Below are 57,671 nucleotides of genomic sequence, written 5' to 3' on the forward strand. Positions count from 1 at the left end.
CGACGGGGTGAACGCCCCCGAGTTCCAGGGCCTGGAGAACTTCCGGCGCCTGCTGTTCGACGACGACCGGTTCCGGCACGCCCTGGGCAACACGTTCCTCTACGTCGTGGCGTCGATCGGGATCGGCACGCTGCTGTCGCTCGGCCTCGCGCTGGCGTTCAACGGGTCGAGCTGGCCGCACCGCATCATGCGGACGATCTTCTTCCTGCCCTCGGTGACCTCGTCGATCGCGCTGATGCTGCTCTGGAAGTGGGTCTTCAACCCGGGCGACTTCGGCCTGGCCAACACCGTCGCGGCCTGGTTCGGGGGCAGGGCCGTCGAGTGGCTGGCCACGCCGGGTCTCACGATCCCGATCCTCGTGCTGATGTCGGTGTGGGGCGGGATGGGCTACGGCATGGTCCTGTACGTCGCCGGGCTCAACACGATCCCGCAGGAGTACTACGAGGCGGCCCGCATCGACGGCGCCGGCACCTGGCAGCAGTTCCGCCGGGTGACGCTGCCGCTGCTGCGGCCGGTCACCACGTATGTGGTCGTGACCGGCCTCATCGGGGCCTTCCAGGTCTTCGAAGCCGTCTACATCGTGTTCCGGGGCACAAACAACATCGGCGGCGTGCTCGACTCGGGCCTGATGATCGTGCCCTATCTCTACGACCAGGGCTTCACGCACTTCAAGCTCGGCTACGCCTCGGCGATCGCGTGGGTGCTCTTCCTGATCATCTTCTCCCTGAGCATGGTCAACCTCCGCATCGGCCGCGCCCTGAAGGAGCTGTGATGGCCGCCGCCCCCACGACCACGCCGATCGTCTCCGACCCCGCCGTCGCACCCCGGCGGGCGCCCGCCGCCGCGTCGGGCACCACCTGGCGCGGGCACCTGCTGCGTCTGCCGTTCTACCTGCTGTCGCTCACCATGATCGCGCCGTTCTACTGGATGCTGATCACGGTGTTCAAGCCGGTGACCGAGCTGAACCGGCAACCGCCGTCGTTCGTGCCCGAGCACCCCACGCTGAACAACTTCTACGACCCCGGCTACTCCCCCACCCAGGTCAATCCGGGCCATCTCCAGGGCATCTTCCAGCGGTTCCAGGTCGACTTCGGGTTCGGCCGCTTCATGTTCAACAGCCTGGTGATCACGGTCGCGATCACTGTCGGGTCGCTGCTGATCGCCTCGCTGGCGGCGTACGTCATCACCAAGCACCGCGTGCCGGGGCGGCGGCTGATCTTCCTGCTGATCGTCGCCTCGATGATGGTGCCCTGGCAGACCACCCTGGTGCCGAACTACGTCATCATGCGCAACCTGGGCTGGCTGGACACCTACCAGGGCTACATCATCCCGGCGCTGGCCAAGGCGTTCGTGCTGTTCTTCCTGGTGCAGTTCCTCCATTCGATCCCGGACGAGCTGATCCAGGCCGCCCGCGTCGACGGCGCCGGGGAGTGGCGCATCTGGTGGCGGATCGTGCTGCCGCTGCTGCGCCCGGCCCTCGCCGCGATGTCGATCTTCATCGTGCTCGCCGAATGGAACAACTTCCTGTGGCCTCTGATCATCGTGCAGAGCGACGAGATGGCGAACATCCCGGTCGCGCTCGCCCGCCTCAACTCCTACTTCGCCGGCGCGCAGCACCAAGGGGCGATCATGGCGGGCGGCCTGCTCGCCTCCCTGCCGTCGATCGCCTTCTTCCTCGCTTTCCAGCGCTACTTCACCCGAGGCATCGTGCTGAGCGGTCTGAAGGGCTGAACGGCTCGCGCGCCCGGAGAGGGGTTGTCCGCGCCGACGGCTTCGGCGACCTCCTCCGGGTGCGTCAGCTGGGGGTGATGACCCGCGTCCGGGACGACCGTCACGGTGACCCGGGGCAGCGTGTCCACGAGGGCCCGTCCTTCCGGGCTGAGAGGGTCGCGGGAGCCCACGACGACGTGCACGTGCCCCGGGTAGCGCGCCAGCCCGGCCCGCAGGCTCGCCCGCCACCGCGGTGAAGCCGCGGCGGCCAGGAGCCGGGCGGCGGTGGCGGCGGCGCCGCGGCGCAGGTCGGCCACGCTCGAACGGAGTGCGGGCGCGTGTGCCGGGTCTCCGGTGAGCCGCTCGGCCAGCGCAGTGGGACGGACCCGGCCGAGATACCAGCGGGCCGCGAGTGCGGAACGGGCGGCGGGAGCGGGGCGTGCCTGGAGGAAGAACGGCGCCACGAGCGTGAGCCGGTCCACCGCGCCGGGATGGGCGGCCGCGGCCTCCACCGCGGCGGCGGCGCCGATGGAGTGACCGACCAGGTGGCGTGCGCCGGTCCCGGTCACGAGAGCGGTCAGCCAGGCCGGCCAGTCGTCGCGACCTCCCGCGCTCATCCCCAGCCCAGGCAGGTCTGCGGCACGGGCGTCGCCCATCGCCGTGACGACCGGCGCCCAGGTGTCGGCGTTGACCGGCAGACCCGGCAGCACCACCGTGGGCGCGCCCGGTTCGCCCACCTCGAACGTCCGCACCCCGCCCGCGTCGACGAACCGCCTGCCTCCGGTGGGGGCGTCCCCGAAGCGGCTCGCCGCCAGGTGGTCGGCCCAGCGGCGGATCGTCGTGGCGGTGTCCGGCATGGTCAGCCCATGGCGGGCCGCGAAGGCACGCGCCGGGCCGGTGGGATAGCGGTCACTCGACAGGAACGTCAGCGTCTCCGGATCGGCCTTCGTGAGCCTGCGGGGCAGCCGCTTCACCAGTGGCACCGGAACCCGCAGGCGGGGCGCCCTGACCCGGTAGTGCTCCGCGACGAGCGCGATCAGGCCGGGCAGCGCGGGCGTGTCGTCGTCCAGCAGCCAGTAGGACGCGCGCTCGGCGGCCTCGTCCCCCGGAAGCAGGGTCATGAACCGGGCGAGATAGTCGACCGCGACCACGGGGACGAACGTCCCCGCGTTCCCCGGAACCGCCACGAGAGCGCCCTGCCAGAGGTCGCGCAGGGTCGACGCGAGCCCGAGGTACTGGCCGGCCTCGCCGGTGACGCTGTCACCGATCACGCTGGCCGGGTTGACCACCGACCAGGGCACACCCAGCCGCTCCGCCTCGATCCGGAAGACGGCGTCCGCCTCCACCTTGGACGCCTCGTACGCGCCGAGGGCCCGGTATGCCTCCCGCCGCTGCTCCTCGCTCCAGGGACGGGGGTCCTGCCCGCCCACGCGGTACCCGGAGACGTGGACGAGGCGGCGCAGCCGCGGCAGCCGCGCCGCGAAGGCGACGACCGCGCGGACGCTGTCGACGTTGGCCCGGCGGGCCTCGTCGGCCGGCATGCCGAACCGGTAGGCGCCGGCGCAGTTGTAAACCTCCGTGACGTCGCCGGCCTCCCCGTCGATAAGCGACGGCCCGGCGAAATCGACCCGGAGGTCGGCCGGGGCCTCGTCGTGCCCGTGCTCGGCCAGCCACCGGGCGAGCCTCCGGTAGGACTCGTGGCCGCGGCAGGCCGCGCTCACCCGGACGCCGGCCCGACCGAGCGCGAGGACCAGGTGCCGGCCGACGAAGCCGGTCGCGCCCAGGACCAGCGCGTGCCTGTCCGCGGCGCTCACGACGAGACCTCCGTGCCCTCGTGGACCAGCTCGGGCACCGGCTCCACGAGCCGCCCGCCGATCCCGGCTCCTGATGTTTCGATCACGTGAGGAGACTAGACCGGTCTACATAGTTCGCGTCAAGAGGTACCCCAAGGTTTTAGGGGAGCGCGTGTGAGGATCGTCCCCACACGCCACCGGGCCGCCCGTACGGACGGCCCGGTGGTTGGGAGGAGACGTGGAATCAGCGGCCGGTGAACCGGCGGCCGCGACCGCCTTCACCCGCGCCGTACCCGGCCTGCCCGCCGGCCCGGCCACGAGGGTGACCGCCGCCCCGCCCGCCACGGGACTCGCCGTGTCCGTCACCGGCCCACGGCGCCCGGGGCCGCTCACCCTGGTCGGGCCACCTGCGCCGGCCGTCGCCCTCGCCGGGACGGTCGCCGCCGCGGGGACGGTCGCCGAAACGGCGACGGCCCCTCGGCTTGTCGTCCCGCTGCCTGTCGTCGTGTCCGGGCCGCAGCGGCGCGCGAACGTCGGGCTCCCACACGGGCACGGCCTCGCCGCTCGGCCGCCGGGCCCCGGCGATCTCGTTGAGGACCGGGTCGCCCGGCGCCACCCGGTGCCGTGACGCGTCGACCCCCGCCTTGCGGGTCATCGACTCGGTGGAGCGACGCTCGCTCGGCAGCACCAGCGTCAGCACCACGCCGCGCTCGCCCGCACGGGCCGTACGGCCGCCCCGGTGCAGGTAGCTCTTGTGGTCGGCGGGCGGGTCCACGTGCAGCACGAGGCTCACGTCGTCGACGTGGATGCCGCGCGCCGCGACGTCGGTGCACACGAGCACCCCGATCTTGCCCTGGCGGAACCCGTCGAGGATGCGGGTGCGCTGGTTCTGCCGCTTGCCGCCGTGCAGGCCGCCCGCGCGGACCCCCGCCCGGGCGAGCTGCTTGACGACCCGGTCGACGCCGTGCTGGGTGCGCACGAACAGGATCGTACGGCCGTCCCGGTTGGCGATCTCGGCCGTCACGTCGGCCTTGTCGTCGCGCTGCACCTGGATCAGGTGGTGCTCCATCGTCTCGACCGGGGAGGTGGCCGGGTCCAGCGAGTGGACCACCGGGTCGGTCAGGAAGCGCTGGACCAGCGTGTCCACGTCGCCGTCGAGCGTCGCGGAGAACAGCAGGCGCTGCCCGTCGGCGGGCGTGCGCGCGAGCAACGCGCTCACCACGGGGAGGAAGCCGAGGTCGCACATGTGGTCGGCTTCGTCGAGGACCGTGATCTGGACGTCGTCGAGCGCGCAGACGCCCTGCTCGATCAGGTCGGTGAGGCGGCCGGGCGTGGCGACCACGACGTCCACCCCCCGGCGCAGGTCCTCGATCTGGCGGCCCATCGGCATGCCGCCGACGACCGTCCTGGTGCGCAGCGACAGCCCCCGGCCGAGCGGCTCGACGGTGGCGGCGACCTGGAAGGCGAGTTCGCGGGTGGGCACCAGGATGAGGGCGCGGGGCCGCCGGGGCGCCGACTTCTCCCCAGCGAGCCTGGCCAGCGTCGGCAGGCCGAAGGCGAGGGTCTTGCCGGAACCGGTCCGGCCGCGTCCGAGGACGTCGAGCCCGGCGAGGATGTCGGGGATGGCCGCCCGCTGGATCGGGAACGGCGTGGTGATGCCCTGCCGGGCGAGCCCTGTCACGAGCGGTCTGGGCAGCCCCAGCGTCCCGAACTCGGCAGGGGTGGTCGTGCCCTCGTCGAGGGCAGAGATGGTCACGAAATCGTGCCTTTCGGAGAAAGACGTGCCGGAACACGCGGGCGCGTCACTTCTGCGAAAGGACGAGCCTGGACAGGCACGGCAGGCGTGCCGTGCCTACGGGCGCCACAGGCCGGAATTGCGACGGCCTGCTGCCCGCACATTGCCGTGAGCACGCGTCCCGCAGAAGTGGAGACCGCCGGGCGGCGGCTCTCACGGACGCCTTTCACTCACGTCGCACAAGGAAGAGCAAAAAACGATCGTACGGCATTCCCGCATCACATCGGCCGCCCCGGTCCGGGACACGGTCCGCGTGCGGGTGGAAGCGCGGCGTCCCGCCACGTGCGGACGCGGCGGGACGGTGCGGGTTCTGCCCGGCGGGAGGCCGCCGGGGTCAGACGTTGAAGCCGAGCATCCTGAGCTGGTCGCGACCCTCGTCAGTGATCTTGTCCGGGCCCCACGGCGGCAGCCAGACCCAGTTGATGACCACGCTGGAGGCCAGGTCGGCGAGCGCCGAGTTGGCCTGGTCCTCGATCACGTCGGTCAGCGGGCAGGCGGCGCTGGTCAGCGTCATGTCGATGGTGGCGATGGGACGCTCGCCCTCGCCGGCCGGGTCGAGGTTGACGCCGTACACGAGGCCGAGGTCCACCACGTTGATCCCCAGCTCGGGGTCCACGACGTCCTTCAGCGCCTCGAGCACGTCGTCGAGGGAACTCTCCCCGTCGTAGGTCCCGGTCGCCGCCTCGGTCGCGGTTCCCGTCGGGGTCTCGGTCGGCTTGCTCACGTCGTCTCCTCACCTCTCGGCGCCCGCGGCGCGGCGCCGTACTTCCCAACGCGACGGAGGCCGCCGGTCATCCCTGGCTCCTCATCAGCGCGTCCTTGTAAGCCATCCACGCCAGCAGCGCGCACTTGACGCGGGCGGGGAACTTCGCCACACCGGCGAACGCCACCGCGTCGCCCAGCACGTCCTCGTCCGGCTCCACCTGGCCCCTGCCCTGCATGAGCCGGGTGAACTCCTCCACGACCGACAGCGACTCCTCCACGGTGGAGCCGGTGGCGAGCTCGTGCAGCACCGAGGCGGCGGCCTGGCTGATGGAGCAGCCCTGGCCGTCGTAGGACACGTCGAGCACCTTGCCGCCGTCGGCCACCTTCACCCGCAGCGTCACCTCGTCGCCGCAGGTCGGGTTGACGTGGTGCACCTCGGCGTCGTACGGGTCACGCAGGCCCCGGCCCTGGGGATGCTTGTAGTGCTCCAGGATCAGCTCCTGGTACATCGATTCAGCGATCATGGCTCAGCCGAACACCTTCTGCACGTGGTGGAGGCCGCGGACCAGTGCGTCGATCTCGGCCGTCGTGTTGTACAGGTAGAAAGACGCCCGTGTGGTCGCGGGAATTCCGAACCTGAGGTGCAGCGGCCGGGCGCAGTGATGACCTACCCGGACCGCGATCCCGTACACGTCGTCGAGGATCTGCCCCACGTCGTGGGGGTGGATCCCCTCCAGGGTGAACGAGATCGTGCCGCCTCGGGCGATGGGCGTACGCGGGCCGATGATCCTGAGCCCCGGGACCTCCGGCAGCGCCTCCAGCGCGTACGCGACGAGTTCCTTCTCGTGCGCCTTGATCTGGTCCATGCCGACGGCGGTCAGGTAGTCGGCCGCGGCGCCGAGGCCGATGGCCTCGACGATGGGCGGCGTCCCGGCCTCGAACTTGTGCGGCACCGGCGCGTACGTCGAGCGGTCCATCCAGACCGCCTCGATCATCTCGCCGCCGCCGAGGAACGGCGGCATGGCGTCGAGCAGCTCGCGACGGCCCCACAGCACGCCGATGCCGGACGGCCCGACCATCTTGTGGCCGGTGAACGCGACGAAGTCGACGCCCAGCTCGGTCACGTCCACGGGCTGGTGGGGCACCGACTGCGACGCGTCGAGCATCATCAGCGCGCCGACCTCGCGCGCGCGGGCCAGGATCGGCGAGACCGAGTTGACCGTGCCCAGCACGTTCGACTGGTGCGTGATCGAGACGATCTTCGTGCGATCGTTGACCAGCTCCTCCAGGCCCTCGACGTCGAGGCGGCCCTCGTCGGTCACGGGGAACCAGCGCAGCGTCGCGCCGGTCCGCCGCGCGAGCAGCTGCCACGGCACGATGTTGGAGTGGTGCTCCATCTCCGAGATGACGATCTCGTCGCCGGGGCCGATCCGGAACCGCTCGTCCTCGCCGACGGGGTTGCCGAAGGCGTACGCCACGAGGTTGAGTGCCTCGGAGGCGTTCTTGGTGAAGACGATCTCGTCGCGCGACGGGGCCTTCACGAACGCGGCGATCTTGTCGCGCGCGGCCTCGTACGCCTCGGTCGACTCGCTGCCCAGCACGTGCAGCGCCCGGCCGACGTTGCCGTAGTGCCAGGTCAGGTGATCGCGCATGGTCTCGATCACCTGGGCCGGCTTCTGGGAGGAGTTGCCGGAGTCGAGGTAGACCAGCGGCCTGCCTCCGGGGAGTTCGCGGGCGAGGACCGGGAAGTCCTTCCTGATCCTCTCCACGTCGAAGCCGGGCGCACTCATCAGGCGGACGCCGCCTTCGCGGTGTAGGCCTCGTAGCCCTCGGCCTCCAGCTTGTCGGCCAGCTCGGGGCCGCCCTCCTCGACCACGCGGCCGGCGGCGAAGACGTGGACGAAGTCCGGCTTCACGTAGCGCAGGATGCGGGTGTAGTGGGTGATCAGCAGCACGCCGGTGTCACCGGAGGCGCGGAACCGGTTGATGCCCTCGGACACGACGCGCAGGGCGTCGACGTCGAGGCCGGAGTCGGTCTCGTCCAGCACCGCGATCTTGGGCTTGAGCAGCTCCAGCTGGAGGATCTCGTGGCGCTTCTTCTCGCCGCCGGAGAAGCCCTCGTTGGTGTTGCGCTGGGCGAAGGCCGGGTCGATGGACAGCGCGTCCATGCCCCCCTTCAGCTCCTTGGCGAACTCGCGCAGCTTGGGCGCCTCGCCGCGGACCGCGGTGATCGCCGAGCGCAGGAAGTTCGACACGCTGACGCCGGGGACCTCGACCGGGTACTGCATGGCGAGGAACAGGCCGGCGCGGGCGCGCTCGTCCACCGACATCTCCAGCAGGTCCTCGCCGTCGAGCAGCACGGTGCCGGAGGTGACGGTGTACTTGGGGTGCCCCGCGACGGCGTACGCCAGCGTGGACTTGCCCGAGCCGTTGGGGCCCATGATGGCGTGCGTCTCGCCGCTGCGGACCGTCAGGTCGACGCCGCGCAGGATCTCCTTGTCGCCCACGGCGACGTGCAGGTCACGGATCTCAAGAGTGGACACGAGTTATTTACTCCTTCGAGAGCGAGACGTACACGTCGTCGCCTTCGATCTTGACACGGTAGACGTTGACGGGCCTGGTCGCGGGCGGCCCGGTGGGCTTGCCGCTGCGCAGGTCGAAACAGGAGCCGTGGAGCCAGCACTCCAGGGTGTGGTCGTAGACCTCGCCCTCGCTGAGGCGGACCTCGGCGTGGGAGCACACGTCGTGCAGGGCGAAGACCTCGCCGCCGGTCCGCACAACCGCGACGGGCGTCTCGCCGACCTCCAGGCCGAGGACGCCGCCGTCGGGGATGTCCCCGACCTGGCAGACCTTCTCCCAGTGGACGGTCTCGGCGCTCATCGGGCCAGCTCCGCCTCGACGGCCGACAGGACGCGCTCGCGGATCTCCGGCACCTCGATCTTCTCCAGCAGCTGGGCGAAGAAGCCGTGGATGACCAGGCGGCGGGCCTCGTCGAACGGGATGCCGCGGGCCTGCAGGTAGAAGATGTGCTCGTCGTCGAGGCGGCCGGAGGCGGACGCGTGGCCCGCTCCCGCGACCTCGCCGGTGAGGATCTCCAGGTTCGGCACCGAGTCGGCGCGGGCGCCGTCGGTGAGGATGAGGTTGCGGTTCAGCTCGTAGGTGTCGGTGCCCTCGGCCTCGGCCCGGATGATCACGTCGCCGATCCAGACCGCGTGGGCGCCGTCGCCCTGCAGCGCGCCCTTGTAGGTCACGTTGCTGCGGCAGTTGGGCACGCTGTGGTCCACCAGGAGGCGGTGCTCCAGGTGCTGGCCGGCGTCCACGAAGTACAGCCCGGTGAGGTCGGCGTCGCCGCCGGGGGCGGTGTACGACACCGAGGGCGACAGCCGTACGAGGTCGCCGCCGAGGGTGACCACGAACGAGCGGAAGGTCGCGTCCTTGCCGAGCCGCGCGTGGTGGTGGGAGACGTGCACGGCGTCGTCGTCCCAGTCCTGCAGGCTGACGACCTTGAGCGTCGCGCCCTCGGCCACGTCGAACTCGACGTTGTCGGCGTAGACGGCGCTGCCGCGGTGGTCCAGGACCAGCACGGCCTCGGCCATCGGCTCCACCGACACGAGGACGTGCCCGTACGCCGCGGCGCCCGCCCCGGACCCCCGCAGGGTGATCACGGTGGGCCGGGAGGCGGCCGTCATCTTGGGCACCGTGACGACGGTGGCCTTCTCGAACGACGAGTACGCCTGGGCGCTGACCCGGTCGGCCGGCGTGTAGGCCTTCCCGAGCCGGGCATCGTCGCGGCCGACGGTCTCGACGCGCACCTCGGGCGCGGCCTCGACGTCCACCACGACGCCGCCGGTGACGGCGACGGTGCCGTTGTGCAGGCCCTTGAGCCGCGACAGCGGCGTGAACCGCCACTCCTCCTCGCGGCCCGTCGGCACCGGGAAGTCCGCCACGTCGTACGACGCCTTCTCGTGCAGCGTCGACAGCGGTTTGGTCTCCAGGCCCATCAGCCGACCGCTCCTTCCATCTGCAGCTCGATCAGGCGGTTGAGCTCCAGGGCGTACTCCATGGGCAGTTCGCGGGCGATCGGCTCGACGAAGCCGCGCACGATCATGGCCATCGCCTCGTCCTCGCCGAGGCCCCGGCTCATCAGGTAGAACAGCTGGTCCTCCGACACCTTGGAGACCGTGGCCTCGTGGCCCATCGACACGTCGTCCTCACGGACGTCCACGTACGGGTAGGTGTCGGACCGGCTGATCTGGTCGACGAGCAGCGCGTCGCACTTGACGGTCGAGGCCGAGCCGGCCGCGCCCTCGTCGATCTGCACCAGGCCGCGGTAGGACGTGCGGCCGCCGCCGCGCGCCACGGACTTGGAGATGATCGTGGAGGACGTCTTGGGCGCGAGGTGCACCATCTTGGCGCCCGCGTCCTGGTGCTGGCCCTCGCCGGCGAAGGCGACCGACAGCGTCTCGCCCTTGGCGTGCTCGCCCATCAGGTAGACGGCCGGGTACTTCATGGTGACCTTGGAGCCGATGTTGCCGTCGATCCACTCCATGGTCGCGCCCTCGTACGCCACGGCGCGCTTGGTGACCAGGTTGTAGACGTTGTTCGACCAGTTCTGGATCGTCGTGTAGCGGCAGCGGGCGCCCTTCTTCACGATGATCTCGACGACCGCCGAGTGGAGCGAGTCGGACGAGTAGATCGGCGCGGTGCAGCCCTCGACGTAGTGGACGTAGGAGTTCTCGTCCACGATGATCAGGGTCCGCTCGAACTGGCCCATGTTCTCGGTGTTGATCCGGAAGTAGGCCTGCAGCGGGATCTCGACGTTCACGTTGGGCGGCACGTAGATGAACGAGCCGCCCGACCAGACGGCCGTGTTGAGCGCGGCGAACTTGTTGTCGCCCACCGGGATCACCGAGCCGAAGTACTCCTTGAAGAGCTCCTCGTGCTCGCGCAGCCCGGTGTCGGTGTCGACGAAGATGACGCCCTTTTCCTCGAGGTCCTCACGGATCTTGTGATAGACGACCTCGGACTCGTACTGGGCGGCGACGCCGGCGATGAGCCGCTGCTTCTCCGCCTCGGGGATGCCGAGCTTGTCATAGGTGTTCTTGATGTCGGCGGGCAGCTCGTCCCAGGACGCGGCCTGCTTCTCCGTCGAGCGGACGAAGTACTTGATGTTGTCGAAGTCGATGCCCGTGAGGTCGGAGCCCCAGGTCGGCAGCGGCTTCTTCCCGAACAGCCGAAGGCCCTTGAGGCGCAGGTCGAGCATCCACTCCGGCTCGTTCTTGAGCGCGGAGATGTCGCGGACGACCTCTTCGGACAGCCCACGCCGGGCCGTGGCCCCAGCCACGTCCGTGTCGGCCCAGCCGAACTTGTAATTCCCGAGGCCTTCCAGCTCCGGGCGGTCGGTGACAGTCACCTTCCGGACTCCTTGCTCGTCGATGTGCTCGATAGGTCGGTACGCGCGTGCCGTGCGGCGAGCGCGTGTGAACTCACATGGGTGGTGCAGACCCCGTCGCCGTTGGCGATCGTCGCCAGCCGCTGCACCGGGGTGCCGAGCAGCCGGGCGAACGCCTCGGTCTCCGCCTCGCACAGCTGCGGGAACTGCGCCGCGACGTGCGCGACCGGGCAGTGGTGCTGGCACAACTGCTCGCCGCCCTTGCCCGTCTCCGACGCCGACGCCGCGTAGCCCTCCGTGGACAGAGCCTCGGCCAGCACGCGGACCCGCTGCTCGGCCGGGACCTCGCGCATGAGCGCCTCGAGCCGGCCGACCAGTCCGGACACCTGCGCCCGCGCGAACTCCGACACCGCCTCGCCTCCCAGACGCTCGGCCAGGAAGCGCAGCGCGCTGCCGGCCAGGTCGTCGTAGGCGTGGACGAAGGCGCTGCGGCCCGCGTCGGTGATCGCGAACATCTTCGCGGGCCTGCCGCGCCCCCGCTGGCCGCGCGGGCGGGCCGTACGGGGCTCTATCATGCCCTCGGCCAGCAGTGCGTCGAGGTGACGGCGGACCGCGGCCGGAGTCAGGCCGAGCCGCTCGCCCAGCGCCGCGGCGGTCACCGGACCGTGCTCCAGGATGAGCCGCGCCACCCTGGCCCGGGTCCCCCGCTCGGCGCCGATGTCCTTGCTCACGACGTCCTTGTGCGCAGGGGTCGCCGGAACCGGCCGCGTCACCACGGCCTTCTCGGCGTTCTGCTTCCCCTGCACGTATTTCACAACATCAGTGTGCCGTAATTCCTTCCCGGCCGACAAACCCTAGCCGAGGTCCACGGGAATGCAATTTCTCACGCAGGTAAGGCTTACCTAACCTGCGGCGACGCGGCCTTTCCCCATCCTTTACCTGCGGGGGCTGGAATGACGGCACTCACCGACGAGAGCGCGCTTCCCGCTCCCTAGACTCGATGCCGTCGACGACTGACCAGGACGACCCGCATCCGGCCGGCTCTGGCGGTCGGTCCGTGAGGGGAGGCCGGTGGAGTGCCGGGGGTTGACAGCACGCTTGACAGCACGCGTGGCGGCGCGGACGACGGCGCTCCCGCTGTCGAGATCGACGGGCTGGTCAAGCGGTACGGGAGCATCACGGCCGTCGACGGGCTGACTCTCACCTGCGCCCGGAGCGCCGTCACGGCGATCCTCGGGCCCAACGGCGCCGGCAAGACCTCCACGATCGAGATCTGCGAGGGCTTCCGCCGGCCGGACGGCGGGACCGTCCGCGTGCTCGGCCTGGACCCGGCCGACCCCGCCCTCCGGCCGCGCCTGGGGATCATGCCGCAGACGGGAGGGGTGCCTCCCGCCGCCCGCGCGGGCGAGTGGCTGCGGGTGGTCTCCCGGTTCTACGCCCACCCGCTCGACCCGGACGCCCTGCTCGGCCTGCTCGGCCTGGCCGGGCACGCGCGCACGCCGTACCGGCGGCTGTCGGGCGGGCAGCAGCAGCGCCTGTCGCTCGCGGCGGCGGTGATCGGGCGGCCCGAACTGGTCTTCCTGGACGAGCCGACCGCCGGGCTCGACCCGCAGGCGCGCCACGCCTGCTGGGACCTCGTCACGGCCCTGCGTGCCGCCGGGGTGTCGGTGGTGCTGACGACCCACCAGATGGACGAGGCGGAGAAGCTCTCCGACCACGTGGTGGTCATCGACCACGGCCGGGTGGTGGCCGAGGGCACGCCCGAGTCGCTGACCGGCGCCGAGCGCCAGCTCAGGTTCCGCGCGCGGGCGGGACTCGATCTGGAGGAACTGCTGGCCGCGCTGCCGCCGGGCAGCGCCGCCAAGGAGTCGCCCTCGGGGCACTACATCATCGAGGGGCAGGTCGGCCCCCAGTTGCTCGCGACCGTCACCGCCTGGTGCGCCACCGAGGGCGTCACCACCGAGGACCTGCGCATCGAGCGGCGCACGCTGGAGGACGTCTTCCTCGAACTGACCGGCAGGGAGCTGCGGTGACCACGATCGCCACGCTGGACCTCACGCCGCGGCCGGGTGCCGCGCCGCTGCACCGGATGGTCCTCGCCCAGGCGGGCGCGGAGATCCGGGCCACGCTGCGCAACGGCGAACAGCTCCTGCTCACGATGATCATTCCGATCCTGCTGCTGGCCGGCTTCAGCGCGGCCCCGCTGGTGGACGTCGGCGACGGCAGGCGCGTCGACTTCCTCGCCCCCGGCATCCTCGCGCTGGCGGTCATGTCGACCGCGTTCACCGGGCAGGCGATCGCGACCGGCTTCGAGCGGCGGTACGGCGTGCTCAAGCGCCTGGGCGCGACCCCGCTGTCGCGGTCCGGGCTGCTGCTGGCCAAGACCGTCGCCGTCGTCGCCGTGGAGGCGCTGCAGGTCGTGGTGATCGTCGCGGTGGCGCTGGCGCTCGGCTGGTCGCCGCACGGCGATCCGCTGTGGGCCGTGCCGCTCCTGCTGCTGGGCACGGCGGCCTTCAGCGGCCTCGGCCTGCTCATGGCCGGCACGCTCCGGGCGGAGGCCACGCTGGCCGGGGCCAACCTGGTCTACCTGGTGCTGCTCGGGCTCGGCGGCGTGCTGTTCCCGCTGGACCGGTTCCCCGCCGGCGTCCGGCACGTGCTCGAACTGCTGCCGATCAGCGCGCTCACCTCCGGCCTGCGGACCGTCCTGAGCGCCGGCGGGGGATTCCCCGGCGGCGCGCTGCTCGTGCTGCTGTGCTGGACGGTGGCCGCGCTCGCCCTGGCCGCCCGCACGTTCCGCTGGGAATGACCCCCAGGGGGCCGCACCGGCGACCTGACGGCCCCTGCATATGATTGCGGGCGTTGTCCGTGATCAATGGCAGTCTGGGGTCGCCGGCATGACCGCTGAATCCCTTCCGGGGGCCGAGCCGTACCGTATGAGGCCGTCGCCGGGCAGGGCACTGCGGGCCGCGTCGGACGCGATACCACCGCCGGGCCTGGTGCTGCTGGCCGTCCTGTCGGTCCAGGTGGGCGCCGGGCTGGCCAAGAACCTGTTCACCCAGCTTCCCCCGACGGCCGTGGTGTTCCTGCGCATCGCCACCGGCGCGGTCATGCTGCTGGCCGTCGTCCGGCCCCGGGTTCGCGGGCTGTCGCGGCGCGACCTCGCCGTCGGCGTCGCCTTCGGGCTCAGCCTCGGCCTGATGAACCTGTCGTTCTACGAGGCCCTCGCCCGGCTGCCGATCGGGATCGCGGTGGCCATCGAGTTCGTCGGGCCGCTCACCCTGGCCGTGGTGTCCTCCCGGCGCAGGCTCGACCTGCTGTGGGTGGCGCTGGCCGCCGCCGGCGTGGTCCTGCTCGCCCCCTGGGGCGATGCGGGGACCGCGAGCTGGGCGGGGATCGGGTTCGCCGCGATGGCGGGGGCGTTCTGGGCCGCCTACATCGTGTTCTCCCAGGCCACCGGCGCCCGATTCCCCGGTGCCAGCGGACTGTCGTTCGCCATGATCGTGTCGACGGTCGTGATCGCGCCCATCGGCGTCACCGCGGGCGGAAGCGACCTGCTGCGGCCCGAGATCCTGCTCATCGGGGCCGGCGTCGGCCTGCTCTCCTCGGTCATCCCCTACTCGCTGGAGCTCGAGGCGCTGCGCCGGATGCCCAAGCGGGTCTTCGGGATCCTGATGAGCCTGGAGCCCGCCGTCGCCGCCCTCGTCGGCCTGTTCGTCCTGGGCGAGGTGCTCCAGGTCCGCGAGTGGGCGGCGATCGGCTGCGTGGTCGTCGCCTCCATCGGCGCCACGCGCCGGGGCGACGGCTGACCCGGTCCGCTCCGGCCGCTGCTCACGCCGCGGGCGGGCCGCCCGACCAGATCGCCCGTACGTGCCGGAGGTGGTGGTTCATCAGGCTCTCGGCCGCCGCGGCGTCGCCGCGTACGAGGGCGTCGAGGAGGTCGAGGTGCTCGCGCACCGAGGCCGCGAGCAGCCGCGGGTCGGGCAGGCCGCGCAGCCCGTAGAGCCGGGCCCGGGCGCGCAGGTCCCTGACCGTCTCGACCAGCCGGACGTTGCCCGACAAAGCCAGCAGCGCGAGGTGGAACCGCTGGTCGGCGGCCACGTAGGCGAGCAGATCGCCCCTTGCCGCGGCCGAGACGATCTCCTCGGCGAGCGGGCGCAGCTCCTCGGCCTCCGCGGCCGGGGTCTCCCCGGCGAGCCTGGCCACCGTGGGCACCTCGAGCAGCCGCCTGACCTCGATGATCTCGTCGAGATCGCGCTCGGACACCTCCGCGACCCGGAAGCCCTTGTTGCGCAGCGCCTCGAACAGGCCCTCCTTGGCGAGGTCGAGCATGGCCTCCCGCACCGGTGTGGCGGAGACCCCGAACCTCGCCGCCAGCGCCGGGGCCGAGTACACGACGCCGGGCCGCATCTCCCCGGCCACCAGCGCGTCGCGCAGCGCCTGCGCCACCCGCTCGCGCAGGTTCTCCTGCCGCGTTCTCCCGCCCGGTGCGCGGAGGTCGTCGCGCGTGCGTCCCGCCGGTCCGTCCCACGCCCCGCCCATCGACCGGCCACCGCCCTCCTCGGTCCCGTACGGCCGATCGTACCGGCCCGGCCGCGGAGATGATCACCGCGGACGGCGGGGTCCGGAGAAGGGACCACCCACAGGGCCACCTACGATTGATGCCGTGAATCCCACGACCGACCGGATCCGCGGCAGGCTGCTCGCCTTCTACCGCTCGTTCATGTTCCCGACGAACGAGTCGATGCGGCGGTGGGCGCTGGCGGCGATCGTGGTCAACGTCGGCATCACCGTCACCGGCGCCGCCGTGCGCGTCACCGGCTCCGGACTCGGCTGCCCGACCTGGCCGCGCTGCACGCCCGACAGCTTCGTGCCGGCGAGGATCGACACGCACGCGCCCCTCAACATGGCGATCGAGTTCGGCAACCGGTTGCTGTCGTTCCTCGTGCTCGCGGTCGCGATCGCGTGTGTGATCGCCGCCTGGAAGCTGTCGCGGGGCGAGCGCGGCCCGGTCCTGCTGCGGCTCGCGCTGGTGCAGCCGGCCGGCGTCGTCGTCCAGGCCCTGTGGGGCGGGCTCGTGGTCCACACGATGCTCAACCCGGTGACCGTCAGCGTCCACTTCCTGCTGTCCATCGGCATGACCGCCGCCGCCGTCGTGCTGTTCGCGCGGGCGGGCGAGGGCGACGCCCCGGCGGAGGGGCTGGTCCGCAAGGAGATCCGCACGCTGGGGTACGTGCTGGCCGCGGCCGCCTTCGCGCTGCTGCTCGCCGGGGTGGTGGTGACCGGCACCGGGCCTCACTCGGGCGACGACGCGGCCTCCCGCTTCGGCTTCGACATCCAGAGCGTGGTGCGGCTGCACACCGACATCGCCTACGTCGTCGTCGGGCTGACGTTCGCCCTGCTGCTGGCCCTGCGCGTCACCGACTCTCCCGGCCCGGCCCGGCGCGCCGCGCTCGTGCTGCTCGCGGTGGAGCTTTCCCAGGGCGTGGTCGGCTACGTGCAGTACTTCCTCGCCGTCCCCGCGGCGCTGGTGCTCCTGCACGTGCTGGGAGCGACGCTCGTGTGGATCTGCGCGCTGCGCGTCGTGTTCCTGATGCGGACCCGGGGCCCCGCGCCCGTCCCCGCGCCCGAGCAGCAGGAGCTCCACCACGCGGGGGTCTGACCCCGGTGGGAGCCTTACGCCCCTGGACCTGGTCCCGTACGGCCCTGCGCCGGGCCTTCCAGGGGCTGGTCGCCCTGAGCGTGCTGCCGCTGGCGCCGATGACCTGGGCCTGGCTGACGAGCGCCGGCCACCGGGTGACCGCCGAGCCGGGCACGCGCTGGACCGCCGAGGTGCCCGCGATGCCGGCCGCGCTCGTGCTGGGCGCGGGCGTGCGTGGCGGGCAGCCCACCCCGATGCTGCGCGCCCGGCTCGACATCGCGGCCGAGCTGTACCGCACGGGCAGGGTGCGGGCCCTGCTGCTGTCCGGCGACAACAGCCGCAGGGACTACGACGAGCCCTCGGTGATGCGCGACTACCTGCTCTCCGGCGGCGTGCCCGCGAACAGGATCGTCCTCGACTACGCCGGGTTCGACACCTGGGACTCCTGCGTACGGGCCAAGGAGATCTTCGGCGCGTCCCGTCTCGTCGTCGTGACCCAGGTGTTCCACCTCCCCCGGGCCGTGGCGCTGTGCCGTACGGCCGGGCTGGACGCGTTCGGGGTCGGCGACGACTCAAGCCGCGACTGGCCGGTGGAGACGATGGCCTACACCGTCAGGGAGTTCCCGGCCTCGGCCAAGGGACTGGTCGACGGCCTGGTGCTGCGCTCCTCGCCGCGGTTCCTCGGCCGGCGCGAGACCGCGCTCGACCACGCCCTGGACCGCTGACTCCCGCCTCCCACGAGCGGCCGTGAGAGGCATCCGAGGGATGCCCGCCGCGAAACTTTCATCGCGCGGCGGGCCGTGAACTGGGCGGGCAGGGCCCGCCGGGGCGGGCCCGCTGGTCCGGCGCGACGCGGCGGGTTAGGGTCCGGGTCATGTGGGAGCGCTCCCACCATCCCCAGAGGGAGGTGAGGCCACACCCACAGTGGCTATCGCACCGCGGGTACGAGAGGCGGATCCTCCTCCGCCCACCCATCGCGCAACGCCCGGGGAGCCGCCGCGACGGCCTCCCCGGGCGTCTCCCAGGCACCCGGCGCCGGGGCGCGGCCACAAGGCCCCCGGCGAGTGCCGGGCGGATCAGGCGGTGCCCGTCCGCCCGGCGTCGCGGGAAGCCGTCAGCCGCAGCTGATGTCGCTGATCGACGGGGTGGCCGAGCCGCTGCCGAGGAACCCGGCCGTGGCCGAGGCGCCCGGGGCCAGCGACTTGTTCCACTCCGGTGCGTGGATCATCATGAACGGCCCGCTCTGCATGGACGTCCCGTTCCACGCCTGCGTGAGCGTCGTGCCCAGCGGCATCGCCCACTGGACGTACCAGTCGTTGAGCGGGCTCGTGCCGGTGTTCTTGATCGTGACCTCGCCCTGGAAGCCGCCCTGCCAGGTGTTGGTCAGCTTCACCGTGGCCGTGCACGCCGGGTTGCCGGACGTCGGGGAGGCCGCGGGGCTCGGCGACGGGCTGCTCGTGGGCGACGCGCTCGGCGAAGGGCTCGGCGAAGGGCTGGGCGAGACGCCGTCGCGGAGGAAGTTCACGTCCGAGCAGCCGTAGAAGGTCTCCTGGCTGTCGGACCGGTACCAGACGGCGTAGATGATGTGCCGGCCGCTCTTGTCGGGCAGCTTGCCGGAGAAGCGGTAGGCGCCGTTGCTGACCGCGGGCTCGGGGTCGACCGTGAGGAACGGCTGCTCCTCCATGTCCGCCCACGTCAGCGGCTTGGTCGGGTTCCAGCCGTCCTTGGTGACGTAGAGCTTGAAGCCGCCGGGGTGCGGCACCCACGCGCCGTAGACGAAGTTGTAGATGCTGTTCGCCTTGAGCGTGGTGGTCGGCCAGTCGGTCCTGGGCGCGTCGTAGGCGGCGTACTTGCTGAAACCGCCGCTGCACAGCTGGCCGTCGGGGATGAAGCCCCGGGTGCGGCCGCCCCCGTCGGAGCGGAGCACGCCGTACCAGTCGTAGAGGGGCTGGGTGCCGCCGGCCGCCACGGCGTCCTTGCAGGCGGGGTTGTTGGGGATGATCTGGCCGCCGGTGAGGCCGTCGGTGTAACACGCGTACGTGCGGCTCGCCGGGGCCTGCAGGGCGCCGTGCGCCTCGGCCGCGGTCTGCGTCAGGACCGCGACGACGCCGGCGAGCACGGCCGCCACCGCGGCGAGCACGGCGAGTTTGCGCCCGGATCTCAGGGACAGCGATCTCAAACGCGGGGATTGCACTGAAGTTCTCCTCATGATGGGCGGGCACGCCTTCCGGGGAAGGTCGCGCCGTCAGGGGCTGTCGTACGAGAAGAACGCATGCGGCATCGCCACACGCCCTCCTGGAGCCCACCCATCAAGTGGCCACCGCGCACAGTGATTGAAGCACGCGCGGGCCGCCCGGGCCAAGAGCGGACAGGCCGTACGGCCCGGGCGCCCGCTCAGGCGTCGGCTGAGCTCGGCCGGTCCCGCTGGGGGGCGCCGTCGGCGCCCCGGGCCACCTCGGCGCGGATCGCCGCTCCGTCGGCGTCGAGCACGGGCGGCGCGGCGTGCTCGCGGCGGGTGGTCTCGGTCTCGCCGTCCGGGCCGGGGGTGAAGAAGCGCAGCGGCGGACCGGGCAGTCGCAGCCGGCCGAGGGTGGCGTGCTCGACGTCGACGAGCAGCCCCTGTGACAGGGTCTGCTCCCACGCGTAGACCTCGTCGATCGTGCGCACCTTGCCGGCCGGGATGCCCGCCGCGGCCAGCCGGGCCAGCAGCTCCTCGGCGGGATGCTCCGCGAAGGCGTCCTCGATCAGCTCGATCACCCGCTGCCGGTTGCCCACGCGTTCGCCGTTGGTCGCCATGCCCGGCGCCTCGGGGTCCAGGCCGAACTCACCGCAGAGCCGGCGCCACAGCGACTCGCTGCCGCACGACAGCTGCACCGATCCGTCCTTGCAGCGGAACAGCCCGTACGGCGCGATCGACGGGTGGTGGTTGCCCTGCGGCCGCCCGACCTGGCCGGCGACCGTCCACGCCGTCCCCTGGAAGGCGTGCACGCCGACGATCGCCGCGAGCAGCGAGGTGCGCACCACCTGCCCGCGTCCGGTGCGTTCCCTCTCGAACAGCGCGGCCAGCACGCCGTAGGCGCCGTACATGCCGGCCAGCAGGTCGCCGATCGGGACGCCGACGCGCTGCGGGTCGTCCGGCCCCGGCCCGGTCAGGGACATCAGCCCGGCCTCGCCCTGGGCGATCTGGTCGTAGCCCGCCCGGCCGCCCTCCGGTCCGTCGTGCCCGAAGCCGCTGATCGACAGCGTGATCAGCCGCGGGTTCAGCTCGGCCAGGACGTCGGTGCCGAACCCGAGCCGGGTCAGCGTGCCGGGCCGGAAGTTCTCCAGCAGCACGTCGGCGCGGCGCAGCAGGCCCGTGAGCACCTCCCGGTCGGCGTCGTCCTTGAGGTCGAGGGTGATCGACTCCTTGTTGCGGTTGGCCGACAGGAAGTAGGTCGACTCGCGGTCGCCCGTCTCGGGCTGCACGAAAGGCGGCCCCCAGCCGCGGGTGTCGTCCCCGCCTCCGGGGTTCTCCACCTTGACGACGCGGGCGCCGAGGTCGCCCAGCATCATCGCGGCGTGCGGCCCGGCGAGGGCGCGGGTCAGATCGACGACGAGCACTCCGTCGAGCGGTCCGGACACGGTGACTCCGATCCTTGCGTCAGCCGGGGTCGCCTTCGTCCCCGGGCGAGCTGGGTGGGGCAGCGGGCGCGGGATGCCCGTACGCCCCCGGCACCGACCGGGCGGGTACGGCCTCCGCGCCGACGTCAGCCTACGGCGGCGGACGCGGGCACGGAGGCGGGTACGGAGGCGGGGCGCCGGGGCGGCGCGGGCGCTCGCGCCCCGGCCCGCCGGCGGGGTCAGCCGAGCGCCTTATGGATGATCTCGGCGCAGGTGGCGACGTCGAGCGCCAGGCCCTGGTGGTCGCCCGGGAAGACGAGCGGCTCGACGCCGAGCCGTTCGGCCAGCACCCTGGCGGACGAGGCGGGCACCCCGTCGCCCGAGGCCGCTCCGACGCCCACGGCGACCGGCACGGGGCCGGAGCGCAGCGCGGTGACGTCGGGCTCGAAGCGCAGCACGGGCAGCAGCACATGGGAGAAGAAGTGATCGAGGTTCTGCTGGATGCGGCCCATCATCTCCAGCGCCTCGGGCGGCATCTGGGCGAAATCGGGCATCGCGGGGGGCGCGTCGCCTTCTCCCGCGACGGTGGCGGCGAACTTCTGCATCGCCGGACCCGCGCCCTGGTCGCGGTAGGTGTCGTACACGTCCTGGAACGCCGCCCGCCAGTGTTCGCGGCCGGGCAGCAGCTCGGGGATCGGCGGCTCGTGCACGACCAGGGCACGCACCCGCCCGGGGTGGCGGGCCGCGAGGTCCAGGGCGGTGAGCGCGCCGCCGCTGTTGCCCAGCACGTTGGCCGGCTCGTCGCCCAGGGCGGCCAGCAGGCGGTAGGCGTCCTCGCCGAAGACCGCGACGTCCTGGTCGGCGGGCGGGCCCGTCAGGAGGCTGCGGGACAGACCGCGCTGGTCGTAGGTGACGACGGTGTAGCGGTCGGACAGGCTTGCGGCGAGCCCGGCCAGCGCCCCGGCGTCGGCGGGCGCGCCGGGAATCATCAGCAGCAGCGGTCCGGTCCCCCGGATCTCGTAGTGCAGGCGTGCCCCGGGGACCTGGAGCGTCCTGATCTCGGCGTCGTTCATCGATGTTCTCTTTCTCTTCGCTCAGGGGTCAGACGGGCCGGTAGGTCAGGTCGAGCACGCCGGTGGGGCTGCCCGCCAGGGTGATCGTGCCGCCGGGCTGCTGCTTGAGCTCCTTCACAGCGGCGATGACGTCGCCCTCGATGAGGGCCGCGTTGGCCCAGCCGACCGCCGCGCCCATCTCCTCGTTCAGGTAGGGGAAGTGCCACGTCTCGGGCGCCTCCACGACGCCGTCCAGCGACACGAACAGTCCGGCGGCGACTTTCCTCGCAGTCACGCGACCACTCCTCAGGATGACTCTGCTGACCGGCCTCGTGGCCGAATGAGAAGCAAGCTTGTATTCTGCAAGCGAGATTTGTCAACCGAAGCATGGAGTAGGATCTGCAGCATGACGGTTCGTGAGTACGGGCAGTTCTGTGGGCTGGCCCGCGCGATGGAGATGGTCGGCGAACGCTGGACCCTGCTGATCGTCCGCAACCTGCTCTCCGGACCCCAGCGCTACACGGACCTGCGCAAGGGCCTGTCCGCCATCCCGACCAACATCCTGTCGGCCCGCCTCAAACAGCTCGAAGAGGCGGGACTGGTCGTGCGCCGCGCGCTGCCGCATCCCGAACGCGCGGTCGTGTACGAGCTCACCGGCTACGGACGCGAACTCGAGCCGGCGCTGATCGCGCTGGGCCGCTGGGGCGCCCGGACGATGACCGAGCCCCGTGCCGGCGAGGTCATCACGCCCGAGTCGGTAGCCATGGCCTTCCGCACCACCTACCGGCCGGAAGCGGCTCGGGGCACGACCGTCGGCTACGAGGTCCGGATGGGCGACTTCACCCTCCGCCTGCAGATCACCGACGGGGCCCTGACGGTCGGCGTCGGCCCGCACCCCGCCCCGGACCTCGTCGTCGAGAGGCTGAGCGACCAAGGTGTCCACGCGTTGATGACCGGTGCCAAGACTCCCGGGGAGGCACTGGCCGACGGCAGCGTGAGCGTGAAGGGCGACCCCGCTCTTCTCCACCGGTTCGTCGAGACGTTCCGCTTCTGACCACCCTCGCGTTCTGACCACCCTCGCGCGGCGGCGGAACGGACCGCGCTGAGGTTCGCCGCGTGCGGGGTACGCAGCACGATGTGGACGTGGAACGGCTTGAGGGTGTTGCCGGGGCCGCCGGCAGCGGCTTCACGAGACCCACGAACCTGATTCGCGAGATTCCGGGCTGGAGGAGCCGACCGATGACAATCGTGGGAATCCGCCGGGACGGCGGCCCGATCGAGGTCGGACGCCTCGGCACGGTGCGCGACCCGATCGCCTGCGACGACGTCCGGGAGCGCGGCGCATGACCCGGCTGGGCGCCCGCGCGCTGATCGACGCCACGGTCGACCCCGGCACCTTCCGCTCCTGGGACGATCCGGTCGACCGCACCGGATACGACGCCGGCTACCGCGCCGCGCTGGAGCGGGCGGAGACGAAGGCCGGCACCGACGAGGCCGTGCTCACCGGCCGGGCGCTGATCCGCGGGCACGCGGCCGCGCTCGTCGTCAGCGAGTTCGGCTTCCTCGGCGGCTCCATCGGAGTGGCCACGGCGGAGCGCATCGTCGCCGCCGTACGGCGGGCGACCCGCGAACGGCTGCCGCTGATCGCCGCACCGGCCTCGGGCGGCACGCGCATGCAGGAGGGCACGCCGGCGTTCGTCCGGATGATCGAGATCAGCCGCGCGGTGGTCGCGCACAAGGCCGCCGGCCTGCCCTACCTCGTCTACCTGCGCCATCCCACGACCGGCGGCGTGTTCGCCTCCTGGGGGTCCCTCGGGCACGTCGCGGTCGCCGAGCCCGGCGCGCTCATCGGCTTCCTCGGCCCCCTCGTCTACCAGACCCTGCGCGGGGAGCCGTTCCCCGAGGGCGTCCAGGTGGCCGAGAACCTCGTCGCCAAGGGGATCCTCGACGCCGTCGTCCCCACCGGGGAACTGGCCGGCGTGGCCGCCCGCGCGCTCGCCCTTCTCTCCGGGGCACGCCGTCCGGCGGCGGAGACGCCGCCGCGGGAGGCGCCCGCGGAGACGAGCGCCGTGGACGCCGGAGGCGACGCCTGGTCCTCGATCACCCTCACCCGCCGGCCCGACCGGCCCGGCGTACGGGAGCTGCTCCGTCACGCCGCCGACGACGTCCTGCCGCTGCACGGCACCCAATCCGGGGAGACCGACGACGCGCTCCTGCTGGCGCTCACCTCGTTCTCCGGCACCCCCTGTGTGCTCGTCGGGCAGGACCGGCGCACCCAGTCCCAGCACCGTCCCCTGGGCCCGGCCGCGCTGCGCGGCGCCCGGCGCGGCATGCGCCTCGCCCAGGAGCTGCGCCTGCCGCTGATCTGCGTCATCGACACCCCCGGGGCGGACCTGTCCGCCGCCGCCGAGGAGGGCGCCCTGGCCGGGGAGATCGCCCGCTGCCTGGCCGAGATGGTGGAGCTCACCGTCCCCACCGTCTCGGTGCTGCTGGGCGAGGGCAGCGGCGGTGGCGCGCTGGCCCTGCTGCCGTCCCGCCGGGTGATCGCGGCCGGCAACGCGTGGCTGTCCCCCCTGCCGCCGGAGGGCGCCAGCGCGATCCTGCACGGCGGCCCCGGGCTCGCGCCCCAGGTCGCCCGCCGGCAGCGGGTGCGCGCGGCCGACCTGCTCGCCGAGGGCGTCGTGCACGCCGTCGTGCCGGAGCCGGTGCCCGCGCATCTGGATCCGGCCGGGTTCGCCCGCCGCGTCGCCGGCGAGTGCCTGCGTCAGATCGAGAGCCAGCGCCGCACCACGGAGTGAGAGACCTCCGGGGACGCCGCCCTCAGTTCCCCCGCCCCGGGCCCTGCGGCCCGTTCTGCGGCGGCGTCTGCGGGCGCCCGGGGCCCGGGGATGGTGGCCCCTGCGCGGGGCCGTGGCCCGGCCCGCCCGGCTGCTGCCGATACCAGGGCGGCACGGCGGGGCCGCCGCCCGGCCACTGGCCGGGCGGCGGGGCGCCCGGAGCGTACCCCGGCGGCGGCACCCCTCGCGCGGCGCTCGCCTGGTGACGCTCCGGCAGCGGGAACGACAGCCGGGTGTAGGCCATCAGGTCCGCGAGCGACCGCTGCTGGGCGCGGAAGGTCTGCTCGTCCACCCCGCCCCGGGCCGCGCGGGCGTGCAGCAACCCTAGCTCGGTCGAGGCGATCTGATAGTCGATCATGGCCCGTGCCCCGGCCCTGCCGCCGTGGGCCTTGGCCCACGCCCTGGCCTGCCGCCGCCGGCGCAGGGACGACAGCATGAAGATGTCGGCCTGGTTGATCAGCCCGTTGCGCTCGTACGGCGGCAGGTAGTGCTGGATCAGCCCGACGATCCGCCGTCTGTCCCGGAAGATCACGACGAGCTCGACGATGAGCAGCATCATCAGCAGCAGGTAGGCGATGGCGAGCCCGCCGAGGCCGGCGAAGGAGGCGAAGCCGTTCCAGAGTCCGTGCAGCAGCATGGCGCCGATCCACCCGATGACGATCACGACGACCCCGACCGCACCTCCGCGCTGGGCGGCGTACGCGACCGCGATCCCGATCAGGGAGGTGAACAGCGGATGGGCGAACGGCGACAGCACGGCCCGCAGCACGAGCGTGGCGGCCAGCCCCTGCGCGCCGTTCTCCTCCAGCGCGGCCAGGTAGTAGCTGACGTTCTCCGACATGGCGAAGCCGAGCCCGACCATGCTGGCGTAGATGATCCCGTCGGTGGGACCGTCCAGCTCCTGCCGCCGGAACCACAGCAGCCCGAGCAGGACCAGCCCCTTGGCCGTCTCCTCGACCGGCGGGGCGCCGAACGTGGCGACCAGGTTGCGGGCGTTGGTCATGTCCCCGAGCTGGTGGGCCACGTAGACGAGGTTGAGCGAGTTGAGCACGCCGGCGAGCAGGACGGCGATGCCGGCGCCCCAGGCGAACGCGAAGATCAGGTTGGTGCGGGGCTCCGGTTCCATCCGGTCGAGGGCGAGCACGCCCGCGAGCAGCAGCGGCACGGGAGCCACGGCGAGCCCGAGCGCGATGAAGAACTGGACCGGCTCGCCGTTGATGATGTCGAAGGAGAACGACACCAGGGCGCAGATCCCGGCGACGACCAGACCCACGATGAGACCGATGGACGGACGCTCCCTGAGAACGGCGCGGGGGTCGAGGCCTGCCACTGTGTGACTGTAACCGACCACGCCCGCTGTGGTCCTCCTCCGGCCCCAAAAGATCCCATCGATTGCGTCGGCCGATCGTCTCGCGCGCCGAGCCGGTCGTCCGGAGCACGTCCCGGTTACCGGCACAATGGGCGATCATGGATGTCGCACCACGTGACGGGCTCGGACGACGCGGGTTCCTCCGCGTCGCGTGCGCCGCGGCCGTCGGCTCGGTCGCCGCATGCGCGCCCGTGTCCCGGGACGCCTCCGCTCCCGCCTCCGCGCCGCCCTCCGCCACCCCCACGCCGTCGCCCGGAAGGCCGGTGCAGGAACGCCTGCTGCCCGGCGACCCCGACTGGCGGGTGCGCGGACGCGGCCCCGACGAGGCGATCGAGGGCTACGGCGATCGGGCGAGCGTGCTGCCCGGGGAGTCGTTCGGGCTGCACGTCTCCACCATCGAGGGCCGCTACCGGGTCACGGCGTACCGGATGGGCTGGTACGGCGGCACGCTCGCCCGCCGGGTGTGGCGGTCGGGGTGGATGAGGGGGCGCGACCAGGGCCGCGGGCGGCTCACCGGGGACACCCGCACCGTACGCGCGGGGTGGCGGCGATCCCTCACCGTGTCCACGGAAGGCTGGCCGGAGGGGGCCTACCTGCTGCGCCTCGACACCGAGCGCGGCCACCAGCGGTACGTGCCACTGGTCGTGCGCTCGGCCTCCGGGTCCGGGCGCACGGTGCTGGTGCACGCCACCCCCACATGGCAGGCGTACAACCGGTGGGGCGGCTACAGCCTCTACTACGGCGAGGACGGCCGCTACGAGAGCCGCTCGCTCGCGGTCAGCTTCGACCGCCCCTACGACCGCACCGGGATGGAGAAGTTCCTCATCCACGAGCGGCCGGTGGTGGCGCTGGCCGAACGGCTCGGCCTTCCCCTGGCGTACACGACGGGCGGTGACCTGGAGGCCGGCGACGACGTGCTCACCGGCGCATCGTCGGTGATCTTCCTCGGGCACGACGAGTACTGGACGCCCGGAATGCGCCGCACCGTGACCGAGGCCCGCGACGCGGGCGCCAACCTGGCCTTCCTGGGCGCCAACACCTGCTACCGCCGCGTCCGCCTGGAGGAGGATGGCAGGATGGTGGTCTGCTACAAGACCGCGGTGGACCGCGACCCGCTGGTCCGCACGCGCCCGTCGCTGGCGACGACCGACTTCCGGGCGGCGCCGAAGGCCGACCCCGAGTCGTCTCTCATCGGCGTGTACTACGACGGGTATCCCGTGGACGCGCCCTTCGTGGTGCACGAGCCCGGCCACTGGATCTTCGCGGGCACCGGTGTGCGCCGCGGCGACACCTTCCCGCACCTGGTGGGCGTGGAGTACGACCGGGTGAACACGGACGTGCCGACGCCCAGGCCGCTGCAGATCCTCGCCCACTCGCCGGTGACCTGCGTGGGGCGGCCCAGCTTCGCCGACGCCGCCTACTACACGGCGCCGAGCGGGGCCGGGGTGTTCGCCTCGGGGACCATGCGGTGGGCCGAAACGCTCATGGCAGGCACCCGCGACCTGCCACGGGCCCACGGCATCGGCGCGCGTACGCGGGCCTTCGTCACCACCGCGACGACCAACCTGCTGAAGGGCTTCGCGGAGGGACCGGCGGCCGAGCGCCTGCCCGCCCCCGACGACAACGTACGGAAGACCTACCGCCGCTGACCACTCGGCGCCGGAGTCGGCGGCGGTTCAGACGACCAGGGAGTCGATCGCGACGGCGAGGAACAGCAGCGCCAGGTAGACGTTCGACCAGTGGAAGAACCGCATCGGGCGCAGGTCGACGCCGGTCTTGCCGGCGTTCACCCGCCCGAGCAGGCGGTGGACCTCCACGAGGCAGACCACGCCGAGCACGAGCGCGGCGGCCGGGTAGACCAGGGAGGTGCCGGCGACCGGCCACAGCAGCAGCGAGCACAACACCGTGGCCCAGGTGTAGGCGACCACCTGCTGGACGACCCGGCGCTCGGTGGTGACCACCGGGAGCATGGGCACTTCGGCCGCCGCGTAGTCCTCGCGGTAGCGCATGGCGAGCGTCCAGGTGTGCGGCGGCGTCCAGAAGAACACGACGCCGAACAGCACGACCGGGGCCCACGACAGCCCGCCGGTGATGCCGGCCCAGCCGATCAGCACCGGCATGCAGCCGGCGATGCCGCCCCACACGATGTTCTGCGACGTGCGCCGCTTGAGCACCAGCGAGTACACGAAGACGTAGAACAGGATCGCGCCCAGCGACAGCGCCGCGGCCAGCCCGTTGACCGTGAGGGCGAGCCCGAGTGTGGAAAGAGTGCCGAGAATCACACCGAAGACCAGCGCGCCCATCGGCGACACGTCGTGCTTGGCGAGCGGACGCCTGCGGGTGCGCCGCATCGTCCGGTCGATGTCCCGGTCGATGTAGCAGTTCAGGACGTTCGCGCTGCCCGCCGACAGGGTGCCGAAGACCATGGTGGCGGTGGCGGTCCACAGGTCGGGCAGGCCATGCGCCGCGAGGAACATGACCGGCAGGGTCGTGATCAGCAGCAGCTCGATGATCCGGGGCTTGGTGAGCGCCACGTAGGCCTTCACGAGCGCCCCTGCGGAGCGGGGAGCCGTGGCCGTCGCGGCGGACCCGAGAGGGGCCACCGTCTGCTTGTTCGTCAAGACCGTCAAGGCGCTTCCAACACGTGCGGGGTCAACGCGTAACCTCTGATTAGGGCGGATCTCCGGGCAGCCTGTCTCCGGGCAGCAGCCGGCACTTGGTCAATCACTGTAGTCGCCACCGCAGGTGGTCCCCCAATCGGGGCCGAGGCCGCAAGCGCCGTTACCGAGGTGGCTACCAAACGGTATTACGCCGAACCCGTTAGGGTCCCCTGTGGGCGGGAAATGCCAGAACGGCGCGACAACTAGAGGGGATCGAGCAGTTGAGCAGCGCAAGCCTTGAGTGGAATGACCTCGACCGGCAGGCGGTCGACGTCGTGCGGGCCCTGGCGATGGACGCCGTGGAGAAGGCGGGATCGGGTCACCCCGGCACCGCCATGAGCCTCGCCCCCGCTGCCTACCTTCTTTTCCAGCGGGTCCTGCGTCACGACCCCTCGGATCCCAAGTGGGCGGGGCGGGACAGGTTCGTCCTCTCCTGCGGGCATTCGAGCCTGACGCTTTACATCCAGCTCTACCTGTCCGGCTACGGCCTGACCCTGGACGACCTCAAGGCGCTCCGGCAGTGGGGCAGCCTCACCCCGGGCCACCCCGAGTACGGCCACACGGCCGGGGTGGAGACGACGACCGGCCCGCTCGGCCAGGGCATCGGCAACGCGGTCGGCATGGCGATGGCGGCCCGCCGCGAGCGCGGCCTGTTCGACCCGGACGCCGCGCCCGGCACCTCGCCGTTCGACCACATGATCTGGTGCTTCGCCTCGGAGGGCGACCTCGAGGAGGGCATCAGCCACGAGGTCAGCGCCCTCGCGGGTCACCAGAAGCTCGGCAACCTGGCCGTGGTCTTCGACTCCAACCACATCTCCATCGAGGACGACACCCAGATCGCCCTGTCCGAGGACATCGCCAAGCGCTACGAGGCGTACGGCTGGCACGTCCTGGAGGTCGACTGGACGGCCACGGGCGAGTACAAGGAGGACGTCCAGGCGCTGTACGCCGCGCTGGAGGCGGCCCGCGCCGAGACCGAGCGGCCGACGTTCGTCAAGCTCCGCACGATCATCGGCTGGCCGGCGCCGAACAAGCAGAACACCGGCAAGATCCACGGCTCGGCTCTGGGCGCCGACGAGGTCGCCGCGACCAAGCGCGTCCTCGGCATGGACCCCGACAAGAGCTTCGCGGTCCCCGCCGAGGTGCTCGACCACGCCCGCGACGTCGTCGCGCGCGGCCGCACCCTGCGCGCCGAGTGGGACAAGGGCTACCAGAGCTGGCGTGAGGCCAACCCCGAGCGGGCGGAGCTGTTCGACCGGATCTCCAAGCGCAGGCTGCCCGAGGGCTGGGACAAGGCGCTGCCGTCGTTCGAGATCGGCTCGCAGGTCGCCACCCGCAAGGCGTCCGGCGAGGTGCTGAGCGCTCTCGCGCCGGTGCTGCCGGAGCTGTGGGGCGGCTCGGCCGACCTGGCGGAGTCCAACAACACCACGATGAAGGGCGAGCCGTCCTTCATCCCGGACGAGTACCAGACCAAGGAGTTCCCCGGTAACCGGTACGGCCGGACGCTGCACTTCGGCATCCGCGAGCACGGCATGGGCGCGATCCTCAACGGCATCGCGCTGCACAACGGCACCCGCCCCTACGGCGGCACGTTCCTGGTGTTCAGCGACTACATGCGCCCGTCGGTGCGCCTCGCCGCGCTGATGAAGCTGCCGGTGACCTACGTCTGGACGCACGACTCGATCGGTCTCGGCGAGGACGGCCCGACCCACCAGCCGATCGAGCACCTGTGGGCGCTGCGCGCGATCCCCGGCCTGGACGTCGTCCGCCCGGCCGACGCCAACGAGACCGCGGCCGCGTGGAAGGCCGTGCTGGAGAACAACGACCGCCCGGCGGGCCTCGCCCTGACTCGGCAGAACGTCCCCACCCTGGACGGCGCGGGCGACCCCGACGCCGTCGCCAAGGGCGGCTACGTGCTGCAGGACGCCTCCAACGGCCAGCCTGAGGTCGTGATCATCGGCACCGGCAGCGAGGTCCAGCTCGCCGTCGAGGCCCGCACGATCCTGGAGTCGCAGGGCATCCCGACCCGCGTGGTCTCGATGCCGTGCGTGGAGTGGTTCCAGGCGCAGGACGCCGCCTACAAGCAGACCGTGCTGCCGCCCGCCGTCAAGGCCCGGGTCGCCGTCGAGGCGGGAATCACGCTCGGCTGGCGCGAGTTCGTGGGAGACGCGGGCGAGGTGCTCGGTCTCGACCACTTCGGCGCCTCGGCGCCGTACAAGACGATTTACGAGCAGTTCGGCCTCACCGCCGATCGCGTCGTCGCCGCCGCCAAGGCCAGCCTGGCCAAGACGGGCGCCGACAAGGGCGAGACGACCGGAAACTGAGGGACGAAGGATGAATGAGAATCTGAAGCGGCTGACCGACGCCGGAGTCTCCATCTGGCTCGACGACATCAGCCGGGAGCGGCTGCGCTCCGGCAACCTCGCCGCCCTGATCCGCGACAAGAACGTCACCGGGGTCACCTCCAACCCCACGATCTTCGCCTCCGCCCTGAGCAAGGGCGACGCCTACGACGCGCAGCTGCACGACCTCGCCACCCGCGGGGTGACGGTCGAGGAGGCCGTACGCGCGATCACCACGTTCGACATCCGCTGGGCGGCCGACGTGATGCGGCCGGTCTTCGACGCCACCCGCGGCGTCGACGGGCGCGTGTCGATCGAGGTGGACCCGCGCCTGGCCCGCAAGACCGAGGCGACGATCGCCGAGGCACGCGCGCTGTGGTGGCTGGTCGACCGGCCCAACGTGCTCATCAAGATCCCGGCGACCGTCGAGGGCCTGCCGGCGATCACCCAGGCCATCTCCGAGGGCATCAGCGTCAACGTCACGCTGATCTTCTCGCTCGAGCGGTACCGCCAGGTGATGGACGCCTGGCTGAGCGGGCTTGAGAAGGCCAAGGCCAACGGCCTCAACCTGGCCACGATCGAGTCGGTCGCGTCGTTCTTCGTCAGCCGCGTCGACACCGAGATCGACAAGCGCCTCGACAAGATCGGCACGCCGGAGGCCGCCGAGCTGAAGGGCAAGGCCGCCGTGGCCAACGCCCGCCTGGCGTACGCCGCGTACGAGGAGGTCATGAACTCGCCGCGCTGGCAGGCGCTGCGCGCGGCCGGCGCGCACCCGCAGCGCCCGCTGTGGGCCTCCACGGGCGTGAAGAACCCCGACTTCCCCGACACCCTGTACGTCGAGCAGCTGGTCACGGCCGGGGTCGTCAACACCATGCCGGAGAAGACGCTGGACGCCTCGGCCGACCACGGCCGGATCTCGGGCGACACCATCCGCCCGTTCTACCAGCAGGCGTGGGACGTCATGGCCTCGCTCAAGCAGGCCGGAATCGACTACGACGACGTCGTCCGCGCGCTGGAGGAGGAGGGCGTCGAGAAGTTCGAGACGTCCTGGAGCGAGCTTCTCGAGACCGTCGACGGCGAGCTGCGGAAGGCCTGAGCTACAGATGACAATCGAGGTGACCCTCGGCGACGAGGCGGACGCCGTCAAGGCGGTCAAGGACAAGCTCGTGGCCGAGGGGGTGCCCGCGGCGCTCGCCGCGGGCGACTCCACGCTGTGGGGCCCGCAGGCGCAGTCCGAGGCCGCGATCCGGCTGGGCTGGCTCAACCTGCCGCGGGCGAGCCGGGAGCTGCTGCCGGAGATCGCCAAGCTGGTGGAGCGGGCCCGCGCCGCGGGCCTGGACCACGTGGTGCTCGCCGGCATGGGCGGCTCCTCCCTCGCCCCCGAGGTGATCTGCGCCACCGAGGACGTGCCGCTGACCGTCCTCGACACCACCGACCCGCAGCAGGTCCGGCGCGCGCTCGCCGACCGGCTCGACCGCACGGTCGTGGTGGTGGCGAGCAAGAGCGGCGGCACGATCGAGACCGACAGCCACCGGCGCGTCTACGAGCAGGCGTTCCGGGACGCGGGAATCGACCCGGCCGAGCGGATCGTGGTCGTCACCGACCCCGGCTCGCCGCTGGAGCGGACGGCCATCGAGGCCGGATACCCGGTCGTGCTCGCCGACCCGAACGTGGGCGGCCGCTACAGCGCGCTCACCGCGTTCGGCCTGGTGCCGAGCGCCCTCGCCGGCGCCGACGTGGCCAAGCTGCTCGACGACGCCGCCGCGGTGGCGCCGCTGCTCGCGCAGGACGAGGGCAACCCGGGCCTGGAGCTCGGCGCGCTGCTCGGCGCGCGGGCGCTGCAGGGGCGCGACAAGCTCATCCTGCGCGACGCGCCCTCCGACATCACCGGCCTGCCCGACTGGATCGAGCAGCTCATCGCCGAGTCGACCGGCAAGGAGGGCAAGGGCATCCTGCCCGTCGTCGGCGCCGAGGCGGCCGAGGCCGGCGACCAGTTCCTCGTCACCATCGGCTCCGACAGCGGCACGACCGTCGACGGCCCGCTCGGCGCGCAGTTCCTCGTCTGGGAGTACGCCACGGCGATCGCCGGCCGGGTGCTCGGGATCAACCCGTTCGACCAGCCGAACGTCGCCGAGTCGAAGGAGAACACCACCAGGATCCTGCAGGAGGCCGGCGACGGCCCGCTGCCGACCGGCACGCCGGTGCTCACCGACGGCCCGGTCGAGGTGTACGGCGACGTGCCCGGCGACCTGAAGAACCTGGCCGACGTCCTCACCTGGCTGCTGCGCGCGATCCCCGAGCGCGGCTACCTGGCGATCATGGCGTACCTCGACCGCGAGGCCGCGTTCGACGCCGCGGTGGTCGGCGACGCCTCCTTCGAGGAGATGACCGAGACGTGGGCGAGCGCCGACGTCGCCACCCTGCGGGCGCTGCTCGACTACCGCACCGACCACGCGGTCACGTTCGGCTGGGGCCCGCGCTTCCTGCACTCCACCGGGCAGTACCACAAGGGCGGTCCGGAGACCGGCGTGTTCCTGCAGGTCACCGGGGCCGTGACCGACGACGTCGAGGTGCCCGGCAAGCCGTACACGCTGGGCAGGCTGCAACTCGCGCAGGCGCTGGGCGACCTGGGAGCCCTGACCTCCCGCGGCCGTCCGGCGGTCCGCCTGCACCTCACCGACCGCGTCGCCGGCGTCAGGCACCTGCTCTCCGTGGCCGAGGAGCTCTGACCATGCGATGCGTTACAGGCGAAGGGCCCGTCCGCAGGGAGGACACATGACGGAGCAACAGGAGCCGCAGGCCCCCGCCGACGACGCCCGGCAGGCGCCGGACGCTGCACAGCAGGCGGGAGACGAGCTGCCGCGGCAGGCCGTGGACGATCTGACGGCCGCCGAGCGGGCGGTCCTGGCCGCCGCGCAGGCCGCCACGACCGGGACGACCGAGCTGACCATGGCGGCCAACCCGCTGCGCGACCCGCGCGACCGGCGCCTGCCCCGGGTGGCCGGGCCGTGCGTGCTCGTGCTGTTCGGCGTCACGGGCGACCTCGCCAAGCGCAAGCTGCTGCCGGCGATCTACGACCTGGGGAACCGGGGGCTGCTGCCCCCGGGCTTCTCCCTGGTCGGCTTCGCCCGCCGTGACTGGGCGCACGAGGACTTCGCCCAGGTCACGTACGAGGCGGTCAAGGAGCACGCGCGGACGCCGTTCCGCGACGAGGTCTGGAAGCAGCTCAGCGAGGGCATCCACTTCTGCCCCGGTGAGTTCGGCGACGACGGCGCCTTCGACGTGCTCGCCATGATGCTCAAGGAAATCGACGAGACCCGGGGCACCGGCGGCAACTACGCCTTCTACCTGTCGGTGCCGCCGAAGTTCTTCCCGCTCGTGATCGAGCAGCTCAAGCGGACGAACCTGGCCAAGGGCCCCGAGGGCTCCTGGCGCCGGGTCGTCATCGAGAAGCCGTTCGGGCACGACCTGAAGAGCGCGCAGGATCTCAACACGATCACCAGCGCCGTGTTCCCGGAGAGCTCGGTCTTCCGGATCGACCACTACCTCGGCAAGGAGACCGTCCAGAACATCCTGGCGCTCCGTTTCGCCAACACGCTGTACGAGCCGATCTGGAACCGCGGCTACGTCGACCACGTCCAGATCACGATGGCCGAGGACATCGGCATCGGCGGCCGGGCCGGCTACTACGACGGCATCGGCGCGGCCCGTGACGTGATCCAGAACCACCTGCTCCAGCTCCTCGCGCTGGTCGCGATGGAGGACCCCACCTCCTTCGACGCCGACGCGCTGCGCCGGGAGAAGGAGAAGGTGCTGCGAGCCGTCAAGCTGCCCGCCGACCTGGCCACCGGCACCGCCCGCGGCCAGTACACGCGGGGCTGGCAGGGCGGCGAGCCGGTCGTCGGCTACCTGGAGGAGCAGGGCATCTCCTCCGACTCCGCGACCGAGACGTACGCCGCGGTGAAGCTGGAGGTGGCCAACCGCCGGTGGGCGGGAGTGCCGTTCTACCTGCGGACGGGCAAGCGGCTCAGCCGCCGGATGACCGAGGTGGCCGTCGTCTTCCAGCGGGCGCCGCACCTGCCGTTCAGCAAGGACGACACCGAGATCCTCGGCCACAACGCGCTGGTCATCCGCGTGCAGCCGGACGAGGGCATCACGGTGCGCTTCGGCTCCAAGGTGCCGGGCACGGCCATGGAGGTCAGGGACGTCAACATGGACTTCGCCTACGGCGAGTCGTTCATGGAGTCCTCCCCCGAGGCGTACGAGCGGCTGCTGCTCGACGTGCTCATCGGCGACCCGCCGCTGTTCCCGCACCAGCGGGAGGTGGAGCTGTCGTGGCAGATCCTCGACCCGATCGAGGAGTTCTGGGCCTCCGAGGGCAAGCCCGAGGGGTACGAGTCCGGCTCCTGGGGGCCCGCCTCGGCCGACGCGATGCTGGCCAGGGACGGACGCGCCTGGAGGCGGCTGTGAGCGCGGCTTCCGGCGAGGCGCGTTCCGGGCGGATCGAGCGGAGAGCGGTGTGACGACCTTCAACCTGACCGAGACGACCGCGTCGAAGATCTCTTCGACGCTCACCCGCCTGCGGCACCAGCTGGGCGCGCCCGCCGTCGGCATGGTGCTGACGCTCGTCGTGGTGGTGGACGAGGCGGGGCAGTACGACGCCCTGCGCGCGGCCACCGAGGCGGCGCGCGAGCACCCCTCGCGCATCCTCATGGTGATCAGCCGCGACCCGGCCGAGCCCAACCGGCTGGACGCGGAGATCCGCGTGGGCGAGTCGGCGCCGGGCGAGGTCGTGCTGCTGCGCCTGTACGGCGAGCTGACCGAGCACGCCGACTCGGTGATCACGCCGCTGCTGCTCACCGACACGCCGGTGGTGGTGTGGTGGCCGGGCGACTGCCCGGACCTCCCCGCCAAGAACGCGATCGGGCACCTCGGCAGCCGCCGCATCACCGACGCCAGGTCCGCTCAGGACGGCGTGTCGGCCATAGCCGCCCGGGCCGACCAGTATGTGCCCGGCGACACCGACCTGGCCTGGACGCGGCTCACGCCGTGGCGCAGCCTGCTGGCCGCCGCCTTCGACCAGCCCATCGGAAAGGTCACCGGAGGCGTGGTGGAGGCCGCGGCGGGCAACCCCAGCGCGCCGCTGCTGGCCGCCTGGCTGTGCGACCGGCTGGAGGTGCCGATCGAGGTCGCCGACTCCGCCGGCCCCGGCCTGACGGGCGTACGGCTGTCCATCGAGGACGGCGGCGAGCTGACGGTGAGCAGGGGCGACGCGAGGCTCGCCACGCTGTCGCGGCCCGGCAACCCCGACCGCCGGGTCGCCCTGGCCCGCAGGCCGACCTCGGAGCTGCTGGCCGAGGAGCTGCGCAGGCTCGACCCCGACGACATCTACGCCGCCGCGATCCGCCGCCTGGCGGAGATGAAGGGGCGGGGACGGGCGTGAGCGGCGTTCCCACCGTCATCGTCCACCGGGACGCCGAACTGCTGGCCCAGGCCGTGGCCGCCCGCCTCATCACGCGGCTGGTGGACACCCAGGCGGCCCGCGGTTCGGCGCACCTGGTGCTGACCGGCGGCACCGTGGGCATCGCGACACTGGCCGCCCTCGCGGGGACGGCGGCGCGCGACGCCATCGACTGGCGGGCGCTCGACATCTGGTGGGGCGACGAGCGGTTCCTGCCGACCGGCGATCCCGAGCGGAACGAGACCGGGGCCCGTCAGGCCCTGCTCGACCATGTCGACGTGGACCCGGCGCGGGTCCACCCGATGCCCGGCCCCGACTCGGGGATGACCGCCGAGGAGGCCGCCGACGCGTACGCGGTCGAGCTGGCCAAGGCGGCCAGGCCCGAGGATCACGGGCCGGTGCCGTCGTTCGACGTGCTCCTGCTCGGCATGGGACCGGACGCGCACGTCGCCTCGTTGTTCCCGGACAAACCCGCGGTCTACGAGGAGGAGCGCTCGGTGGTGGCGGTGCACGGCTCCCCCAAGCCGCCGCCGACCCGGCTGTCTCTGACGTTCCCGGCACTGCGGGCCGCCAGGGAGGCCTGGATCGTCGCCGCGGGCGGGGACAAGGCACAGGCGGTCCGGATGGCCCTGTCCGACGCCGGGCCGTTCCAGGTCCCGGCCGCCGGGGCGCGCGGGCGGCAGCGCACGCTGTTCCTGCTCGACCGCGCCGCCGCACACAAGATCCCGCCGTCGTTGGGGCGGATCGCCTCCCCCTGACGGAGATCACATCGCAACGGCCGGGCCGGGGCACACGCCCCCGCCCGGCCGTTCGGGTATGAGACGTCACTAAGGTGAGGCAGCACCGCCGCCCGTGAGACGTCACTGCGGACAGACGTCACTGCGCCGGTCGCAAGCTCCGGTCCTCGCGAAGCCCGCTCCGTTCTCCCTCATGCGCCAGGACGGCACCGGATGGGATGTCGCTGCCTCAAGACGGCACTGCAGACAGACGTCACTGCGCCGGCCGGAAGCTCCGGTCCTCGCGAAGCCCGCTCCGCTGGGCCTTCGCTGCGGTCCTCCCTCCCGCCCGCTCCGCTCCTTCCCCGCCGCGCCATCATTCGTGGGCGGATCGTGCCTCGTCGAGGGTGGCACGGACCTGGTCGGCACGCTGGCGGGCTGAGCGGGCGGCGCGTTCGGCGTTCGTCTCCTCGCGGCGGGCGACCTCCAGCCGGTGTTCGGCCGCCTTCAGCTTGTCCCTGGCCTTGGCCAGCTTGGCCGTCAGCGTCTCGACCTTCGCGGTGCGCCGCTCGTGCTCGCGTACGGCCTCGGCGCGCTCGGCCTCCCAGTCGGCGCGGCCCCGCTCCGCCTCCGTCGCGGCCCGTTCGGCCTCGGCGAGCGCGTTTTCGAGGCTCTCGATCCGGCGACGGCGCTCGGCTTCCCGGTGCTCGGCCTCGCGCCGTTCGCGTTCGAGTTCGTGCTCCGGGCGCTCCTGGTCTTGGTCCGGGGCCTGGTGCTCCGCCTCGGGGCCGGCACCGGCCGGAACCTTCGTGCGGGCTTTCGCGGGCTTTCCCGCCGGACGTGCTGCGGCGGGTTCGGGGGCGGGACGTACGACGGGGGCGGGAGTGAAGCCGCTGTAGCTCAGGGGGCGGGTCAGCGTGCCCCGGCGCACCTGTTCGGCCGCGTCCTCGTCCACCACGGCGGCGTCGAGCGTCTGCTCGATCTCCAGGTCGGCCGTGGAGCCCAGCGGATGCCCGGCCACCTCGGCCTCCTCGCGTACGGACCGGACGAGACGGGCGACGAGCGGGGTACGTTCGCGGCCGGCCTCGGCCAGGGCGTCCGCGTCCTGGGCCCGCCAGGCCTCCCGCAGCCGCCGTCCGAGGTCGAGCAGCCGGCCGAGTTCGTCTCCGCGCTCGCGGGCCGTCCGGTTGACGGCCCAGGCCACGACCGTGGGTTTGCGCAACGCCTTGATCCGCTTGGCCAGCGCGGCATCCCCGGCCGCCTTCACTTCCTTCGCCAGCGCGTCGCGGGCCGAGGTGAACTCCTCGGGCACCATGCCGTAGAGCCGTTCGGCCGCCTCGTCGAAGTCCACAGACCACCTTGTACCTGAGTTCGCCGCGGCGTTCCACCGGCACCGGCGAGATCTCCTGAACGGGCGGCCGCCGTCGACTATGTCGTGGATCACGCATCCGCTCTCAGACGTCCCGGCAGGCCGGGCAGCGTGGGCGAGCCCACCCTGAGCGACGGTTCGCCGTGCAGGAATCGCAGGTGCGAGTGATACTCGGGGACCGTAATCTCATTGGACATGACGGACCGGTCGGTCGTGTTCTCTGCCGTGACTCCCACCGTGGCACGCCTGGTGATACGCGGCGACGGCGCCGCCTACCGGCTGCGGAACACCGGACAGCTACACACGCTGGAGGCCGGCGGCGCGCCCGTGTTCCGGCTCTGGCATCCGTATTCACCGGACGACGCGTGGTCTGTCGAGACGATAACGACCACTCCGCCAACCCCGGGAAGGCCGCCGCAGGAATCGATCACGGATTCGTTCTGGGATTGGGTCGCCGGTGATGAGTCCAGCGCGTTCTGGGAATGGATGGCCGGCAAGGTCACCGGCGATCTGGAGATGCCGCTGTTCCTGCCCGAAGGCAGCTATGCCCTCGCGCTCGCCGCACGCCCGCTACTGCGGTCCGCTCGCGTTCTCATGGGCAACGAGTCCGTGAGCAGACCCTCCACTGCTCTGACGCTGTGTGACGGAGCTCCGGCTCACGCTCTCGTATTCGGGCGCCATGCCGAGCCGACGCTCAACGCTCCGCTGATCGGCGTCCCGATCCTCAATTGCGGTCGGAGCTGCTCCTCGACGCGCTGGCCGCCTTCCAGGACAGCGACCCCGACCTCGCTCTGTGGCACGACAAGCAGGCGCGGGAGTTCGTCGAGTGGTGCACCGCCGAGTGACGGGGATCGAGAGAGCGGAGCGGAAGGGAGCGAGGACCGCGGCAAAGGCCCAGCGGAGCGGGCTTCGCGAGGACCGGAGGTTCCTTCCGGCGCAGTGACCGCTCCCGCCAAGGGACCTGCGCACTGACCGGCCCGTCCGGCACGGTGACCGGCCGGGCCGAGATCCGTAGACCCCGCGAAAGGCGCGCACCTGCGGTGAGCCGTCCTGGTCCGGTGCCCTGAGCTACACCGGACCAGGAGGATCACCCGTGAGGACGTCAGCGCGGGGACGCCGTCGCCATCACGCCCACGGCGAGCCGCGCCTCGACCACACCGGGGTCCTCGGTGTGGGTGAGCGTCGCGCCGAGGGAGCCGAGCAGCCTGCGCATGCGCGTGTTGTCGTACAGGAGGGTCGCCCGCACCTCGGCGAAGCCGAGGTCCCTGGCCTGGGCGAGGAGCATGCGGGCCAGGTGGGTGCCGAGCCCCCGGCCCTGCCAGCGGTCCTCCACGAGGAAGGCGATCTCCGCGATGCCCGGATCGGGAGTGAACATCAGCGAGGCGAGCGCGACGACCTGCCCGTCGTACCCGGCGACGAGCGACTGCCCGCGGGCCCGGTCGCACAGCCGGTCGAACATGTGGGGCGGCAGGGTGGGGTTGGCGGTGAAGTAGCGGAACCTGCGTGTCTCGGGCGAGCAGCGCTCGTGCAGGTCGCGCAGCGCCTCGCGATAAAGCGAAGTCAACGGCTTGACCTGCACCTCCGCGCCGTCGGCGAGCCGCACCGGCCCCTCGGCCGCGGACGGCTCGGCCGGCGGCTGCGCCAGCCTCACCATCGCGGCGGCGCGGGCCGCCTCGGTCAGGGTGAACGGGAGCCCTGAGCGGCGCAGCCGGATCGACCGCCGCGGCGCCACGGGCACCACCAGCAGAGTCGGGTCGGGCAGCTCCAGCGCCTCCCCCTCGTCCCGCTCGCCGTCCTCGTTCCGCGGGCGCACGGCGGCCGCGCCGTACACCCAGCGGGCGTCGTCGGCGCGCAGCAGCTCGCCCAGGATCTCCGGCAGGCGCCAGGGAGCGGAGCGCAGCCGGGCCGCGAGCAGCAGCGTCCGCGTCGGCTCGTCGGTCAATTCGTGCGCCGTGGCGGGGACGATCCGCACCCGTCTCCCACCGGCCGCCTCCAGCGCCTCGCGTACGGCCTCGGGGGAGGCGGGGATGTCGGTGACGAACTCGTCGACCGTGCCGTCCGTGTCGGGCTGCACCGACAGGCCCAGGATGTTGCCGCCCCTGTCGGCCAGGGCCGTCGCCAGCGACGCCAGCCGCCCCGGCCGCTCGTCCACGGTCGTACGAATCCGGAAGAACCCCATCGGTATCCGCTCCCTCCGTTGCGCTGGTCTTCAGGGTGGCGGAGTGCTGTTACACGCTTGCTACACAGCGGTGAGCCGATCGTTTCCTGTCGATGCGCCACGTTACGACTACGGTTATCCGCATGTGTTCCATCGGATCACCACGACATCCGTCGCCGAATGGCGAGGCGAGCACGGATATAGCAGGATGTGCACCATGACCGCTCCCCTGTCCCCCGGCTTCGTCAACGGTGAGGTGTCCTTCTGGTATCGGTCGCTTGGCGTGCCCGAACCCGGAGAACCGCTGGGCGGCGACCTGCGGGCCGACGTGGCCGTGGTCGGCGCGGGCTACACCGGGCTGTGGACCGCCTACTACCTGAAGAAGGCCGACCCGTCGCTGCGGGTCGTCGTGCTGGAGAAGGAGTTCGCCGGGTTCGGCGCGTCGGGACGCAACGGCGGCTGGCTGACCGGCGCGCTGGCCGGCTCGCCCGAGCGGTACGCGAAGACCCACGGCCGGGACGCGGCCCGGCGGTTGCAGCGCGCGATGTTCGAGGCCGTGGACGAGGTCATCCGCGTCGCCCGCGAGGAGGGCGTCGACGCCGACATCGTCAAGGGCGGCCTGCTCACGGTCGCCCGCGGCCCGGCGCAGGCGCTGCGGTTGCGCGAGGAACTGGCGACGCAGCGCGAGTGGGGCTGGGACCGCGACGACGTCCGGCTGCTGACCACCGGCGAGATGAACGACCGGCTGCGGGTGGCGGGCGCGACGGGAGCCACCTGGAGCCCGCACTGCGCCAGGATCCAGCCGGCCAAGCTCGTCCGCGGCCTCGCGCGGGTCGTACGGGACCTCGGCGTCGAGATCTACGAGCGGACGCCCGTCACCGAGATCGCGCCGGGCCGGGCGGTCACGCCGTACGGGACGGTGAAGGCGGATTACGTCCTGCGCTGCACCGAGGGGTTCACCGCGACCATCGCCGGCCACCACCGCGACTGGCTGCCGATGAACAGCTCCCTGATCGTCACCGCGCCGCTGCCGGAGCGGGTCTGGGCGGAGATCGGCTGGCAGGGCCGCGAACTGCTCGGCGACATGGCGCACTACTACATGTACGCCCAGCGTACGGCCGACGACCGCATCGCCTTCGGCGGCCGCGGCAGGCCGTACCTGTACGGGTCGAGGGTCGACGAGCGGGGCCACACGCACAACTGGACCGTGGACGCCCTGTGGGACCTGCTGGTCGCGTTCTTCCCCGCCGTCGCCGGATCGCGGGTGGAGCACGCCTGGTCGGGGGTGCTCGGCGTGCCGCGTGACTGGTGCTCGGCCGTCCACGTGGACCCCACGACCGGCCTCGGCTGGGCGGGCGGCTACACGGGCCACGGAGTGACCGCCACGAACCTCGCCGGGCGCACGCTGTGCGACCTGGTGCTGCGCCGCGACACCGATCTGACCCGCATGCCGTGGGTGGACCGGCGGGTACGCGCCTGGGAGCCGGAGCCGCTGCGCTGGTTCGGCGTCCACTCGATGTACCGTCTCTACCGCCTGGCCGACGCCCGTGAGGGCAGGGGCATGACCAGGACGTCCGTACTGGCCAGGATCGCCGACAAGATCACCGGCCACTAGCCCTTGTGATCTCGCGCTGTTCGCCGGACGCCCGCACATCTCGAAGAAGGACACGACACCCTTGAGCTCCACCATCTTGTTCCGCGGCGGCCGCGTCTTCGTCCCCGGCGGTTTCGCCGAGGCGGTCCTCATCCGTCACGGCGTCATCGCCGCCGTCGGCGCCGAGGCCGACCTCGTACGGCTGGCGCCGGGCGCCGAGCCGGTGGACCTCGGTGGCGGCCTGCTGACGCCGGGATTCACCGACGCCCACGTCCACCCGGTGCAGGCCGGCCTGGAGCGGGCCAGGTGCGACCTGGCCGAGGTGTACGGCCTCGACGCCTACACCACGGTGATCGCCGGCTACGCGGCGAACAATCCGGGCAAAGAGTGGATCGACGGCGGCGGCTGGGACATGTCGGCCTTCCCCGGCGGTCTCCCCCACCGGTCCCAGCTCGACTTCCTCGACCGCCCCGCGTACTTCGTGCAGCGCGACCACCACGCCGCCTGGGTCAACACGCGGGCCCTGGAGGTCGCCGGAATCACGAAGGACACCCCCGACCCCGTGGACGGCCGCATCGAGCGCGACCTGGACGGCACGCCGAGCGGCGTGCTGCACGAGGGCGCGATGGACCTCGTCGGCCTGCTCACCCCGCGCCCCACCCCGGACGACGTCGACGCCGCCCTGATGGACGCGCAGTCCCACCTGTTCTCGCTGGGCGTCACCGGCTGGCAGGACGCCATCGTCGGCTCGTACGCCGGGTCGGACGACCAGCTGCCCGCCTACCTGTCCGCGGCCGCCTCGGGACGCCTTCGGGCGCGGGTCGTCGGCGCCCTGTGGTGGGACCGCAGCCGCGGCGCCGAGCAGATCCCCGAGCTGGTCGAGCGGCGCGCGATGGCCAAGGGCCTGGACCGCTTCCGGGCGACGTCGGTGAAGATCATGCAGGACGGCATCCCGGAGAACTTCACCGCCGCCGTCATCGAGCCCTACTGCCGCTGCGGCGGCACCGGCCTGTCGTACGTCGACCCGGCGCTGCTCGACGGGTACGTCAAGGAGCTCGACGCCCTGGGCTTCCAGGTGCACTTCCACGCCATCGGCGAGCGGGCCGTGCGCGAGGCGCTCGACGCGCTGACCGGCACCGACCCCGACAACCGGCACCACATCGCGCACGTGCAGATCATCACGCCGCAGGACGTGCCGCGCTTCGCCGAGCTCGGCGTGACGGCCAACCTGCAGGCGCTGTGGGCCACCCACCACCTGCAGATGGACGAGCTGTGCATCCCCTACCTCGGCGAGGAGCGCGCCTCCTGGCAGTACCCCTTCGCCGACCTCGTACGGCACGGCACCCGCTTCGCCGGAGGTTCGGACTGGCCGGTCTCCTCGGCCGACCCCCTGGAGGCCATGCACGTGGCGGTCAACCGCACCGAGCCGGGCGGCTCCGTCCACGCGACGTACCCCACGGCCCAGACCCCGTTCCTGCCCGAGCAGAGCCTCGACCTACGGACGATCATGACGGCCTACACCGAGGGCTCGGCCTGGATCAACCGCTCTCCCGCCGGGGTGATCGAGGAGGGCCGCCCGGCCGACCTCGTCGTCCTCGACCGCGACCCCTTCACGCTCGACCCGAAGGACATCTGGACCACCAAGGTCCTCATGACGTTCCTGGACGGCGAGCAGGTGCACGGCGGGTGACCGGGGTGGCGCCGACCGCCAGGTCCGGGGCCCGCGACAGGATCCCGGCGGTCGCGCCGGCCTGCGAATGCGGTCTTCGACGCGCTCCCACGGTGCCGACCCTGACCAGCCGCTCCCCCGCAGGCACCACCGCCGGCGTCATGCGGGGTGCTCGGCGCACAGGCAGCCGACACCCTTCTCGATCCATTCCCGGCCGGCCCACTCCGGGTGCCGCTCGATCATGAGCGACCTGACCTCCTCGACGATCGCCTGCTCGCCCACGGCCGAGTCCCGGCGTGCCCAGGTCTCGTCGCGCAGCAGTTCGAGGTAGTCCCGGACGTCGGCGAGCAGCTGCGGACCGCCGACGTCGCCATGACCGGGCACCACCACCCGCGGCGACGCGTCGGCCAGCCGCCGCATCACGCTGATCCAGCGAGTGCCGGACACGTCGGTGTCGTATGGCGGGAACCACGGGAAGATGGCGAACTGCCCGGCCTCCACGAGATCGCCGGTGAACATCACCCCGGCGTCGGGGACCGTGATCACCTGGTCGCCCCTGCTGTGCGCCCGGCCGGCGGCCCGCAGCCGCACCACCCGTCCGCCCAGGTCGAGGTCGTACGCGTCGTCGTAGACGACGTCCAGGCCGTTCTGTGGAACGGCACGGTCGGGCTGGCGCCGGCGGCCCACGCGCTGCCCGAGGGCTCACGTCGGTGCCGCTGGCCTACATGCCGCCCAGCCGCCTCGTCCTGGCCTGGAACAGCGCCGACGCCAACCCGCTGATCCGCTCGTTCGCCCACATCGCCACGGCCGTGTACCGCTCCGCCGACCGGGAGCCGGCGCATACGTGAAGGCCCTCCCCGCCTGGGCGGGAAGGGCCTTGACAGTCGTCCGGATCAGTAGATCGGGCGGGAGGAGGAGCGCAGCCGCTCCAGCGCCTCGGCGAGGATCTGCGCGCCGTCCTTGTCGCTACGGCGCTCCTTCACGTACGCGAGGTGCGTCTTGTACGGCTCGTTCTTCGGCGGAGCGGGCGGGTTCGACTGGTCCTGCCCGGCCGGCAGTCCGCACCGCGGGCAGTCCCAGAACTCGGGGACGGCCGCGTCGCTGGCGAAGCTCGGGCGCGTCTCGTGCATGTTCGCGCACCAGAACGAGACCCGCACACGGGGGGCGGCCTCGCCGCGTTCGGCCTCTCCCATGGGGCCAGCGCCGACTCGGCTGCCACGGATCGCGTTGCCACTACCCACCGAAGAACTCCTTGCTCGATCGCCCCGCGGACGGGGGGAGATGAATCTCTGTCACGCGTGGCCGCAGGCCGTCCGCTACGGCTTGAGCAGCAGGCCCAGCGCGATGATGCAGACGAACCAGACGATGCCCGTGATGATGGTGAGGCGGTCCAGGTTGCGTTCCACCACCGACGAACCACCGAAGGACGACGAGAAGCCGCCTCCGAACAGGTCCGACAGACCGCCGCCCTTGCCCTTGTGGAGCAGGACGAGCAGCACCATCAGAGCGCTCGACAGGATGAGGGCGATGGAGATTCCGATTGTCACCGTAGACCTGTTCCTATGTCCGGGCGTGCACGACGCGTTGTGCACGATGCCATCGGCGTGACGATTCAGTTGTGTTCTTCGAGGGTACGACCTGTTGTCAAGTCGCACCCCCCAAACGGCTCAGCTAGCCGGCGGTCTCGCCAAATCGGCAGATCTTGGCGAATTCGACCGCGTCGAGGCTGGCCCCTCCCACGAGGGCGCCGTCGATGTCGGCCTCCGCCATGATGCCGGCGACGTTGTCCGACTTCACCGAGCCACCGTAAAGGATACGGACAACAGAGGCCACATCGTCACCGTAGAGCTCGGCGAGTCGCGTCCTGATGGCGCCGCAGACCTCCTGGGCGTCCTTCGGCGTGGCGACCTCGCCGGTGCCGATCGCCCAGACCGGCTCGTACGCGATCACGATGGACTTCACCTGCTCGGCGGGGACGCCTTCCAGTGCGCCGTCGAGCTGCGCCAGCGTGTGCTCGACGTGGCGGCCCTCCTGACGCACCGGCAGCCCTTCACCCACACACAGGATAGGCGTCAGCGAGTGCCGGTAGGCGGCCTTGACCTTGGCGTTGCACAGCGCCTCGTCCTCGGCGTGGTACTGCCGCCGCTCCGAGTGCCCCACGAGCACGTACGTGCAGCCGAGCTTGCCCAGCATGGCCCCGGAGATCTCCCCGGTGTACGCCCCGGAGTCCTGCGTCGACAGGTCCTGCGCGCCGTAGGTGATGCGGAGCTTGTCCGCGTCCACCAGCGTCTGCACGCTACGCAGGTCGGTGAACGGCGGGATGACCGCCACGTCCGCCTTGTCGTAGTCGCGGTCGGTCAACGTGAACGCCAGCTTCTGCACCAGGTTGATGGCCTCGAGGTGGTTGAGGTTCATCTTCCAGTTGCCGGCGAACAGCGGCTTGCGAGCCATCTACTCCTCCAGCGCCGCGAGTCCGGGCAGCGTCTTGCCTTCGAGATACTCGAGGCTCGCGCCGCCACCGGTGGAAATGTGCGAGAAACCGTCCTCGGGCAGGCCGAGCTTGCGCACGGCCGCCGCCGAGTCGCCGCCGCCGACCACGGTGAACGCCTCGGAGCTCACCAGCGCCTCGGCCACCGCGCGGGTGCCGCCGGAGAACGCCTCGAACTCGAACACGCCCATCGGGCCGTTCCAGAACACCGTCTGGGCGTCGGCCAGCTTCGAGGCGAACAGCTCCCGGGTGCGGGGACCGATGTCCAGGCCCTCGCGGTCGGCCGGAATCGCGGTGGCGTCCACGACCTCGTACGGCGCGTCGGCGCCGAACTCCGTGGCGGCCAGCACGTCCACCGGCAGCACCAGCTCGACCCCGCGGGAGGCCGCCTCGTCGAGGAAGCCCTTGACCTGGTCGATCTGGTCCTCCTGCAGCAGCGACTTGCCCACCTCGTGGCCCTGCGACTTCAGGAAGGTGTAGGCCATGCCGCCGCCGACGAGCAGGCGGTCGACCTTGGACAGCAGGTTCGCGATCACGCCGAGCTTGTCGGAGACCTTCGCGCCGCCCAGCACGACGACGTACGGCCTGGCCGGGTCCTCGGTGAGCTTGCGCAGCACCTCGACCTCGGCGAGGACCAGGTCGCCGGCCGCGTGCGGCAGCCGCTTGGGCAGGTCGTAGACGCTGGCGTGCTTGCGGTGCACCGCGCCGAAGCCGTCGCCGACGTAGAGCTCGGCGAGGGCGGCCAGCTTGTCGGCGAACTCGCCCCTGACCGCGTCGTCCTTGGACTCCTCGCCCGGCTCGAAGCGCAGGTTCTCCAGGAGGGCGACCTGCCCGTCCTGCAGGCCCGCCACCACGCTCTGCGCGGACTCGCCCACCACGTCGGCGGCGAACGCCACGTCCTCACCGAGCAGCTCGGCCAGCCGCCGGGAGACCGGGGCGAGCGAGTACTTCGGCGTGACCGAGCCCTTGGGGCGGCCGAGGTGGGCGGCGACGACGACCCTCGCGCCGCGCTCGACCAGCTTCCTGATCGTCGGCACCGACGCCCGGATGCGGCCGTCGTCGGTGATCGTCTCCCCGTCGAGGGGGACGTTGAGGTCGGCGCGCACGAACACGCGCCGGCCCTTCACGTCGAGCTCGTCGATTCCGATCATCAGAGGGAGGCGCCCACGTACTCGATGAGGTCCACGAGGCGGTTGGAGTAGCCCCACTCGTTGTCGTACCAGCCGACGACCTTGACCTGGTTGCCGATGACCTTGGTGAGGCCGGCGTCGAAGATGCAGGACGACGGGTCGGTGACGATGTCGCTGGAGACGATCTCGTCCTCGGTGTAGCTGAGGTAGCCCTTGAGCGGGCCCTCGGCGGCGGCCTTGAGCGCGGCGTTGACCTCCTCGACGGTGGTCTCGCGGCCGACCTCGACCGTGAGGTCGGTGGCCGAGCCCGTCGGGATCGGCACACGCAGCGCGTAGCCGTCGAGCTTGCCCTTCAGCTCCGGCAGGACCAGGCCGATGGCCTTGGCGGCGCCGGTGGAGGTCGGGACGATGTTCAGCGCGGCGGCGCGGGCGCGGCGCAGGTCCTTGTGCGGGCCGTCCTGCAGGTTCTGGTCCTGCGTGTAGGCGTGGATGGTGGTCATCAGACCCTTCTCGATACCGAAGGTGTCGTTGATGACCTTGGCCATCGGGGCCAGGCAGTTGGTGGTGCAGGAGGCGTTCGAGATGATCGTGTGAGCGGCCGGGTCGTACTTGTCGTGGTTCACGCCCATGACGATCGTCACGTCTTCGTTCTTCGCCGGAGCGGAGATGATGACCTTCTTCGCGCCGTTGTCGGCGTGCACCTTGGCCTTGGTGGCGTCGGTGAACAGACCGGTCGACTCGACGACGACGTCCACGCCGAGGTCGCCCCAGGGCAGCTTGGCGGGGTCACGCTCGGCGAACGCCTTGATCGCCTTGCCGTCAACGGTGATCTCGTCCGCCGAGGCCTTGACCTCGTACGGCAGGCGGCCCAGGATGCTGTCGTACTTCAGCAGGTGGGCCAGCGTGGCGTTGTCGGTGAGGTCGTTGACGGCGACGACCTCGATGTCCTTGCCGCTGGCCGCCACAGCGCGCCAGAAGTTGCGGCCGATACGGCCGAAGCCGTTGACGCCTACGCGGATGCTCACGGAACCGATCTCCTCGTACGTCGTGCGCCGGCGTACCGGCGCCAGGGCTGTGTTAAACCTCAATGACAGACCTTATCGGACCCAAATTGGTGTAGACCACCGGGCCGTACTTTGACGGCGTGTCAGGCCGGACAGGCCGGTGAGCGGGCCCTTTCCCATGGCGCGGACCCGGCCGTACCCCGTTCCGCGGGACCGCCGGCCCGGCGTACGCCGAGCGCGATCGGGCCGCCGGGGACGGCACGGCGACGCGTCCCCGGCGGCCGGGGACGGCACCGGAAGGCGGACTGCTACTGGGTGAGCATGTCGGCGGTGAGGTTGGCCTCGGTGTTGGCGATACCGAGGTCCTGGGCGCGCTTGTCGGCCATGGCGAGCAGGCGCCGGATGCGCCCGGCGATGGCGTCCTTGGTCAGCGGCGGGTCGGCGATCTGGCCGAGCTCCTCCAGGGACGCCTGCTTGTGTTCCACCCGCAGCCGGCCGGCGATCACGAGGTGCTCGGGAGCCTCGTCGCCGAGGATCTCCAGCGCCCGCTGCACCCTCGCCCCGGCGGCGACGGCCGCCCGGGCCGACCTGCGCAGGTTCGCGTCGTCGAAGTTGGCCAGGCGGTTGGCGGTGGCCCGCACCTCGCGGCGCATCCGCCGCTCCTCCCAGGCCAGCACGCTGTCGTGGGCGCCGAGCCGGGTCAGCAGCGCGCTGATCGCGTCGCCGTCGCGCACCACCACGCGGTCGACGCCGCGCACCTCGCGGGCCTTGGCGTGGATCTTGAGCCGCCGGGCCGAGCCGACCAGGGCGAGCGCCGCCTCGGGGCCGGGGCAGGTCACCTCCAGCGACATCGACCGGCCCGGCTCGGTCAGCGACCCGTGCGCGAGGAACGCGCCCCGCCAGGCCGCCTCGGCGTCGCAGGTGGCCCCGGAGACGACCTGCCGGGGCAGCCCCCGCACGGGACGCCCGTGGTTGTCGATCAGACCGGTCTGCCGGGCCAGCGCCTCGCCGTCCTTGTAGACGCGCACGACGTAGCGCGAGCCCTTGCGCAGCCCCGCGGGGGCCAGGACCAGCACCTCGGCCTTGTGCCCGAAGACCTCGCCGATGTCCTTGATCAGCCTGCGGGCGGTGGCGTTGGTGTCGAGCTCGGCCTCGATCACGATGCGCCCGCCCACCAGGTGCAGCCCGCTGGCGAACCGCAGCAGCGTGGACACCTCCGCCTTCCGGCAGCATGGCTTGAGCACCGGAAGGCGGCTCAGCTCGTCTTTCACCACACCCGTCATGGCCATCAGCGCGTGTCCTCCCCCAAACAGACTCTGCCCGCCAGTCTCTCGCACCTTGTGCGCACGCAATCACCGCTTCTCGCGGAAAATCTCATCCAGGACAGCGGCAAGACGTGGTCCGTCGTGGCGTGCGGATCCGTCAGAGGCGGCCACATCGGCCAAAACGACCCGGCCGCCCATCGACGCCGCCGCCTTCTCCAGCGCCCTCGGGTCGGCGACCACCTCACCGTCCGCGACCACCGCGTCGACGAGCAGCGCGGGGGCGTGCTCCCTGAGCACCTCCAGGTGCCGTTCGGGTGAGAAGCCGTCGGTCTCCCCCGCCTGCGGCGCGAGGTTGAGGATCACCAGCCGCCTGGCGCTCGTCTCGTGCAGCGCCCGGGCGAGCCCGGGCACCTTGAGATGCGGCAGCACGCTGGTGAACCAGGAGCCCGGCCCGAACACCACCCAGTCGGCCGCCTCGATCGCCTCGATCGCCTGGGGGCAGGCGGGAGGGTCGGACGGCAGCAGCGAGATGGAGCGAACCCGCCCGGGCGTCAGCGCGCAGGCGACCTGCCCGCGCACCGTCGTGATCAGCCCGTCCAGTTCGACCTCCGCCTGGATGTCGAGCGGCACGGAGGCCATGGGCAGCACGCGGCCGTGCGCACCGAGCAGCCGGCCCACCCACTCCAGGCCGACGACGGGATCCTCCAGCAGCTCCCAGAGCGCGACGATGAGCAGGTTGCCGACGGCGTGGCCGTGCAGCTCGCCCTCACTCCTGAAACGGTGCTGGACGACCTCGCTCCAGGTCTTGCCCCACTCGTCGTCGCCGCACAGGGCCGCGAGCGCCATCCGCAGGTCACCGGGCGGCAGCACCCCCAGTTCGCGCCTGAGGCGTCCGCTGGAGCCGCCGTCGTCGGCCACCGTCACCACGGCCGTCAGGTCGTCGGTGACGGTCCTGAGAGCCGACAGGGAGGCGTAGAGGCCGTGGCCGCCGCCGAGCGCGACGACCCTGGGACCGCTCGCGGCGGTCTCGAACTGCTGGGGGAACATCGGACTGCCGGGGGTGGGGGACTTCGGGGGATGTCGAGGGACGGGGGGGTCCGCGGCCTCCGCGGCGGGGTCCTTCATCGTCCTCCTCGCCGCGCCACGAGCACCGCTCTGCGGAGCCGTGGCGCTCACGTCGTGCTGATCGATCGCGCCCTTCCGGTCACCGCGGCCGGGACCGGGCGCGCTCCTCAGCGGCCGCGGTGCGGGCCCGGACCCGTTACCGGCCGGTGCCCGCCACCGTACGCCCTGAGGGGACCGCCCCCGCCGCGCGGCGGCCGGAAGCCGTCACTCGCGGCCCACGTCCCGGTGGCTGACCTGGACGTCCATGCCGCGCTCGCGCAGGCGCGCACCGAGCTGCTCGGCCATCGCGACGCTGCGGTGCTTGCCTCCGGTGCAGCCCACGGCGAGGGTGGCGTAGCCCTTGCCCTCGCGCGTGTATCCGGCGGCCACGACGCCGAGGACCTCCTCGTATCCGTCGAGGAACTCCTTGGCACCCGGCTGGCTGAGCACGTAGTCGCGCACGGCGCCGTCGATCCCGTTCATGGGCCGCAGTTCCGGCACCCAGTGGGGGTTGGGCAGGAACCGGCAGTCCACGACGAGGTCGGCGTCGACCGGCAGGCCGTACTTGTAGCCGAAGGACACCACGTTGACCTTCAGCCCGGGCCGGTCCTCGCCGCCGAAGAACGACACGATCTTCTTGCGCAGCTCGTGGACGTTCAGCAGGGACGTGTCGATGACGAGGTCGGCGTTGGCGCGGACCTCGCGCAGGATGCCGCGCTCACGGTCGATCCCGTCGACGAGCCGCCCGTCACCCTGCAGGGGGTGGGGCCGCCGGACGTTCTCGAACCTGCGGACCAGTTCCTCGTCGCTCGCCTCCAGGAACACCACCCGGACACCGACGCCGCGCCCGTCGAGTTCCTCGATCGCCGCGTTGAGGTCGGTGGTGAAGGCGAGGCTGCGCACGTCGACCACCGCCGCGACGCGGTCGGTCGCCATGTTCACCCGGCCGGCCTCCTCGGCGAGCGAGGACAGCAGCCCCGGCGGCAGGTTGTCGATCACGTACCAGCCGAGGTCCTCCAGAGACTTCGCGGCGGTGCTGCGCCCCGCCCCCGACATCCCAGTGATCACCACGAATGCCGGCTCTGTCGTGCTCATCGCCCGCTCACCGCCTTGCCACCCATGTCAGCTCGCCCAATGTCAGCCCCATCCGCGTCCGCGCCCGCGGCCGGGACGGCCGCCGGGAACCTGGCGCGTCCCCCGCGGGAGACTCTCTGGTGCCGGAGCATGACACCTCTTCACCTGATCGCGCCACCGCCATGCCGGGCAACTCCCATGGTGCCCTGCCTGCCGCCCTGGCCGCGACGTGACATGCCGCCGTGCTCGCGCGGGCACGTCACGACCCCTGCCCCGCCGGGGACGGGCTCTCACCGCGCAGCGCCGCGACGATGGCCTCGGCGGTCGCGCGGCCGATGCCGGGGACCTCGCGGATCTCCTCCGCGCTCGCCTCCCGCAGCCGCTTCACCGAGCCGAAGTGACGCAGCAGGGCCTGACGGCGTGCCGGGCCCAGGCCCGGCACCTGGTCGAGCGCGCTCTCTTTGAGCGATTTCGACCTCTTCGTCCGATGGTAGGTGATGGCGAACCTGTGCGCTTCGTCACGGACGCGCTGTAACAGGTAAAGCCCCTCGCTGCTGCGCGGCAGGATCACGGGCTGGTCGTCGCCGGGCAGCCACACCTCCTCCAGCCGCTTGGCCAGGCCGCACACGGCGACGTCGTCGATGCCGAGCTCGTCGAGGGCGCGCTGGGCGGCCGCCGCCTGCGCCGGACCGCCGTCCACCACCACGAGGTTGGGAGGGTAGGCGAACTTGCGCGGACGACCGGTCTCCGGGTCGATCGGCGTCCCGGCCCCGTGCCCGGCCTCGCGCTCGCCCGCGTCGTCCACGTCGGCGTCCAGTTCGCCCGTCTCCGCCCGCTCCTCCAGGTAGCGCTTGAACCGCCGGCAGATGACCTCGTATATCGAGGCGACGTCGCCGTCCGCGGTCCTGATGGAAAAGCGGCGGTACTCACTCTTGCGGGCCAGGCCGTCCTCGAAGACCACCATCGAGGCCACGACGTTCTCCCCCTGGATGTGCGACACGTCGTAGCACTCGATCCGCAGCGGCGCCTGGTCGAGATCGAGGGCGTCGGCGATCTCCTGCAGAGCCCGGCTGCGCGTGGTCAGGTCGCTGGCGCGGCGCAGCTTGTGCTGGGCGAGCGACTCCTTGGCGTTGCGCTCCACCGTCTCCATGAGGCTCTTCTTGTCACCGCGCTGGGGAACGCGCAGGTCGACGCGGGAGCCCCGCTGCTCGCTCAGCAGCTCGATCAGCGCGGTCTCGTCCGGCGGCCGCGCCGGCACGAGGATCTCGCGGGGGATCGTCGCCTCGCCGTACATCTGGAGCAGGAACTGCTCCACCAGCTCGCCGGGGGCGGCCTCCTCTACCTTGTCCACCACCCAGCCGCGCTGCCCGCGGATCCGGCCGCCGCGCACGTAGAAGACCTGGACGGCCGCCTCCAGCGGGTCCTCCGCGAGGGCGATCACGTCGCAGTCGGTGTCGTCGCCGAGCACGACGGTCTGCTTCTCCAGGGCCCGTTGCAGCGCCTGGATGTCGTCCCGCAGCCGCGCGGCCCGCTCGTACTCCTCCACGGCCGCCGCGTCGCGCATCTCGCGCTCCAGCCGCTTGATGAAGCGGCCGGTGTTGCCGGCCATGAAGTCGCAGAAGTCCTCGGCGAGCGCGCGGTGCTCCTCGGGGGTGACCCGGCCGACGCAGGGGGCCGAGCACTTGTCGATGTACCCCAGCAGGCAGGGACGGCCGATCTGCCCCGCCCGCTTGAAGACCCCGGCCGAGCACGTCCGCACGGGGAAGACGCGCAGCAGCAGGTCGACGGTCTCCCGGATGGCCCAGGCGTGCGAGTAGGGGCCGAAGTAGCGGGTGCCCTTCCGCTTGGCCCCGCGCATCACCTGCACCCGGGGAAAGTCCTCCCCCATCGTCACGGCCAGGTACGGGTACGACTTGTCGTCGCGGTACTTGACGTTGAACCGGGGGTCGAACTCCTTGATCCAGGAGTACTCGAGCTGGAGCGCCTCGACCTCGGTGCCGACCACCGTCCAGTCCACGGACGCCGCGGTCGTGAGCATCGTCTGCGTCCGCGGGTGCAGGCCGGCGAAGTCCGCGAAGTACGAGTTGAGCCGCTGCCGCAGGCTCTTCGCCTTGCCCACGTAGATCACCCGGCCGCCCGGGTCGCGGAAGCGATAGACGCCTGGCGACTCGGGGATCGATCCGGGCGCCGGTCGATAGGTTGCCGGATCCGCCACACCCAAAGACTACTGGGCCTCGCCGACAATCCCGGCCGACGATCTCGCCGCCCGCGCGGACCCCGGGGTGGTGAGACACGAGCCGGCCTTTACGGCGTAGATCAAGATTCTCGGCCTGCCCCGTCGATCCACGCCGAGCGCCCGGCGGGCACTAACGCGGCTGCCTGCGTGACGTTTCACCTGCCGTCCCGCGGCGGCCGCAGCGGTCCCGCACCCGGGAGAAACTCTTCGACGCGGCCCGACCGGCATCGCGCGGGGTTCGCGAGCCGGGGGTTCGCGCGCCGAAGGGTTCCACGGGCGGTGGAGCCGGAGCCGTTGGGCGACCGCCGCCTCGGCGCGGGATCCCCGCGTCCGGCAGGCGGCGGCGCGCTCTCCGGCGCCCCTAGGCGAGGGTGATGCTGTCGCCGCTCACCGTGATGCTCTTCTCCGCGAGCGGCTTGGTGGCCGGTCCGTTGGTCACGGCACCGTCCTTGGCGCTGAACTTGCTGCCGTGACACGGGCAGACGATCTCGTTGTTCGCGACGCTGGCGACCGGGCAGCCCTGGTGGGTGCAGGTCGCGCTGAACGCCTTGAACGTGCCGGCCTCCGGCTGCGTGATGACGACGTCCTGGTCCTTGAAGACCTTGCCGCCGCCCTGGGGGATGTCGGAGGTCTTCGCGATCTCGCCCCCGCCCTGTGCCGCCTGAGGCTGGCCGTCCTGGGACGTGCCCTGGTCCGCCGACGCCGTGGCGTCCCCGTCGGAGGCACCGCACGCGCTCAGCGCCACGGCCAGCCCGGCGCCCCCGGCACCGAAGATCACGGCCCGGCGTGTCGTATCCGTCATGCTCATCCTTCCCTGATGCGGCGGCCCGGGACGTCCACGGCCCCGGGTCTTCCCCTGCGCGACGCGTCACCCTGTGTGCTCTCAGGTACGGCCATCACCCCGTGGCCGGTCCAGGATGACGCGGTCGGAAGGAGAAGAGTAGGGAGAGAAGATGAGACGAATACTCATACGCCCAGAATTTTCCGGAGGAAGGCGCCGGTGTGGCTCTCCTCGACCCGGGCGATCTGCTCGGGCGTGCCGGCGGCGACGACCCTGCCGCCCCCGGATCCGCCTTCGGGCCCCATGTCGACGATCCAGTCGGCGGTCTTGATGACGTCGAGGTTGTGCTCGATGACGATCACCGTGTTGCCGGCGTCCACGAGCCGGTTGAGCACGCCGAGAAGCCGCCGGATGTCCTCGAAGTGCAGGCCGGTGGTGGGCTCGTCCAGCACGTACACCGTGCGACCGGTCGACCGCCGCTGCAGCTCGGAGGCGAGCTTCACCCGCTGCGCCTCGCCGCCCGACAGCGTGGTCGCCGGCTGGCCCAGCCGTACGTAACCGAGACCGACGTCGTGCAAGGTCTGCAGGTGACGGCGGATGGCGGGGATCGCCTCGAAGAACCCCAGCGCCTCCTCGATCGGCATGTCGAGGACCTCTGAGATCGTCTTGCCCTTGTAGTGGACCTCCAGCGTCTCCCGGTTGTACCGGGCGCCGTGGCAGACCTCACAGGGGACGTAGACGTCCGGCAGGAAGTTCATCTCGATCTTGATGGTGCCGTCGCCGGAGCAGGCCTCGCAGCGCCCGCCCTTGACGTTGAAGCTGAAGCGGCCCTGCAGGTAGCCGCGGACCTTCGCCTCGGTCGTGGCGGCGAACAGCTTGCGCACGTGGTCGAAGACGCCCGTGTACGTCGCCGGGTTGGACCTCGGCGTACGGCCGATCGGCGACTGGTCGACGTGGACGACCTTGTCCACCAGGTCGGTGCCGACAACCCGGGAGTGCCGTCCCGGCACGGTCTTCGCGCCGTTCAGCTCCTTGGCCAGCGACGCGTAGAGGATGTCGTTGACCAGCGTCGACTTGCCGGACCCCGAGACGCCGGTGACCGCGGTGAAGACGCCGAGCGGGAACTCGACGTCCACTCCCTTGAGGTTGTGCTCGCGGGCGCCCTTCACGACGAGCTGCCGCTTCCTGTCCCGCGGGCGCCGGATCTCCGGCACGGTGATCGCCTTGCGGCCCGACAGGTACGCGCCGGTCAGCGACTCCTCGCTGGCGAGCAGTTCCCGCACGGTGCCGGACACGACGACCTGGCCGCCGTGCTCGCCCGCGCCGGGGCCGATGTCGACCACCCAGTCGGCGGCGGCGATCGTGTCCTCGTCGTGCTCGACCACGATCAGCGTGTTGCCCATGTCGCGCAGCCGGATCAGCGTCTCCAGCAGCCGCTGGTTGTCCCGCTGGTGCAGGCCGATCGACGGCTCGTCCAGCACGTACAGCACGCCGACCAGGCCGGAGCCGATCTGCGTGGCCAGCCTGATCCGCTGCGCCTCGCCACCGGCGAGCGTGCCGGCGGCGCGGTCGAGCGTGAGGTAGTCGAGGCCGACGTCGAGCAGGAAGCCCAGCCGGGCGTTGATCTCCTTGACCACCCGCTCGGCGATGTGCATGTCCCGCTCCGACAGCCGCAGGCCGGACAGGAACTTCGCGCAGTCGGCGATCGACATCCCCGAGACCTCGGCGATCGAGGCGTCCCCGACGGTCACGGCCAGCGAGACCGGCTTCAGACGACGCCCCTTGCAGGCCGGGCAGGGGACCTCGCGCATGAAGCCCTCGAACCGCTCGCGGCTGGCGTCGCTCTCCGACTCGGCGTGCCGGCGCTGCACCCAGGGGATCACGCCCTCGAAGTCGGTGTAGTACGACCGCTGCCTGCCGTACCGGTTGCTGTAGCGGATGTGGACCTGCTCGTCGTGGCCGTGCAGGATCGCCTTCTGCGCCTTCTTCGGCAGCCGCTCCCACGGGGTGTCGAGGTCGAAACCGAGCCCGTTGCCCAGCGCCTCCAGCAGCCGTACGAAATAGTCGCTGGTGTGGCCGTTCGCCCACGGGCTGATGGCGCCGTCGCCGAGCGTGCGCTCGGGATCGGGGACGAGGAGATCGGGATCGACCTCCATGCGGGTGCCGAGGCCGGTGCACTCGGGGCAGGCGCCGAAGGGCGAGTTGAACGAGAACGACCGCGGCTCCAGCTCCTCGAACGACAGGTCGTCGTAGGGGCAGTAGAGGTGCTCGGAGTAGAAGCGCTCACGGTTGGGGTCGTCGTCCGGCAGGTCGACGAAGTCGAGCGTGATGGTGCCGCCGGACAGCTGCAGCGCCGTCTCCACCGAGTCGGTCAGCCTGCGCCGCGCGCTCTCCTTGACCGACAGACGGTCGACGATCACCTCGATGTCGTGCTTCTCGTACTTCTTGAGGGTGGGCGGTTCCTCCAGCCGCACGATCGTGCCGTCGACGCGGGCCCGGGCGTAGCCCTTGGTCTGCAGCTCGCGGAACAGCTCGGCGTACTCCCCCTTGCGGCCGCGGACGATCGGGGCGAGGACCTGGAACCGGGTGCCCTCCTCCAGTTCGAGCACACGGTCCACGATCTGCTGCGGCGTCTGCCGGGCGATCGGGCGCGCGCACTGCGGGCAGTGCGGCTTGCCGATGCGCGCCCACAGCAGGCGCAGGTAGTCGTAGACCTCGGTGATCGTGCCG

50 protein-coding genes (2 of these 50 only partly in view) are annotated in these 57,671 nt (G+C 71.8%); 19 read left to right on the forward strand and 31 right to left on the reverse strand.

Annotated elements, in window-relative coordinates:
• A protein-coding gene (locus HHX30_RS30020; RefSeq protein ID WP_169985937.1) for a carbohydrate ABC transporter permease crosses the window boundary here: on the forward strand, positions 1 to 772 show its 3' portion. The gene continues 143 nt to the left of window position 1, outside the view; only the last 772 of its 915 coding nucleotides appear in the window; its start codon lies off the left edge, out of view; it ends in the stop codon at positions 770 to 772.
• Complete coding sequence (locus tag HHX30_RS30025) at positions 772 to 1,731, forward strand: carbohydrate ABC transporter permease (RefSeq protein WP_169985939.1); 960 nt, start codon at positions 772 to 774, stop codon at positions 1,729 to 1,731. The genes HHX30_RS30020 and HHX30_RS30025 overlap by 1 nt, the downstream gene beginning before the upstream one ends.
• Here HHX30_RS30025 and HHX30_RS30030 read toward each other — a convergent pair.
• The 10 genes from HHX30_RS30030 to HHX30_RS30075 all read right to left on the reverse strand — a co-directional run bounded on the left by HHX30_RS30030 (position 1,689) and on the right by HHX30_RS30075 (position 12,170).
• The gene (locus tag HHX30_RS30030) at positions 1,689 to 3,524 is read right to left on the reverse strand and encodes an alpha/beta fold hydrolase (RefSeq protein ID WP_169985942.1); all 1,836 of its coding nucleotides are present in this window, start codon (positions 3,522 to 3,524) and stop codon (positions 1,689 to 1,691) included. The two genes, HHX30_RS30025 and HHX30_RS30030, sit on opposite strands and share 43 nt — an antisense overlap.
• 223 nt (positions 3,525 to 3,747) lie before the next feature.
• Positions 3,748 to 5,259: a DEAD/DEAH box helicase gene (locus tag HHX30_RS30035; protein ID WP_311922920.1), complete on the reverse strand. Its 1,512-nt coding sequence runs from the start codon at positions 5,257 to 5,259 to the stop codon at positions 3,748 to 3,750.
• Positions 5,260 to 5,632: 373 nt separating this feature from the next.
• Positions 5,633 to 6,022 carry a metal-sulfur cluster assembly factor gene (locus tag HHX30_RS30040; RefSeq protein ID WP_169985943.1) on the reverse strand — a complete coding sequence of 130 codons (390 nt, stop codon included), beginning with the start codon at positions 6,020 to 6,022 and terminating at the stop codon, positions 5,633 to 5,635.
• Between the two features lie 67 nt (positions 6,023 to 6,089).
• The gene (sufU, locus tag HHX30_RS30045; protein ID WP_169985945.1) at positions 6,090 to 6,527 is read right to left on the reverse strand and encodes a Fe-S cluster assembly sulfur transfer protein SufU; all 438 of its coding nucleotides are present in this window, start codon (positions 6,525 to 6,527) and stop codon (positions 6,090 to 6,092) included.
• A gap of 3 nt (positions 6,528 to 6,530) precedes the next feature.
• A complete protein-coding gene (locus HHX30_RS30050; protein WP_169985947.1) occupies positions 6,531 to 7,793 on the reverse strand; it encodes a cysteine desulfurase in 1,263 nt (420 codons plus the stop codon).
• Positions 7,793 to 8,545 (reverse strand): Fe-S cluster assembly ATPase SufC, encoded by a 753-nt coding sequence (gene sufC / locus HHX30_RS30055; protein ID WP_169985949.1) that lies wholly within the window; start codon positions 8,543 to 8,545, stop codon positions 7,793 to 7,795. Before sufC ends, HHX30_RS30050 begins: the two co-directional genes overlap by 1 nt.
• Positions 8,546 to 8,552: 7 nt before the next feature.
• Positions 8,553 to 8,882, reverse strand: a complete 330-nt coding sequence (locus tag HHX30_RS30060) for a non-heme iron oxygenase ferredoxin subunit (protein WP_169985951.1) — start codon at positions 8,880 to 8,882, stop codon at positions 8,553 to 8,555.
• Positions 8,879 to 10,003, reverse strand: a complete 1,125-nt coding sequence (gene sufD / locus HHX30_RS30065; RefSeq protein ID WP_169985953.1) for a Fe-S cluster assembly protein SufD — start codon at positions 10,001 to 10,003, stop codon at positions 8,879 to 8,881. Before sufD ends, HHX30_RS30060 begins: the two co-directional genes overlap by 4 nt.
• A complete protein-coding gene (gene sufB, locus HHX30_RS30070) occupies positions 10,003 to 11,415 on the reverse strand; it encodes a Fe-S cluster assembly protein SufB (RefSeq protein ID WP_169985954.1) in 1,413 nt (470 codons plus the stop codon). Before sufB ends, sufD begins: the two co-directional genes overlap by 1 nt.
• Entirely contained in the window at positions 11,412 to 12,170 is a 759-nt protein-coding gene (locus HHX30_RS30075) for a helix-turn-helix transcriptional regulator (RefSeq protein WP_396705823.1), read from the reverse strand. Before HHX30_RS30075 ends, sufB begins: the two co-directional genes overlap by 4 nt.
• Before the next feature lie 300 nt (positions 12,171 to 12,470).
• Between HHX30_RS30075 and HHX30_RS30080 the strand changes: the two genes are divergently transcribed.
• The 3 genes from HHX30_RS30080 to HHX30_RS30090 all read left to right on the forward strand — a co-directional run bounded on the left by HHX30_RS30080 (position 12,471) and on the right by HHX30_RS30090 (position 15,200).
• Complete coding sequence (locus tag HHX30_RS30080; RefSeq protein ID WP_169985958.1) at positions 12,471 to 13,427, forward strand: ABC transporter ATP-binding protein; 957 nt, start codon at positions 12,471 to 12,473, stop codon at positions 13,425 to 13,427.
• A gap of 56 nt (positions 13,428 to 13,483) precedes the next feature.
• Positions 13,484 to 14,200, forward strand: coding sequence for an ABC transporter permease (locus HHX30_RS30085; protein WP_169986050.1), 717 nt, complete (start codon positions 13,484 to 13,486; stop codon positions 14,198 to 14,200).
• An 88-nt stretch (positions 14,201 to 14,288) separates the two neighbouring features.
• Positions 14,289 to 15,200 (forward strand): DMT family transporter, encoded by a 912-nt coding sequence (locus tag HHX30_RS30090; protein ID WP_169985960.1) that lies wholly within the window; start codon positions 14,289 to 14,291, stop codon positions 15,198 to 15,200.
• 22 nt (positions 15,201 to 15,222) lie between these two features.
• Here HHX30_RS30090 and HHX30_RS30095 read toward each other — a convergent pair whose 3' ends face one another.
• Entirely contained in the window at positions 15,223 to 15,933 is a 711-nt protein-coding gene (locus HHX30_RS30095; protein ID WP_169985962.1) for a GntR family transcriptional regulator, read from the reverse strand.
• Between the two features lie 124 nt (positions 15,934 to 16,057).
• Between HHX30_RS30095 and HHX30_RS30100 the strand changes: the two genes are divergently transcribed.
• On the forward strand, positions 16,058 to 17,053 hold the full coding sequence (locus HHX30_RS30100) for a COX15/CtaA family protein (RefSeq protein WP_311922921.1): 996 nt from the start codon (positions 16,058 to 16,060) through the stop codon (positions 17,051 to 17,053).
• Between the two features lie 5 nt (positions 17,054 to 17,058).
• On the forward strand, positions 17,059 to 17,757 hold the full coding sequence (locus tag HHX30_RS30105) for an ElyC/SanA/YdcF family protein (protein ID WP_311922922.1): 699 nt from the start codon (positions 17,059 to 17,061) through the stop codon (positions 17,755 to 17,757).
• A gap of 389 nt (positions 17,758 to 18,146) precedes the next feature.
• Here HHX30_RS30105 and HHX30_RS30110 read toward each other — a convergent pair whose 3' ends face one another.
• From HHX30_RS30110 to HHX30_RS40905, 4 genes are all read right to left on the reverse strand, one after another.
• Positions 18,147 to 19,211, reverse strand: coding sequence for a lytic polysaccharide monooxygenase (locus tag HHX30_RS30110; RefSeq protein WP_249350592.1), 1,065 nt, complete (start codon positions 19,209 to 19,211; stop codon positions 18,147 to 18,149).
• Between the two features lie 215 nt (positions 19,212 to 19,426).
• Complete coding sequence (locus tag HHX30_RS30115; protein ID WP_169985965.1) at positions 19,427 to 20,653, reverse strand: CaiB/BaiF CoA-transferase family protein; 1,227 nt, start codon at positions 20,651 to 20,653, stop codon at positions 19,427 to 19,429.
• A 218-nt stretch (positions 20,654 to 20,871) separates the two neighbouring features.
• Positions 20,872 to 21,705: an alpha/beta fold hydrolase gene (locus HHX30_RS30120; protein ID WP_169985967.1), complete on the reverse strand. Its 834-nt coding sequence runs from the start codon at positions 21,703 to 21,705 to the stop codon at positions 20,872 to 20,874.
• Positions 21,706 to 21,733: 28 nt separating this feature from the next.
• Positions 21,734 to 21,979 (reverse strand): hypothetical protein, encoded by a 246-nt coding sequence (locus tag HHX30_RS40905; RefSeq protein WP_211592745.1) that lies wholly within the window; start codon positions 21,977 to 21,979, stop codon positions 21,734 to 21,736.
• A 111-nt stretch (positions 21,980 to 22,090) separates the two neighbouring features.
• On the opposite strand from HHX30_RS40905, the gene HHX30_RS30130 reads away from it, so the two are divergent.
• The gene (locus HHX30_RS30130; RefSeq protein ID WP_169985969.1) at positions 22,091 to 22,738 is read left to right on the forward strand and encodes a winged helix-turn-helix transcriptional regulator; all 648 of its coding nucleotides are present in this window, start codon (positions 22,091 to 22,093) and stop codon (positions 22,736 to 22,738) included.
• 289 nt (positions 22,739 to 23,027) lie between these two features.
• Positions 23,028 to 24,482, forward strand: coding sequence for a carboxyl transferase domain-containing protein (locus HHX30_RS30135; RefSeq protein WP_169985971.1), 1,455 nt, complete (start codon positions 23,028 to 23,030; stop codon positions 24,480 to 24,482).
• Positions 24,483 to 24,504: 22 nt separating this feature from the next.
• Here HHX30_RS30135 and HHX30_RS42890 read toward each other — a convergent pair whose 3' ends face one another.
• The gene (locus HHX30_RS42890) at positions 24,505 to 25,851 is read right to left on the reverse strand and encodes a PrsW family intramembrane metalloprotease (protein ID WP_311922923.1); all 1,347 of its coding nucleotides are present in this window, start codon (positions 25,849 to 25,851) and stop codon (positions 24,505 to 24,507) included.
• A gap of 137 nt (positions 25,852 to 25,988) precedes the next feature.
• Between HHX30_RS42890 and HHX30_RS30145 the strand changes: the two genes are divergently transcribed.
• Positions 25,989 to 27,539, forward strand: a complete 1,551-nt coding sequence (locus HHX30_RS30145; protein ID WP_169985973.1) for a N,N-dimethylformamidase beta subunit family domain-containing protein — start codon at positions 25,989 to 25,991, stop codon at positions 27,537 to 27,539.
• A 27-nt stretch (positions 27,540 to 27,566) separates the two neighbouring features.
• Here HHX30_RS30145 and HHX30_RS30150 read toward each other — a convergent pair whose 3' ends face one another.
• Entirely contained in the window at positions 27,567 to 28,520 is a 954-nt protein-coding gene (locus tag HHX30_RS30150; RefSeq protein WP_169985974.1) for a heme o synthase, read from the reverse strand.
• Between the two features lie 320 nt (positions 28,521 to 28,840).
• Between HHX30_RS30150 and tkt the strand changes: the two genes are divergently transcribed.
• From tkt to pgl, 6 genes are all read left to right on the forward strand, one after another.
• Complete coding sequence (gene tkt / locus HHX30_RS30155; RefSeq protein WP_249350616.1) at positions 28,841 to 30,874, forward strand: transketolase; 2,034 nt, start codon at positions 28,841 to 28,843, stop codon at positions 30,872 to 30,874.
• A gap of 10 nt (positions 30,875 to 30,884) precedes the next feature.
• Positions 30,885 to 31,988 (forward strand): transaldolase, encoded by a 1,104-nt coding sequence (gene tal, locus HHX30_RS30160; protein ID WP_169985976.1) that lies wholly within the window; start codon positions 30,885 to 30,887, stop codon positions 31,986 to 31,988.
• Positions 31,989 to 31,995: 7 nt separating this feature from the next.
• Positions 31,996 to 33,621, forward strand: coding sequence for a glucose-6-phosphate isomerase (locus tag HHX30_RS30165; RefSeq protein WP_169985978.1), 1,626 nt, complete (start codon positions 31,996 to 31,998; stop codon positions 33,619 to 33,621).
• A gap of 220 nt (positions 33,622 to 33,841) precedes the next feature.
• Positions 33,842 to 35,362 carry a glucose-6-phosphate dehydrogenase gene (gene zwf, locus HHX30_RS30170; protein WP_169986060.1) on the forward strand — a complete coding sequence of 507 codons (1,521 nt, stop codon included), beginning with the start codon at positions 33,842 to 33,844 and terminating at the stop codon, positions 35,360 to 35,362.
• A 49-nt stretch (positions 35,363 to 35,411) separates the two neighbouring features.
• On the forward strand, positions 35,412 to 36,335 hold the full coding sequence (locus HHX30_RS30175) for a glucose-6-phosphate dehydrogenase assembly protein OpcA (protein WP_169985980.1): 924 nt from the start codon (positions 35,412 to 35,414) through the stop codon (positions 36,333 to 36,335).
• Complete coding sequence (pgl, locus tag HHX30_RS30180; protein WP_169985982.1) at positions 36,332 to 37,111, forward strand: 6-phosphogluconolactonase; 780 nt, start codon at positions 36,332 to 36,334, stop codon at positions 37,109 to 37,111. Before HHX30_RS30175 ends, pgl begins: the two co-directional genes overlap by 4 nt.
• Before the next feature lie 334 nt (positions 37,112 to 37,445).
• On the opposite strand, the gene HHX30_RS30185 is transcribed toward pgl, so the two are convergent.
• Together HHX30_RS30185 and HHX30_RS30190 are read right to left on the reverse strand one after the other, a co-directional pair.
• Positions 37,446 to 38,420, reverse strand: a complete 975-nt coding sequence (locus HHX30_RS30185; RefSeq protein WP_169985984.1) for a hypothetical protein — start codon at positions 38,418 to 38,420, stop codon at positions 37,446 to 37,448.
• A 1,120-nt stretch (positions 38,421 to 39,540) separates the two neighbouring features.
• Positions 39,541 to 40,617 (reverse strand): GNAT family N-acetyltransferase, encoded by a 1,077-nt coding sequence (locus HHX30_RS30190; protein ID WP_169985986.1) that lies wholly within the window; start codon positions 40,615 to 40,617, stop codon positions 39,541 to 39,543.
• A gap of 196 nt (positions 40,618 to 40,813) precedes the next feature.
• On the opposite strand from HHX30_RS30190, the gene HHX30_RS30195 reads away from it, so the two are divergent.
• Both HHX30_RS30195 and HHX30_RS30200 read left to right on the forward strand, forming a co-directional pair.
• On the forward strand, positions 40,814 to 42,211 hold the full coding sequence (locus HHX30_RS30195; protein WP_169985988.1) for an FAD-binding oxidoreductase: 1,398 nt from the start codon (positions 40,814 to 40,816) through the stop codon (positions 42,209 to 42,211).
• Positions 42,212 to 42,272: 61 nt separating this feature from the next.
• Complete coding sequence (locus tag HHX30_RS30200; RefSeq protein ID WP_169985990.1) at positions 42,273 to 43,880, forward strand: amidohydrolase; 1,608 nt, start codon at positions 42,273 to 42,275, stop codon at positions 43,878 to 43,880.
• A gap of 138 nt (positions 43,881 to 44,018) precedes the next feature.
• On the opposite strand, the gene HHX30_RS30205 is transcribed toward HHX30_RS30200, so the two are convergent.
• A complete protein-coding gene (locus HHX30_RS30205; RefSeq protein WP_311922924.1) occupies positions 44,019 to 44,546 on the reverse strand; it encodes an MBL fold metallo-hydrolase in 528 nt (175 codons plus the stop codon).
• A 23-nt stretch (positions 44,547 to 44,569) separates the two neighbouring features.
• Between HHX30_RS30205 and HHX30_RS30210 the strand changes: the two genes are divergently transcribed.
• On the forward strand, positions 44,570 to 44,707 hold the full coding sequence (locus HHX30_RS30210; protein WP_169985992.1) for a hypothetical protein: 138 nt from the start codon (positions 44,570 to 44,572) through the stop codon (positions 44,705 to 44,707).
• A gap of 45 nt (positions 44,708 to 44,752) precedes the next feature.
• Here HHX30_RS30210 and HHX30_RS30215 read toward each other — a convergent pair whose 3' ends face one another.
• From HHX30_RS30215 to uvrA, 11 genes are all read right to left on the reverse strand, one after another.
• Complete coding sequence (locus HHX30_RS30215) at positions 44,753 to 45,100, reverse strand: RNA polymerase-binding protein RbpA (protein WP_079319880.1); 348 nt, start codon at positions 45,098 to 45,100, stop codon at positions 44,753 to 44,755.
• 75 nt (positions 45,101 to 45,175) lie between these two features.
• Complete coding sequence (gene secG / locus HHX30_RS30220) at positions 45,176 to 45,406, reverse strand: preprotein translocase subunit SecG (protein ID WP_076441471.1); 231 nt, start codon at positions 45,404 to 45,406, stop codon at positions 45,176 to 45,178.
• A 124-nt stretch (positions 45,407 to 45,530) separates the two neighbouring features.
• On the reverse strand, positions 45,531 to 46,310 hold the full coding sequence (gene tpiA, locus HHX30_RS30225) for a triose-phosphate isomerase (RefSeq protein WP_169985994.1): 780 nt from the start codon (positions 46,308 to 46,310) through the stop codon (positions 45,531 to 45,533).
• Complete coding sequence (locus HHX30_RS30230; RefSeq protein WP_169985996.1) at positions 46,311 to 47,498, reverse strand: phosphoglycerate kinase; 1,188 nt, start codon at positions 47,496 to 47,498, stop codon at positions 46,311 to 46,313.
• Positions 47,498 to 48,502 (reverse strand): type I glyceraldehyde-3-phosphate dehydrogenase, encoded by a 1,005-nt coding sequence (gap, locus tag HHX30_RS30235; protein WP_169985998.1) that lies wholly within the window; start codon positions 48,500 to 48,502, stop codon positions 47,498 to 47,500. The genes HHX30_RS30230 and gap overlap by 1 nt, the downstream gene beginning before the upstream one ends.
• Before the next feature lie 287 nt (positions 48,503 to 48,789).
• Positions 48,790 to 49,770: a DNA-binding protein WhiA gene (whiA, locus tag HHX30_RS30240; protein ID WP_169986000.1), complete on the reverse strand. Its 981-nt coding sequence runs from the start codon at positions 49,768 to 49,770 to the stop codon at positions 48,790 to 48,792.
• A gap of 63 nt (positions 49,771 to 49,833) precedes the next feature.
• Positions 49,834 to 50,793 carry a uridine diphosphate-N-acetylglucosamine-binding protein YvcK gene (gene yvcK, locus HHX30_RS30245; RefSeq protein WP_169986062.1) on the reverse strand — a complete coding sequence of 320 codons (960 nt, stop codon included), beginning with the start codon at positions 50,791 to 50,793 and terminating at the stop codon, positions 49,834 to 49,836.
• A gap of 282 nt (positions 50,794 to 51,075) precedes the next feature.
• Complete coding sequence (gene rapZ, locus HHX30_RS30250) at positions 51,076 to 51,945, reverse strand: RNase adapter RapZ (RefSeq protein WP_169986002.1); 870 nt, start codon at positions 51,943 to 51,945, stop codon at positions 51,076 to 51,078.
• Between the two features lie 238 nt (positions 51,946 to 52,183).
• The gene (uvrC, locus tag HHX30_RS30255; protein ID WP_169986004.1) at positions 52,184 to 54,139 is read right to left on the reverse strand and encodes an excinuclease ABC subunit UvrC; all 1,956 of its coding nucleotides are present in this window, start codon (positions 54,137 to 54,139) and stop codon (positions 52,184 to 52,186) included.
• 382 nt (positions 54,140 to 54,521) lie between these two features.
• Positions 54,522 to 54,962, reverse strand: coding sequence for a Rieske (2Fe-2S) protein (locus tag HHX30_RS30260; protein WP_169986006.1), 441 nt, complete (start codon positions 54,960 to 54,962; stop codon positions 54,522 to 54,524).
• 164 nt (positions 54,963 to 55,126) lie between these two features.
• Positions 55,127 to 57,671: the 3' portion of an excinuclease ABC subunit UvrA gene (gene uvrA / locus HHX30_RS30265; protein WP_169986008.1), read on the reverse strand. The gene runs 296 nt beyond the window's last position; the window shows 2,545 of its 2,841 coding nt (coding positions 297-2,841); its start codon lies off the right edge, out of view; the stop codon is at positions 55,127 to 55,129.

The sequence above is a fragment of the Microbispora sp. H10836 genome, from assembly GCF_012999525.1.
Lineage (GTDB): Bacteria > Actinomycetota > Actinomycetes > Streptosporangiales > Streptosporangiaceae > Microbispora.

Coding starts and splice junctions, on each gene's coding strand:
- HHX30_RS30025 (WP_169985939.1), top strand. CDS start 772: ATGGCCGCCGCCCCCACGACCACGCCGATCGTCTCCGACCCCGCCGTC.
- sufU (WP_169985945.1), bottom strand. CDS start 6,527: ATGATCGCTGAATCGATGTACCAGGAGCTGATCCTGGAGCACTACAAG.
- HHX30_RS30050 (WP_169985947.1), bottom strand. CDS start 7,793: ATGAGTGCGCCCGGCTTCGACGTGGAGAGGATCAGGAAGGACTTCCCG.
- HHX30_RS30060 (WP_169985951.1), bottom strand. CDS start 8,882: ATGAGCGCCGAGACCGTCCACTGGGAGAAGGTCTGCCAGGTCGGGGAC.
- sufD (WP_169985953.1), bottom strand. CDS start 10,003: ATGGGCCTGGAGACCAAACCGCTGTCGACGCTGCACGAGAAGGCGTCG.
- HHX30_RS30085 (WP_169986050.1), top strand. CDS start 13,484: ATGGTCCTCGCCCAGGCGGGCGCGGAGATCCGGGCCACGCTGCGCAAC.
- HHX30_RS30090 (WP_169985960.1), top strand. CDS start 14,289: ATGACCGCTGAATCCCTTCCGGGGGCCGAGCCGTACCGTATGAGGCCG.
- HHX30_RS30095 (WP_169985962.1), bottom strand. CDS start 15,933: ATGGGCGGGGCGTGGGACGGACCGGCGGGACGCACGCGCGACGACCTC.
- HHX30_RS30120 (WP_169985967.1), bottom strand. CDS start 21,705: ATGAACGACGCCGAGATCAGGACGCTCCAGGTCCCCGGGGCACGCCTG.
- HHX30_RS30130 (WP_169985969.1), top strand. CDS start 22,091: ATGACGGTTCGTGAGTACGGGCAGTTCTGTGGGCTGGCCCGCGCGATG.
- HHX30_RS30135 (WP_169985971.1), top strand. CDS start 23,028: ATGACCCGGCTGGGCGCCCGCGCGCTGATCGACGCCACGGTCGACCCC.
- HHX30_RS30145 (WP_169985973.1), top strand. CDS start 25,989: ATGGATGTCGCACCACGTGACGGGCTCGGACGACGCGGGTTCCTCCGC.
- tkt (WP_249350616.1), top strand. CDS start 28,841: ATGGACGCCGTGGAGAAGGCGGGATCGGGTCACCCCGGCACCGCCATG.
- tal (WP_169985976.1), top strand. CDS start 30,885: ATGAATGAGAATCTGAAGCGGCTGACCGACGCCGGAGTCTCCATCTGG.
- HHX30_RS30165 (WP_169985978.1), top strand. CDS start 31,996: ATGACAATCGAGGTGACCCTCGGCGACGAGGCGGACGCCGTCAAGGCG.
- zwf (WP_169986060.1), top strand. CDS start 33,842: ATGGCGGCCAACCCGCTGCGCGACCCGCGCGACCGGCGCCTGCCCCGG.
- HHX30_RS30190 (WP_169985986.1), bottom strand. CDS start 40,617: ATGGGGTTCTTCCGGATTCGTACGACCGTGGACGAGCGGCCGGGGCGG.
- HHX30_RS30195 (WP_169985988.1), top strand. CDS start 40,814: ATGACCGCTCCCCTGTCCCCCGGCTTCGTCAACGGTGAGGTGTCCTTC.
- tpiA (WP_169985994.1), bottom strand. CDS start 46,310: ATGGCTCGCAAGCCGCTGTTCGCCGGCAACTGGAAGATGAACCTCAAC.
- HHX30_RS30230 (WP_169985996.1), bottom strand. CDS start 47,498: ATGATCGGAATCGACGAGCTCGACGTGAAGGGCCGGCGCGTGTTCGTG.
- whiA (WP_169986000.1), bottom strand. CDS start 49,770: ATGGCCATGACGGGTGTGGTGAAAGACGAGCTGAGCCGCCTTCCGGTG.
- yvcK (WP_169986062.1), bottom strand. CDS start 50,793: ATGTTCCCCCAGCAGTTCGAGACCGCCGCGAGCGGTCCCAGGGTCGTC.
- rapZ (WP_169986002.1), bottom strand. CDS start 51,945: ATGAGCACGACAGAGCCGGCATTCGTGGTGATCACTGGGATGTCGGGG.
- HHX30_RS30260 (WP_169986006.1), bottom strand. CDS start 54,962: ATGACGGATACGACACGCCGGGCCGTGATCTTCGGTGCCGGGGGCGCC.